The 56,640-nt window shown below is 47.0% G+C and carries 59 protein-coding genes; 31 read left to right on the top strand and 28 right to left on the bottom strand.

Translation table 11 applies throughout. From position 1 onward, the window contains the following. Nucleotides 1–351 precede the first annotated feature (351 nt). Nucleotides 352–1,791, bottom strand: a complete 1,440-nt coding sequence (locus JKP77_RS17190; protein ID WP_246601254.1) for a DUF3360 family protein — start codon at nucleotides 1,789–1,791, stop codon at nucleotides 352–354. A 448-nt stretch (nucleotides 1,792–2,239) separates the two neighbouring features. Between JKP77_RS17190 and JKP77_RS17185 the strand changes: the two genes are divergently transcribed. Both JKP77_RS17185 and JKP77_RS17180 read left to right on the top strand, forming a co-directional pair. After that, nucleotides 2,240–2,596 carry a hypothetical protein gene (locus JKP77_RS17185; protein WP_218312395.1) on the top strand — a complete coding sequence of 119 codons (357 nt, stop codon included), beginning with the start codon at nucleotides 2,240–2,242 and terminating at the stop codon, nucleotides 2,594–2,596. An 88-nt stretch (nucleotides 2,597–2,684) separates the two neighbouring features. Further along, the gene (locus JKP77_RS17180) at nucleotides 2,685–4,742 is read left to right on the top strand and encodes a TonB-dependent receptor (RefSeq protein ID WP_218312394.1); all 2,058 of its coding nucleotides are present in this window, start codon (nucleotides 2,685–2,687) and stop codon (nucleotides 4,740–4,742) included. Nucleotides 4,743–4,761: 19 nt separating this feature from the next. On the opposite strand, the gene JKP77_RS17175 is transcribed toward JKP77_RS17180, so the two are convergent. Continuing rightward, nucleotides 4,762–5,121, bottom strand: coding sequence for a diacylglycerol kinase (locus tag JKP77_RS17175; protein ID WP_338024886.1), 360 nt, complete (start codon nucleotides 5,119–5,121; stop codon nucleotides 4,762–4,764). Between the two features lie 171 nt (nucleotides 5,122–5,292). Between JKP77_RS17175 and JKP77_RS17170 the strand changes: the two genes are divergently transcribed. Together JKP77_RS17170 and JKP77_RS17165 are read left to right on the top strand one after the other, a co-directional pair. After that, nucleotides 5,293–6,405, top strand: a complete 1,113-nt coding sequence (locus JKP77_RS17170) for a mechanosensitive ion channel family protein (RefSeq protein ID WP_218312393.1) — start codon at nucleotides 5,293–5,295, stop codon at nucleotides 6,403–6,405. A gap of 193 nt (nucleotides 6,406–6,598) precedes the next feature. Next, on the top strand, nucleotides 6,599–7,972 hold the full coding sequence (locus JKP77_RS17165) for an MBL fold metallo-hydrolase (protein WP_218312392.1): 1,374 nt from the start codon (nucleotides 6,599–6,601) through the stop codon (nucleotides 7,970–7,972). A gap of 145 nt (nucleotides 7,973–8,117) precedes the next feature. On the opposite strand, the gene asnB is transcribed toward JKP77_RS17165, so the two are convergent. The 4 genes from asnB to JKP77_RS17145 form a co-directional block, all read right to left on the bottom strand. Next, the gene (gene asnB, locus JKP77_RS17160) at nucleotides 8,118–10,127 is read right to left on the bottom strand and encodes an asparagine synthase (glutamine-hydrolyzing) (protein ID WP_218312391.1); all 2,010 of its coding nucleotides are present in this window, start codon (nucleotides 10,125–10,127) and stop codon (nucleotides 8,118–8,120) included. Between the two features lie 20 nt (nucleotides 10,128–10,147). Next, complete coding sequence (locus JKP77_RS17155; RefSeq protein WP_218312390.1) at nucleotides 10,148–11,221, bottom strand: aspartate/ornithine carbamoyltransferase family protein; 1,074 nt, start codon at nucleotides 11,219–11,221, stop codon at nucleotides 10,148–10,150. A 112-nt stretch (nucleotides 11,222–11,333) separates the two neighbouring features. Beyond that, nucleotides 11,334–12,752, bottom strand: coding sequence for a sodium:solute symporter family transporter (locus JKP77_RS17150; protein ID WP_338024885.1), 1,419 nt, complete (start codon nucleotides 12,750–12,752; stop codon nucleotides 11,334–11,336). Continuing rightward, nucleotides 12,745–13,161 (bottom strand): hypothetical protein, encoded by a 417-nt coding sequence (locus JKP77_RS17145; protein ID WP_218312389.1) that lies wholly within the window; start codon nucleotides 13,159–13,161, stop codon nucleotides 12,745–12,747. Before JKP77_RS17145 ends, JKP77_RS17150 begins: the two co-directional genes overlap by 8 nt. Before the next feature lie 167 nt (nucleotides 13,162–13,328). Here JKP77_RS17145 and JKP77_RS17140 point away from each other — a divergent pair, with 167 nt between their 5' ends. Continuing rightward, a complete protein-coding gene (locus tag JKP77_RS17140) occupies nucleotides 13,329–14,567 on the top strand; it encodes a Zn-dependent hydrolase (protein WP_218312388.1) in 1,239 nt (412 codons plus the stop codon). Between the two features lie 30 nt (nucleotides 14,568–14,597). Here JKP77_RS17140 and JKP77_RS17135 read toward each other — a convergent pair whose 3' ends face one another. Continuing rightward, the gene (locus tag JKP77_RS17135) at nucleotides 14,598–15,020 is read right to left on the bottom strand and encodes a universal stress protein (protein ID WP_218312387.1); all 423 of its coding nucleotides are present in this window, start codon (nucleotides 15,018–15,020) and stop codon (nucleotides 14,598–14,600) included. Between the two features lie 155 nt (nucleotides 15,021–15,175). Here JKP77_RS17135 and JKP77_RS17130 point away from each other — a divergent pair, with 155 nt between their 5' ends. After that, nucleotides 15,176–15,649 (top strand): cytochrome C, encoded by a 474-nt coding sequence (locus tag JKP77_RS17130; RefSeq protein WP_218312386.1) that lies wholly within the window; start codon nucleotides 15,176–15,178, stop codon nucleotides 15,647–15,649. 151 nt (nucleotides 15,650–15,800) lie between these two features. On the opposite strand, the gene JKP77_RS17125 is transcribed toward JKP77_RS17130, so the two are convergent. Then, nucleotides 15,801–17,432, bottom strand: coding sequence for an FMN-binding glutamate synthase family protein (locus JKP77_RS17125; protein ID WP_218312385.1), 1,632 nt, complete (start codon nucleotides 17,430–17,432; stop codon nucleotides 15,801–15,803). A gap of 359 nt (nucleotides 17,433–17,791) precedes the next feature. On the opposite strand from JKP77_RS17125, the gene JKP77_RS17120 reads away from it, so the two are divergent. From JKP77_RS17120 to bfr (JKP77_RS17105), 4 genes are all read left to right on the top strand, one after another. After that, complete coding sequence (locus tag JKP77_RS17120) at nucleotides 17,792–18,784, top strand: alpha/beta fold hydrolase (protein ID WP_218312384.1); 993 nt, start codon at nucleotides 17,792–17,794, stop codon at nucleotides 18,782–18,784. Between the two features lie 323 nt (nucleotides 18,785–19,107). Further along, nucleotides 19,108–20,688 (top strand): cation:proton antiporter family protein, encoded by a 1,581-nt coding sequence (locus tag JKP77_RS17115; protein ID WP_218312383.1) that lies wholly within the window; start codon nucleotides 19,108–19,110, stop codon nucleotides 20,686–20,688. 151 nt (nucleotides 20,689–20,839) lie between these two features. After that, complete coding sequence (gene bfr, locus JKP77_RS17110; RefSeq protein WP_218312382.1) at nucleotides 20,840–21,319, top strand: bacterioferritin; 480 nt, start codon at nucleotides 20,840–20,842, stop codon at nucleotides 21,317–21,319. Beyond that, nucleotides 21,316–21,783 (top strand): bacterioferritin, encoded by a 468-nt coding sequence (gene bfr / locus JKP77_RS17105; RefSeq protein ID WP_218312381.1) that lies wholly within the window; start codon nucleotides 21,316–21,318, stop codon nucleotides 21,781–21,783. The genes bfr (JKP77_RS17110) and bfr (JKP77_RS17105) overlap by 4 nt, the downstream gene beginning before the upstream one ends. A gap of 7 nt (nucleotides 21,784–21,790) precedes the next feature. On the opposite strand, the gene JKP77_RS17100 is transcribed toward bfr (JKP77_RS17105), so the two are convergent. After that, entirely contained in the window at nucleotides 21,791–22,258 is a 468-nt protein-coding gene (locus JKP77_RS17100; protein WP_218312380.1) for a hypothetical protein, read from the bottom strand. A gap of 230 nt (nucleotides 22,259–22,488) precedes the next feature. Between JKP77_RS17100 and ccoN the strand changes: the two genes are divergently transcribed. From ccoN to rssA, 12 genes are all read left to right on the top strand, one after another. Then, complete coding sequence (gene ccoN, locus JKP77_RS17095) at nucleotides 22,489–23,922, top strand: cytochrome-c oxidase, cbb3-type subunit I (RefSeq protein WP_218312379.1); 1,434 nt, start codon at nucleotides 22,489–22,491, stop codon at nucleotides 23,920–23,922. Between the two features lie 11 nt (nucleotides 23,923–23,933). Beyond that, nucleotides 23,934–24,539 (top strand): cytochrome-c oxidase, cbb3-type subunit II, encoded by a 606-nt coding sequence (gene ccoO / locus JKP77_RS17090; RefSeq protein ID WP_218312378.1) that lies wholly within the window; start codon nucleotides 23,934–23,936, stop codon nucleotides 24,537–24,539. A 2-nt stretch (nucleotides 24,540–24,541) separates the two neighbouring features. After that, on the top strand, nucleotides 24,542–24,703 hold the full coding sequence (locus JKP77_RS17085) for a cbb3-type cytochrome oxidase subunit 3 (RefSeq protein WP_218312377.1): 162 nt from the start codon (nucleotides 24,542–24,544) through the stop codon (nucleotides 24,701–24,703). Between the two features lie 17 nt (nucleotides 24,704–24,720). Next, entirely contained in the window at nucleotides 24,721–25,671 is a 951-nt protein-coding gene (ccoP, locus tag JKP77_RS17080) for a cytochrome-c oxidase, cbb3-type subunit III (RefSeq protein ID WP_218312376.1), read from the top strand. A gap of 116 nt (nucleotides 25,672–25,787) precedes the next feature. Continuing rightward, nucleotides 25,788–26,267, top strand: coding sequence for a FixH family protein (locus tag JKP77_RS17075; protein WP_218312375.1), 480 nt, complete (start codon nucleotides 25,788–25,790; stop codon nucleotides 26,265–26,267). A 1-nt stretch (nucleotide 26,268) separates the two neighbouring features. Further along, entirely contained in the window at nucleotides 26,269–28,644 is a 2,376-nt protein-coding gene (locus JKP77_RS17070) for a heavy metal translocating P-type ATPase (protein WP_218312374.1), read from the top strand. Nucleotides 28,645–28,653: 9 nt separating this feature from the next. After that, nucleotides 28,654–28,854 (top strand): cbb3-type cytochrome oxidase assembly protein CcoS, encoded by a 201-nt coding sequence (gene ccoS, locus JKP77_RS17065; RefSeq protein ID WP_218312373.1) that lies wholly within the window; start codon nucleotides 28,654–28,656, stop codon nucleotides 28,852–28,854. Next, a complete protein-coding gene (locus JKP77_RS17060) occupies nucleotides 28,841–29,524 on the top strand; it encodes a sulfite exporter TauE/SafE family protein (RefSeq protein WP_218312372.1) in 684 nt (227 codons plus the stop codon). The genes ccoS and JKP77_RS17060 overlap by 14 nt, the downstream gene beginning before the upstream one ends. An 18-nt stretch (nucleotides 29,525–29,542) precedes the next feature. Beyond that, the gene (fnr, locus tag JKP77_RS17055; protein ID WP_218312371.1) at nucleotides 29,543–30,277 is read left to right on the top strand and encodes a fumarate/nitrate reduction transcriptional regulator Fnr; all 735 of its coding nucleotides are present in this window, start codon (nucleotides 29,543–29,545) and stop codon (nucleotides 30,275–30,277) included. A 114-nt stretch (nucleotides 30,278–30,391) separates the two neighbouring features. Further along, the gene (gene uspE / locus JKP77_RS17050) at nucleotides 30,392–31,312 is read left to right on the top strand and encodes a universal stress protein UspE (RefSeq protein ID WP_218312370.1); all 921 of its coding nucleotides are present in this window, start codon (nucleotides 30,392–30,394) and stop codon (nucleotides 31,310–31,312) included. Between the two features lie 88 nt (nucleotides 31,313–31,400). Next, nucleotides 31,401–32,351 carry a tRNA 2-thiocytidine(32) synthetase TtcA gene (gene ttcA / locus JKP77_RS17045; protein ID WP_218312369.1) on the top strand — a complete coding sequence of 317 codons (951 nt, stop codon included), beginning with the start codon at nucleotides 31,401–31,403 and terminating at the stop codon, nucleotides 32,349–32,351. Beyond that, nucleotides 32,348–33,250, top strand: a complete 903-nt coding sequence (gene rssA, locus JKP77_RS17040) for a patatin-like phospholipase RssA (protein ID WP_218312368.1) — start codon at nucleotides 32,348–32,350, stop codon at nucleotides 33,248–33,250. Before ttcA ends, rssA begins: the two co-directional genes overlap by 4 nt. Before the next feature lie 112 nt (nucleotides 33,251–33,362). Here the strand turns inward: rssA and JKP77_RS17035 are convergent, their stop codons facing one another. The 7 genes from JKP77_RS17035 to JKP77_RS17005 form a co-directional block, all read right to left on the bottom strand. Then, on the bottom strand, nucleotides 33,363–34,001 hold the full coding sequence (locus JKP77_RS17035; protein ID WP_218312367.1) for a DUF2987 domain-containing protein: 639 nt from the start codon (nucleotides 33,999–34,001) through the stop codon (nucleotides 33,363–33,365). Further along, on the bottom strand, nucleotides 33,998–34,789 hold the full coding sequence (locus JKP77_RS17030; RefSeq protein ID WP_218312411.1) for a glucosaminidase domain-containing protein: 792 nt from the start codon (nucleotides 34,787–34,789) through the stop codon (nucleotides 33,998–34,000). The genes JKP77_RS17035 and JKP77_RS17030 overlap by 4 nt, the downstream gene beginning before the upstream one ends. Further along, nucleotides 34,782–35,510: a DUF2189 domain-containing protein gene (locus tag JKP77_RS17025; protein WP_218312366.1), complete on the bottom strand. Its 729-nt coding sequence runs from the start codon at nucleotides 35,508–35,510 to the stop codon at nucleotides 34,782–34,784. Before JKP77_RS17025 ends, JKP77_RS17030 begins: the two co-directional genes overlap by 8 nt. Nucleotides 35,511–35,572: 62 nt before the next feature. Further along, nucleotides 35,573–36,202: a LysE family translocator gene (locus JKP77_RS17020; RefSeq protein ID WP_218312365.1), complete on the bottom strand. Its 630-nt coding sequence runs from the start codon at nucleotides 36,200–36,202 to the stop codon at nucleotides 35,573–35,575. A 2-nt stretch (nucleotides 36,203–36,204) separates the two neighbouring features. Then, complete coding sequence (cobB, locus tag JKP77_RS17015) at nucleotides 36,205–36,936, bottom strand: Sir2 family NAD+-dependent deacetylase (protein ID WP_218312364.1); 732 nt, start codon at nucleotides 36,934–36,936, stop codon at nucleotides 36,205–36,207. Then, complete coding sequence (locus JKP77_RS17010) at nucleotides 36,933–37,781, bottom strand: sulfurtransferase (protein ID WP_246601252.1); 849 nt, start codon at nucleotides 37,779–37,781, stop codon at nucleotides 36,933–36,935. Before JKP77_RS17010 ends, cobB begins: the two co-directional genes overlap by 4 nt. 130 nt (nucleotides 37,782–37,911) lie before the next feature. Beyond that, nucleotides 37,912–38,556, bottom strand: a complete 645-nt coding sequence (locus JKP77_RS17005) for a MarC family protein (protein ID WP_218312363.1) — start codon at nucleotides 38,554–38,556, stop codon at nucleotides 37,912–37,914. Nucleotides 38,557–38,881: 325 nt separating this feature from the next. On the opposite strand from JKP77_RS17005, the gene JKP77_RS17000 reads away from it, so the two are divergent. The 4 genes from JKP77_RS17000 to JKP77_RS16985 all read left to right on the top strand — a co-directional run bounded on the left by JKP77_RS17000 (nucleotide 38,882) and on the right by JKP77_RS16985 (nucleotide 42,054). Then, nucleotides 38,882–39,322 (top strand): MarR family transcriptional regulator, encoded by a 441-nt coding sequence (locus tag JKP77_RS17000; RefSeq protein ID WP_218312362.1) that lies wholly within the window; start codon nucleotides 38,882–38,884, stop codon nucleotides 39,320–39,322. Beyond that, a complete protein-coding gene (locus JKP77_RS16995; RefSeq protein WP_218312361.1) occupies nucleotides 39,319–40,386 on the top strand; it encodes an HlyD family secretion protein in 1,068 nt (355 codons plus the stop codon). Before JKP77_RS17000 ends, JKP77_RS16995 begins: the two co-directional genes overlap by 4 nt. Next, nucleotides 40,376–41,407 carry a DUF2955 domain-containing protein gene (locus tag JKP77_RS16990; RefSeq protein WP_218312360.1) on the top strand — a complete coding sequence of 344 codons (1,032 nt, stop codon included), beginning with the start codon at nucleotides 40,376–40,378 and terminating at the stop codon, nucleotides 41,405–41,407. Before JKP77_RS16995 ends, JKP77_RS16990 begins: the two co-directional genes overlap by 11 nt. Before the next feature lie 254 nt (nucleotides 41,408–41,661). Continuing rightward, a complete protein-coding gene (locus JKP77_RS16985; RefSeq protein ID WP_218312359.1) occupies nucleotides 41,662–42,054 on the top strand; it encodes a VOC family protein in 393 nt (130 codons plus the stop codon). Here the strand turns inward: JKP77_RS16985 and JKP77_RS16980 are convergent. The 3 genes from JKP77_RS16980 to JKP77_RS16970 form a co-directional block, all read right to left on the bottom strand. Continuing rightward, a complete protein-coding gene (locus tag JKP77_RS16980) occupies nucleotides 42,045–42,683 on the bottom strand; it encodes a helix-turn-helix domain-containing protein (protein WP_218312358.1) in 639 nt (212 codons plus the stop codon). The two genes, JKP77_RS16985 and JKP77_RS16980, sit on opposite strands and share 10 nt — an antisense overlap. A 178-nt stretch (nucleotides 42,684–42,861) precedes the next feature. Next, nucleotides 42,862–43,164 (bottom strand): MarC family protein, encoded by a 303-nt coding sequence (locus JKP77_RS16975; protein WP_274608680.1) that lies wholly within the window; start codon nucleotides 43,162–43,164, stop codon nucleotides 42,862–42,864. A gap of 188 nt (nucleotides 43,165–43,352) precedes the next feature. Continuing rightward, nucleotides 43,353–44,138, bottom strand: coding sequence for a DUF6671 family protein (locus JKP77_RS16970; protein WP_218312356.1), 786 nt, complete (start codon nucleotides 44,136–44,138; stop codon nucleotides 43,353–43,355). A 125-nt stretch (nucleotides 44,139–44,263) separates the two neighbouring features. On the opposite strand from JKP77_RS16970, the gene JKP77_RS16965 reads away from it, so the two are divergent. The 4 genes from JKP77_RS16965 to JKP77_RS16950 all read left to right on the top strand — a co-directional run bounded on the left by JKP77_RS16965 (nucleotide 44,264) and on the right by JKP77_RS16950 (nucleotide 50,257). Beyond that, a complete protein-coding gene (locus JKP77_RS16965; protein ID WP_218312355.1) occupies nucleotides 44,264–45,163 on the top strand; it encodes a LysR family transcriptional regulator in 900 nt (299 codons plus the stop codon). Between the two features lie 162 nt (nucleotides 45,164–45,325). Beyond that, nucleotides 45,326–46,900, top strand: coding sequence for an NADH-quinone oxidoreductase subunit L (locus JKP77_RS16960; RefSeq protein ID WP_218312354.1), 1,575 nt, complete (start codon nucleotides 45,326–45,328; stop codon nucleotides 46,898–46,900). A 1-nt stretch (nucleotide 46,901) separates the two neighbouring features. Next, the gene (locus JKP77_RS16955) at nucleotides 46,902–49,310 is read left to right on the top strand and encodes a DUF2309 domain-containing protein (protein ID WP_218312353.1); all 2,409 of its coding nucleotides are present in this window, start codon (nucleotides 46,902–46,904) and stop codon (nucleotides 49,308–49,310) included. 437 nt (nucleotides 49,311–49,747) lie between these two features. Continuing rightward, nucleotides 49,748–50,257: a hypothetical protein gene (locus tag JKP77_RS16950; RefSeq protein WP_218312352.1), complete on the top strand. Its 510-nt coding sequence runs from the start codon at nucleotides 49,748–49,750 to the stop codon at nucleotides 50,255–50,257. A 468-nt stretch (nucleotides 50,258–50,725) separates the two neighbouring features. Here the strand turns inward: JKP77_RS16950 and JKP77_RS16945 are convergent, their stop codons facing one another. From JKP77_RS16945 to JKP77_RS16925, 5 genes are all read right to left on the bottom strand, one after another. Beyond that, nucleotides 50,726–51,232, bottom strand: a complete 507-nt coding sequence (locus JKP77_RS16945) for a type II toxin-antitoxin system death-on-curing family toxin (protein WP_218312351.1) — start codon at nucleotides 51,230–51,232, stop codon at nucleotides 50,726–50,728. A gap of 12 nt (nucleotides 51,233–51,244) precedes the next feature. After that, complete coding sequence (locus JKP77_RS16940) at nucleotides 51,245–51,415, bottom strand: hypothetical protein (RefSeq protein ID WP_218312350.1); 171 nt, start codon at nucleotides 51,413–51,415, stop codon at nucleotides 51,245–51,247. Nucleotides 51,416–51,685: 270 nt separating this feature from the next. Then, nucleotides 51,686–53,578, bottom strand: a complete 1,893-nt coding sequence (locus JKP77_RS16935; RefSeq protein ID WP_218312349.1) for a hypothetical protein — start codon at nucleotides 53,576–53,578, stop codon at nucleotides 51,686–51,688. Nucleotides 53,579–53,836: 258 nt separating this feature from the next. Next, nucleotides 53,837–54,061 (bottom strand): hypothetical protein, encoded by a 225-nt coding sequence (locus JKP77_RS16930; RefSeq protein ID WP_218312348.1) that lies wholly within the window; start codon nucleotides 54,059–54,061, stop codon nucleotides 53,837–53,839. A 1-nt stretch (nucleotide 54,062) separates the two neighbouring features. After that, nucleotides 54,063–54,356 carry a hypothetical protein gene (locus JKP77_RS16925; RefSeq protein ID WP_218312347.1) on the bottom strand — a complete coding sequence of 98 codons (294 nt, stop codon included), beginning with the start codon at nucleotides 54,354–54,356 and terminating at the stop codon, nucleotides 54,063–54,065. An 86-nt stretch (nucleotides 54,357–54,442) separates the two neighbouring features. On the opposite strand from JKP77_RS16925, the gene JKP77_RS16920 reads away from it, so the two are divergent. After that, on the top strand, nucleotides 54,443–54,610 hold the full coding sequence (locus JKP77_RS16920) for a YlcI/YnfO family protein (protein ID WP_218312346.1): 168 nt from the start codon (nucleotides 54,443–54,445) through the stop codon (nucleotides 54,608–54,610). On the opposite strand, the gene JKP77_RS16915 is transcribed toward JKP77_RS16920, so the two are convergent. The 4 genes from JKP77_RS16915 to JKP77_RS16900 are packed head-to-tail and all read right to left on the bottom strand — an operon-like array spanning nucleotide 54,607 to nucleotide 56,487. Continuing rightward, a complete protein-coding gene (locus JKP77_RS16915) occupies nucleotides 54,607–55,533 on the bottom strand; it encodes a helix-turn-helix domain-containing protein (protein ID WP_218312345.1) in 927 nt (308 codons plus the stop codon). The genes JKP77_RS16920 and JKP77_RS16915 overlap by 4 nt on opposite strands. A gap of 29 nt (nucleotides 55,534–55,562) precedes the next feature. Continuing rightward, nucleotides 55,563–56,009 carry a hypothetical protein gene (locus tag JKP77_RS16910; RefSeq protein WP_218312344.1) on the bottom strand — a complete coding sequence of 149 codons (447 nt, stop codon included), beginning with the start codon at nucleotides 56,007–56,009 and terminating at the stop codon, nucleotides 55,563–55,565. Beyond that, nucleotides 55,975–56,202 carry a hypothetical protein gene (locus JKP77_RS16905; RefSeq protein WP_218312343.1) on the bottom strand — a complete coding sequence of 76 codons (228 nt, stop codon included), beginning with the start codon at nucleotides 56,200–56,202 and terminating at the stop codon, nucleotides 55,975–55,977. The genes JKP77_RS16910 and JKP77_RS16905 overlap by 35 nt, the downstream gene beginning before the upstream one ends. 9 nt (nucleotides 56,203–56,211) lie before the next feature. Next, nucleotides 56,212–56,487: a helix-turn-helix transcriptional regulator gene (locus JKP77_RS16900; RefSeq protein WP_218312342.1), complete on the bottom strand. Its 276-nt coding sequence runs from the start codon at nucleotides 56,485–56,487 to the stop codon at nucleotides 56,212–56,214. Nucleotides 56,488–56,640: the final 153 nt, after the last annotated feature.

Below are 56,640 nucleotides of genomic sequence, written 5' to 3'. Positions count from 1 at the left end.
GCACCTTAGATACTACCGATACCGTTATCATAGGTATCCCTACTGATGTATGCGCTTACATTTTTTATGCTGTAAGCGCTTACAAGGATGGCTAAAAAGAGTATGTGAATATTTACCGACGATCAACATCAATTTAAAATTTAATTAACATGCGTAGCAAAAATGATCACTGAAAGGTATGATGATTAAGTGAGAACAGTGATAGTGATCTTTTACTCGCGCTGAAAAATTCACCTGTACCATGCGTAGTTAGGCACAGAAGTTTGCAGTTTGCGAGACTTGACTGATAAGAGGTGGAGCTGAAGAAAATGTAAAATGACCAGCGCGAGCCATTTGCCCGCGCTGATGAGCTTAATGTCTAAACCCTTCTACTATTGCCGGAATACCAGGTAGCAAGCCCACTATCGCCATGACGAGAGTCAGAACCACGAACATGATCCCAGGTATTATCCAACGGCTCATCTTTGATAGCTCTGCGCTGCGGTCTTTACAACCAATCAATCCAAGGTTATCCAGCAGCATGGTTAAAGACCAGCCAAATGCCGGGTTAACCAGAGATGACGCGAACACCACAATTGCCGCAGATTGCGTAGTTTTGCCCTCACGGGTCATTTCCATTCCTGCTTCAAGCAAAGGAATGAAAACGCCTACTATCAGGGCAACACACAGAACAGGCTCCCAGATCGCCAGATCCATCGGGTAGCCCCATATACCTGCAATAACACAAAATAGAGCGGTAAGTACGGCACCCGCGGGGATAGGACGCTTGGCGATAGCGGCTGGCACAATGTAGGTTCCCCAGGACGATGTGAAATTTGCCCCTCCCATCAGGGAACCCACGGTCTGGCGCACCGATGCGCTTACCATAGTGTCATCAATGTTCATCTGCACCTTCTCGGTTTTTGGTGGATAGCTGATTTTCTGAAAAACCTGATGTCCCAAAAAGTCAGGTGACCACATCGCTACGGCAAGCACCGCAAAAGGTAATACCACAATGAAGTTCTCAAGTGTTGGCAGGCCCAACATCCAGCCGGTGTCTTCGCCCCACCAATAAGCGGGATTCATATTAGGAAAACCGGGTGCCGTGTTAAATTCAAACGGCGCGCCCAGTAGAAATGCAAGCCCACCGCCAAGTAAACAGCTTAGTGGTACAGCCAGCCAGCGCTTTTTCCAGTGCTCCAGTAAGGCGTAAAGTAGTATGGTACAAATAATGACGATAAAGGCGATATGCGTCATTTCAATGCTCTCAGCCCAGGAATACAACTTTTTGACCTGAGATGTCGTGCCTATGAAGCCCAGATACAGCAATAGCCCGCCACACACACCTTTACTAGTAAGCTTTGCAAGCAAACTTCCGCCTTTGCTCACAGCAAGTAATAAGCCAAAGATCCCTATCAACAACCCGAAAGCCATTGGGTGGCCCCCCGCTGCAACCACAATAGGAATGAGTGGGATGAGCGGCCCATGAGTACCTGCCAGGTTGGCTGTAGGTAAGATGAAACCGGAAAATAGCAAAATAAATAACGCAACGATAATGAGTTCGTAGCGAACATTCTCCAGCACAAACGCATCACCGAGCCCCAGCTGGCCCGCAAAAGTAGCAGCAATCGCGCCAACCATAACCACTTTGCCGATGGTCCCGGCAAGGGCTGGAATGGTATCTTCCCATTCAAATCGATAGTCCCGAAACGGCAGGTTAGGACGCCACCGTTTAGGAGACATTACCTGTAATTCGTGCTCCAGGTAGTCATCACGCGTCGCGAAGTCAGAACGATCGCGGTGATGTTCCATGTAGGTATTGCCTGATTCACTGGTGACAGGGTTGTGCTTATTGTTTTTCGATCCGATGCTCATAATACTCCACGCGGTTAACTCATGTGGTGAGCATCGTAGAGCAAAAAAAAGCCCTCAAAAGTTACAGGTTTGTTTATCTTTTATCATTACATTTACATCGAAGTTGAATAAACACTCAATGATTTTGCGAATAAGTTGATTACTGTGTCTAAAACTCGGTATGACAAGAGCTTACTGTTAACGATATCGTTTCTTTTTCGTTATTGGGTGTTCACATTTATATTACATTCAGTTGTAAGCCATTAGTCGTAGGTCTCGCTTTTTCACGGTGTTTTGGCCAGAAGCATCGATCGTAAAGCGCAAATACTATACTCAGCTAATGGGGTAAATCTTTTTCAGCTGTCGTTCGTAATAAATACCACTATCAGCATATTATGGAGGACGCATGGCCCACGAGATAGAAGCGCAACATGCCAAGGCTCTGGCGCAGGTCATTGATCAGTCAGCTCACTGGAAGCTACAACCTGAAAAAAAGCCCCCGTTTACCAGTGTTGAGCAGGTGAACGATTATGTTATGACGCACAATGAACCACTGTATTTAAGGGTTCCACTGGCAAATGAAGATGAGCACCTGTTGGTGAAGGTTACGTCCAGCGATGCAGATATCGTTTTTTCTGCAATCAGCTTTGATAATCCCGCATCAACAAGAGTGCATATGTCACATTTAAAACTGGCAACCAGCTCGGTAACTGAAATGCTGAATGACTGCCTGCCGGAAGGTAAAAAAGTTGCCTCATTCTAAAAAACCGGAATAGTCAGGTTTTTCTGCATCCACATTGAATAGTAAGGCGTAAGGTTTTCTGAATTGAGTTTTTTTAAGGAAGATAATCTTGCGCACGCTCTCTCTAGCTATAAAAACGGCTGTTGTTACAACAGCCTTTATTGCCAGCCACCCTACCCTTGCTGCTGATCCTGAATCTGATGTGGAACGCATCAGAATTACCGGCGACGACAATTTTGAAGACGGTGCTTTCGTGTCCGCTTCTCAGGGCTGGGTATCCGGTGACACCATTAACAGCCGTCCAATGCTCCGCACCGGCGAAATGCTCGAATTTATTCCCGGCATGATGGTTACGCAGCATAGTGGGTCCGGTAAAGCGAACCAGTATTTTTTACGGGGGTTTAACCTTGACCACGGCACTGACTTTGCGACCAGTGTCGAGGGTATGCCGGTGAACATGCGAAGTCACGGACATGGACAGGGCTACTCCGATCTGAATTTTATTATTCCGGAAATGGTAGAAAGTCTTAGCTATTTTAAAGGCACCTATTATGCTGCTATAGGCGATTTCTCCGGCGCTGGCGGTGCCCACTTCTCATTAAAAGATTCCCTGAAGAGTAATCAGACGTTTTTCACCCTGGGCGAAGACGCGTACCAGCGCGTGGTTACTGTTAACCAGGCTAAAATCGGTGACGGAACAGGCCTAATTGGGCTGGAATATCAGGCATACGATGGCCCGTGGACAGATGTTAACGAAGACATCGACAAGAAAAATGCCGTTGTCCGTTATGCAACCCAACTATTTGACGGTGATTTTTCAGTTACCGCAATGGCCTACGACAACAGCTGGAACGGCGCTGATCAAATTCCCGGGAGAGCTGTAGAGCAAGGTCTGATTGACCGGTTAGGTTCAATAGACACCAGCGTTGGCGGAGAATCCTCGCGATACAGTTTATCTTCTCGCTATCAGTCTTCTTCGATTACCGCGTCGGCCTATATCATTGATACCGATTTATCGCTTTTTTCTAACTTCACCTACTTTTTGGAAGATCCGGTCAACGGTGACCAGTTTGAACAGGTAGATGACAGAACCATCTACGGCGGAGAAGTCTCCAGACTCTTTTCGCTGAGTGACAGCGATACCACTTACACGCTGGGTGTTCAGTGGCGACATGATGACATTGATAACGTCGGCCTTTACCCCACCACGCAACGAGAGAGAACGGGTATTACGCGGGAAGACAGCATCGACAGTTCGTCTTATGCGCTTTATGCGCAAACTAACTTTTCTCTTAGCGAGAATGCAAGCCTTACCCTTGGCGGGCGCTACGATTATATGGATGTTGATGTGACCAGTATGCTGGCACAAAACAGCGGCAGTCAAAGCGACGGGCTATTCAGCCTGAAAGGTGCGTTTAAGTATGCCTTATCAGATAACGCCACGGCGTTTGTAAGCGCAGGTCAGGGCTATCACTCAAACGACGCCCGTGGAGTGACTATCTCTGTCGACCCGATTACTGGCGAAGCCGCTGAGGCCGCGCCACTGCTTGTTCGCTCGCTCGGCTATGAGACTGGCGTGAACGTCACTGATGACAGAACGTACAACGTATCTGCTTCGTTATGGTATCTCGAGCTGGACTCCGAACTGGTGTATGTTGGCGATGCAGGCTTCACTGAGCCAAGCCGGCCTTCTGAGCGCTACGGTGCCGAGTTCAGTGCCTATTACTGGTTCAGCCATCACATCAATGCTGATATAGAAGCAGCCTGGACCCACGCACGGTTCAGCGATGATGTCGTTGGTGAAGGCGATCATATAGACGGAACGGTACCAGTGGTTATCAGCGCGGGCGCAAGTTGGTATCAGAATAGCGATCAGTCAGGCTTAAGTTATACAGTACGCGCAAGATATTTAAGCGAAAGAACTGTCGACAGCATGGACAGCGTAGAACCCCCTTCCATGCTCCTTATTAACACGTCGTTATCTTATGCAGCAGAAAGCTGGACAGTGTCTCTGGAATTACTGAATGCCTTTGACAGTGATGCGCATGACATTGATTACCTGTATGCGTCTCGCTTACCCGGTGAACCTGAAGATGGCGTTGAGGATCTGCACTATCATCCGGTTGAACCGCGTACAGCAAGAGTGTCATTCTCAGTTCGATACTAAGTAAAGAGGCTAACCACGGTTAGCCAAACACTATCAGCAACCACACAGTAACGGCCTGCACTAAGGCAACGAATACGGCTGCCGAACCAATATCTTTGGCTTTGGCGATGAGTATGTGAACTTCTGTACTCACTCTGTCAGAAAGCGCTTCGACTGCCGTATTCAATAATTCTGCTATCAGCACAATACACAGCGACATGATCATAATTACGCGCTCAATCGTGCTGACATTCATAAAAAAGCAAAGCGGTATCAGTAACATCATGGCAGCAAGCTCCTGCCTGATCGCAGCTTCACTTTGAAAAGCCGCTTTCAGACCTTTCATTGAATAAATAGTCGCGAACCAAATCCGGATAAACCCGGTATTTTTCTTCTCCACAGTGCTTTTTTCCTATTTTCTCACTGACAACGTTTTTCACTCAGTGTGACCACGAAAAATGACAGTTAAGTGAAAACTAATCGCTAAACCCACATGGTGCAACTATTGCAGCAGTAAATATCATGAAAGGGCGAATTGTCTCCCTTTTAAAATACTGCTCAGAGTAAATCAATGTACGTGGATGAATTTAAAGCACTTTTTCAATCACAGCATACTATTACTGCGCTGTCTCTGTTGTCCGCACTGGTGCTGCTGTTTGTTGCAAAACGCCTCATACTGGTGCGCTTGACAGAAAAAGCCCGTTCTCAGGAAAGCGGTATGGGCAGCTTTTATCGCGTACTTGTGCTGGCTCTGGACGCGCCACTTTCCATTATTATTTTTATCTTTATTTTATGGATGGGCCGCAATGTGCTGGAGTGGTTTGCTCTTGCCAATGACACCGTATTAACGGTTATCAGCCATATTGTAAAAGCCTCTCTCATCATTGCGCTTTTTGTTTTCGTCGAGCGTCTCTTTACCTATTCGATAATTCGTTATCAAAGCCGTTCTACCCTGGTGAAAAACTCATCCAGTATCGCCTCAGGTGCAATAAGAGCGCTGCTTGCCTGTCTGGCACTACTTATTATTCTTGGCACCATGGGAATATCGGTAACGCCTATTATCGCGTCACTGGGGATCACATCACTGGCCGTCGCACTGGCACTTCAACCTACACTGGAGAACTTCTTCTCTGGCATACAGCTTGTTATGGATAAACCTATCAGGATCGGCGACTTTATCGAGCTGGATTCAGGGGAACAGGGCTTTGTTGAAAAAATAGGTTGGCGATCAACATGGATAAGAATGCTGCCGAATAATATCGTGATCATGCCCAACAGCAAGCTGTCAAACAGTAAGCTGATTAACTACTACTATCCGGAAAGAGAGTTAAGCGTTCCGGTTGAGGTGGGGGTGCATTACGATTCCGACCTGGAAAAAGTGGAAGCGATATGTCTGGAAGTCGCTGAATACATACTAAAACACCATCATTACGGCGTTGATACCTACGAACCTTTCGTGTTGTTCCACACCTTCGACAACTCGAGCATAAACCTTACCGTTATGTTAAGAACGAAAGAGTATTTCAATCGCTTTTTTATCAAAAGTGCATTTATGAAGATGCTTAAAAAACGTTTTGATGAAGAAGGCATTGTTATCCCCTTCCCTATTACCGCGCTTAATTTAGATCAGGAAGGTGCGGCTGCCATTATCCAGAAAGCAAAACGCGAAGAACCTGCTGCCTGATATTCTTCAATGTTTTCTTTCATTTAAACATTAGGTAAATATTATATGTTTACCAGTAACTATTTTCACGGTAAGCCTGAAAACGGGGGAATGTGGATTTCTTTTTAGTAATATATTCAAGGATATAACTATACCCTGCCATTGGCATAACACTTGTAATGGTACTCCGGAATCGTTTAAAGGAGACCAGTCTATGTTTATTGAGTCTGTAAAAACCCCGGGAATTGCACATTTATCTTATGTCATTGGTAACGAGGGAAAGGCTTGTGTCATTGATCCACAGTTAGACACGGACACCTACTTATCCATAGCCGGCAAGCACAATTGCAGGATCACTCACATCGTTGAGACGCACCGAAACGAAGACTTTATTTCCGGTGCCCTGGCATTGTCTAACAGAACTCAGGCACCGGTTTATCATGGCGAACATGCTGACGAGACGGTGCAATACGCCAGTATTGCAAGAGACAACGACAGTTTTGAGGTTGGCAAATGGCTGTTAAAAGTCGTTGCAACGCCAGGCCATACGAAAGACAGTATTTCGCTGGCATGCTATGACACCAACCAGAGCAAGACTACGCCAATTGGTGTGTTCACCGGTGATACGCTGTTCGTTAACGATGTCGGAAGAACCGATTTCTATCCAGATGAAAAAGAACACATGGCGAGTGAGTTATATGAGAGTCTTCAAAAGCTGATTGCTTTGGGCGACCAGGTAATCGTGTATCCGGCACACGGTGCTGGCTCAGTGTGTGGCGGTGGTATGGCAGACAGAGAGTTCACAACCATTGGCTTTGAAAAGCAGTATAACCCACTATTATCGGTGCAGCAGAAGCCTGAGTTCATTCGTCAGAAAGTCACTGAGCATCATTACATTTCGCCCTATTTCAGTGAAATGGAGCGCGCTAACGTGACAGGTGTAGATTCGCCTGTATCTGACATGGTGATCCAACCCCTTCATGAACAGCGTGTACCACAGTGGCTGGCAGAATCGGATAAGCCAGGACTTCTTATTGATGTTCGTGCCCATGCGGCTTTTCGGGATAGCCACATACCCGGCAGCCTTAATTTGCCTGGCGATTTATTAAGTGCCTATGGCGGCTGGCTGTTGGACTATCAGCAACCTATCGCGATCGTTGCTGAGGATAAAGAGAGCGCACGCGCATCTGCAAAGCAGTTATGGCGCATGGGATTTTGCAATCTGTCCGGGTATTTAACTGACGTACCCTTTCCACTGACCCGCGAGCAGCAACACCAACATTCCATTGATACCGTCACGGCTGACGTTGTTGAAAAGCGCTTAAGTGAATTTAAAGAAAAAGACTGGGTGCTGCTGGATGTGCGAAAGCGTGACGAAGTGGAATCCATGGCCTTTCCCGGCGCACTCCATACGTACCTTGGACACCTGAAACAGTACAAAGACAAGTTTTCTGCCGACACACACTACACCTGCATGTGCGGAAGCGGTAAACGAGCAACCGTGGCAGCCAGTTATTTAAAAATGCTCGGATGTACACATGTCGATGTGTTTACTGGCTCACTTCAGGCCTGGGAAGCACATCAATAGACATGCAATGCAGAGCCGCCAATACCTTCGGCAGCGATGTCTTCGGCTACTCGGGAAAGATGGGTAACCTGCCCGCAGAAAAAGCAGGCATAAAAAACCCCGGAGATTTACCGGGGTTTCTACGTGATAAACAAAAATGCAGTGCCTATACCACCCAGTTCAGCGACTGCGCCTGCTCATACGCATACGCAGGAATATCCCGTTCAATAAAGTGATGATGCAGGATCATTACCCCCAAAGCATGATTCAGAATAGCATCTACCTGGACCTTTTCACTGGCATCGGTATCTGGTGATTCCTGCTTTTCGATTAACGTTTCCAGATAGTCAGCATCCAGCAACCCGGCTTTCTCTACCTTCTCACGGCTGGCGAACTGCTCTAACAAGCCGCGTAGCTTTTTCCATTTCTTCTCATCGGTATGCGCTGGCGGTGCCATAAAAGCGAACTTTTCGCGCTTATACAGGGTTTCAGGCAGTACGCCTTTCATTGCCTCACGAAGCACGTACTTTTCCTTGCTTCCGCGAATTCGCATTTCAGGCGGTATCGTAACTGCAAACTCGGCCAGTTTGTGGTCGAGGAACGGCGGACGAGCCTCCATGGAGTTGGCCATATCAACTCTGTCACCACCCCACGTAAGAATTTGCCCTTCCAGCATGGTTTTTATCCAGACATATTGCGCTTTATCCAATGGGTGTCTTTCGCTTAAAAACGCATCATCCAGCTTTTCGGCAATAGCTGTACCTGGCTCGTAACCTTCGATATTTTTCCGGTGCCCGCTATGAATAAGTTTTCGCGCGTGATCGGTGCAACCCAGCCAGGGTTGCAGGCAACTGGGCGTGAATCCGATCTTCTTATTCAGTTCGTCTGATACATACTCATCTTTTGGTAACATCGCGCCTTTAAACAACGAGTTAGATGTTTCCAGAGACTGCCGCCACTCTGTAGCCTGATTGGCATCAAGCCCTTCCATGCCATGTAAAAACATGTCCTGACGGAATGCGGGGTAGCCGGCAAATAGTTCATCGGAGCCTTCGCCGGTCAGCACGACCTTATAATTTACGTGTCTGACTTGCTGGCTCATCATCAATTTGGCAACGGCAAGTGTATTGTAAATAGTCCGTTCTGTGTGCCAGATAGTGCGCGCAAAATTGTTGTAAAGTAAGTCCGCATTCAGCTTCAGTATTTCCTGGTCCGCATCTACCGATTCGGCCATTTCGGTGGCAATATCCGACTCATCGTAATCGGCATTGTCAAAGCTGATTGTAAAGGCTTTCAGCGGCTCCTGTTCAATCCCTGACGCCAGGCCGAGAATCGAGCACGAGTCTATACCGCCGGATAAGTAGCAGCCTACCGGGACATCCGCATTTAATCTCACCTGTACGGCGTCAATAAGCTCACGGCGAACGCCCTCAATGTAGTAGTCATCAGTATGCTCTTTGCGAGTGCCGATTAACGGAAAATCCATATCCCAGTACTTGTGGGTTTCAATGTGAAACTCACCGTCTTTTCTGGTGATCTTCAGCATGTGTCCGGGTTCGACCTGCTGAATTCCTTTAAAGGCGGTAGTTCCTGGCACCATCACCTGTATTAGCTGGTGAAACAGTCCTTCCGAATCGAGTTCAGGCTTTACATCGGGGTGTGCCAGTACCACTTTCACTTCCGAACCATAGATAATGGCGTCGTCTGTTTGCGTCCAGTATAACGGCTTGATCCCAAAGCGATCCCGCACCAGATAAAGCGTATCCTCCATCTCGTCATACAGTGAAAATGCGAATTCACCGCGCAGACGCGTCAGCGTATCGTTCATACCAAACTTTCTGAACAGCGCCGGCAGTACTTCAGAATCGCTCTTACTGGTAAAATCAACGCCTGCAGCAATCAAGTCTGTTCGAATACGCTGGTATTCATAAAACTCGCCGTTATGGACACACATCGTCTGCCCTCCGTCCAGCCAGAAAGGCTGGCGACCGCGATTTTCATCCAGGTCAATAATGGACAGTCGGGCATGGCTCATTCCTATGCCCATGTCGGCCGGATTACAGTAGCCATAGCTGTCCGGGCCACGATGGTTCATTATCGCCGCCATATTAACCAGCGTTTGTGAATCAATGGCCTGAGATGGTGTTGAGGCAAATACTCCTGCAATTCCACACATTTATTCACTACTCCTATGAATTAGACAATATCCAGTACGCGCTCAACGCGTCTGACAAGGCAGGTTAACAGCGCCTGACGAAGAAAAACGGCGCCCCTCGCCTGCGCGAAATACCAGTTGTGAGGCGTATTATCGAGACTTTTACACAGCTCTGCGCCGCGTGCGAGTGGATGTAACACAATGGCATCTTTTTTCAGTGGTGATGTACTGTCTATATGAAACTGATTACCGTACTGATTAAATGAGTTGCCTTCCCAGGCAATCGCATTGATATATACCACATCAGCATCGGGTAAAACGTCCTCCAGACAGTCAGAGGTGTGCACATTTACGCCGGCATCCTGAAGTTGTTCCAGCTGACCGCTGTCGAACATCTCGCTGCGGCTTTTGTCGTTGACAATCGTCAACTGGCTGAAACATTCAGGGAACAACGCGACTAATTTCAGCAGGCTTCTCACGGTACGCATTTTGGAGGGTAAACCAATAATACACAGGTTAATTTTTTCTTCAGATCCCTCTGCAATGAGTTCCGGCTTCCATTTTAATATGGTGTAAAGATCTGCCAGTGCCTGTGTCGGGTGTTCATCGGTCCCGTTACCGGCGTTAATAATGGGAATGCGCAATGCTCCCATCATATCCCGTACCGAGTTGGCATTGGTATCGCGCAGCACCACACAATCGCCGTAGTTATTGAACATCTCCCCCACATCGGCAAGACTCTCACCTTTTGCCAGTCCGGTAGTGGAACGGTCAGTGATTGACATAATGTCACCACCCAACCGGTGCCACGCACTTTCAAATGATAAGCGTGTACGGGTACTGGGTTCATAAAATGCGGAAATCAGGATCTGCCCCTGCAGCGAGGTACTGAATCGGTCGGGGTTTGCTTCGTATTTTGCCGCCAGTCTGAATAACTGCAGCAAACTTTCCCTGTCGAATTGGTCAGCAGAATAAATGTGTTTATTGCTCATTTTTCCTAAATGGTCGCCATCTTCCTGAATGGCTCGCAATAACGACTTGGGATGGGCATTACCGTAAACGTCGGGCCGTTCTCTTTCGAACTTTACGACAGCTTCCAACTCTGCTTTCACCATAATTTTTTACCTTTGAAGTCACGAATCAGCCAATACAACAACAGCAGCGGGCTGATGCAGCTTGCGAATAAACAGACATAAACCAGAATCGTCAGCGCAGACTCGCTAATTGTCATCCTTTCTCCTCCAGTTTATGCCAATGAAACATATCCTTACTTTGCCAGATGCCTATTCGGCAACATGCCAGTGAGACGCCACAGGAGATAATGGCGGCAACGTAGAAACCGATGGTAAAGTAGCCCACCAGGCCGCTCACCGTACCTGCAAACATCGCAATCCCAGCCCATTTTCCGGTCAGTTTCGGCTGATACAAACCATAGACAATCGGCCAGATTGTTGAAGCGACAAAGGCCCCTGTAAAATTAAGCAAGGCTCCCAGCGTGGCCAGTTTGAAGGCGGCAATACACCATGTCCCTACGCCAAGGCCAATCACAATATAGCGGTTAACTTTTAACAGCGTATCGGAGGTGGCATCCGGCCTAAGAAGCTTTTTAACGATATCCTGCGTGAGAAGATCAGATGTGGCTGCAAGAAGTGAGTCCATGCTTGACGCCAGTGCCGAAAAAACAATAACGAAAATGAAAACCGCACCAATGCTGCCGAGTAACTTGGCGGCCACCATTGGGCCAACCATATCCGCACTGGGAGGAATTAAATTCAGTGATGTGGCAGCCAGTGCTATGAATCCGGTAACAATTGGAATGGGTAACCAGAGCAGACCTGCGGCAAGGTACGAACGCTTTCCGATCCCGGGAGCAAAGGCAAAGGCTCGGGACCACCACACGTTAGAATGAAAGATTTCACCAATGCCAAAAAAGACATTGTTAAAGAAAAACATGATGGCGGCAGGGAATAGTAAATCCAGTAACGCAGGTTGTTGCTCGGTAAGCGTAGTATGCATGGTCTCAAACCCGACCGTATCAATACATACCCAAGCTACAATCACTACGCCGGTAATAATCACGATACTTTGCACAAAATCGGTGGCAATAACCGCCTTCAGCCCGCCTAGCAGCGTATAGCCTACACAAATGACTAAGATAGCCGTCATGCCTGTCAGATAACTCAGATCACTTAGCGAGGACAACAGCAACCCACCGGCCATTCCCAGGCTGACTAGCCAACCGAAGGCGTAACACAATGAAATAACAATGAATAATGCCCATGCGAATCGGCCATAGCGGCGATAGATGAAATCGCCGCTGGTAAAGCCATCTGGCAGCAGCGTTCTGATGCGCTGCGCGAGCGGTGCGAATAAGATCAGCCCAAGCGCGGCCATGCTATATCCGAGCATACCCCAGACACCAAACTGATAGGTTAACTGCGGCGCAACCAGTGTGGTATTACTGGTTATCCACGTTGCCATTGCGGTTGCCGTCGCCATGGCAAATCCAACGTTTCTGCCTGCCAGAGCATAGTCTTCGATGGTGCGGTTGTTGCGTCCCAAATACCAGCCCCATGCCACCCAGACCACGCCGAATGCGACCAGGATCCACAGCGCAGTGTCTCTGGCCAGCATAAAATCAGTCACTGCGCTCTCCTTTTATCAGCGTAAAAAGTAAATAAAGGAACATCACAAGGCCGGCAACAAATAAGCTGAAAGCCGCAGACAATGAATAGTGGGTAACGCCAAGCGTGAACAGGAATTTACTTGAGGATTGGGATTCGAGAATAAACTGATAACGGCCATCTTCCATTCCGGTAATGACCCAGTTTTGCCCTTCTATTACAGGATATTGAGCGACCGTCTCCCCTCGTGCTGATGCTATGAGCAGAGTATCGTACTGAGCGTACCCGGATTCCCACAGCACCTCAACGGTGCCATCCCGGCTGCTCCTTTCATTTTCTGCCGCTGTCACAGCGAACGCTGTCGTTGCGAGAGCAATCACCACCAATGACGTCAGGCAAGTTGTCATCAGCAACGTGGCAGGTCGTGACATGGTATGCCACCGTAAAAGCGAGAACATGAGTGTCCTTTTCTCCAGTGCAAATCTAGCCTACTAATAATTTGCACTATAATCAAAGTCATTCTAGGGTGATGAACTAACAGACAACGAAAGTTGTAATAAATGATGTAATCATTGGCGTACGCGAAGGTGTTTCTTCTATGTCTACTCTTACGATAAACCTTGAAAGACTCAAGGCTGACCTGCTCTCTTTATTTGAAATCGGTTATGACAAAGATTCCAAAGGGGTCACGCGTCTTGGCTTTACAGAAAAAGACAATCTGGCCAGAAAGTGGCTTTGTGAACGTTTTGAACACGAAGGGTTTTGGGCAGAAATTGACCCGGCTGGCAACGTTGTTGGTCGGCGTGATAAAGCGCGCCCTAAGCAGGTAGTAGCGACCGGTTCACATATCGATACCGTGATAAGTGGCGGTATGTTTGACGGTACTCTGGGGGTATTAGCGGGGCTGGAAGTCTTACGCGTGCTGCGCGATAACGATATTACCCCCTCTACCCCACTGGAAGTGTATGCGTTTGCAGAAGAGGAAGGACGTTTTGGCGGCATGATGGGCGTTCAGGCTCTTATCGGCGAGCTCACTCCAGACTGGCTGATGACGGCGAAAGACGTGAACGGCATCATGCTGAAAGATGAAATGGCGTCCTGTGGCCTGGATCCAATAGGCGCGTTAGAGGCCCGCGTGGACCCGGGGTACTTCAAGAGTTATATTGAACTTCATATTGAGCAGGGGCCGGTGCTAGATACGCTTAAAAAGCCTATTGGCGTAGTAGAATCCATTTCCGGTGTATATAAGTGGATTGTCAGGCTTATCGGCAAGTCGAATCATGCCGGCACAGCACCGATGAACATGCGCAGTGATGCTTTTATGGGGCTGGCCAACTTTGCTAATGAGATCCCACGGATCATCGCTGAAGAAGGATCGGATAAAAGCCGTTTAACGGTGGGGAAAGTCGATCTGAAACCGGGGCATGCGCATACCGTCCCAGGAGAAGTAGAATTTACATTGGTTGGGCGCGATGTCGATGGTGAGGTAATGCGGTCGCTGGCAGACAGTTGTCGTAAAGTGTTATCGGCGATAGCACGAAAGCACAACCTGATGTTTGAGTTTGAACAGATGAGCTGGTTAGAACCTCAGCCCATGTCCAATGACATTATTTCGCTGATCGCGGAGCAAACCAACACACTGGGTTATCCTTATGAGCATATGCCTAGCGGTGCGGGGCATGATGCACAGCATATGGCAAAGGTGACCGATGCAGGCATGATATTTGTGCCGAGCATCAACGGGATCAGTCATGCCCCTGACGAATGGACACATTGGCAGGACATTGAGAAAGGTGCCAATGTGTTGTTGAACAGCCTGCTAAAACTCGCCCGCTAAGGCGCATGTTTACGTCAGCCCACCACGGCACTACACACGCACCGCCAGCACATCGGTCTTCACCCCATGCAATACGGCATTCGCGGTTGAACCAAGCAACAGTTTAACCCCGCTCTGTCCGTGGGTACCCATGACAATTAAATCGGCAGCAATTTTGTCTGCCATAAAATGAATTTCCTCTGCCGGTGAGCCAATAGAAACGTGAACATGGGTCGTGGGTATATTATGCCGGTGTGCGATATCTCTTAACGCTTTGGTTGCCTGTTCCCGGATATCATTTGAATAATCCCGCTCAAGAAAGAGCCCGTAAGGTTCAAAATTAGTTTGTGGATAGGTGACATAGAGCAGATGTAGCTTCTGTGCGCTGCCTGATATATTGACGGCTCGTTGAACAACAGGTACGTAGTCAGAATACACATCTACCGCTACCAGGATACATTCATAATCATTCATTGTTTTCTCCAGCAGTATGGCTCGTATGATTACCAATTATACAAGGTACGTCACCTGACCATTTGACTCTGGTCAAATTTTTATCCTTTAACTGTAGCAATACTTGCGTGTATTGGTATAAGTAATGTTGTGAACTTATATGAGGAGAAGCGGCAATGAGAAAACTTTTGTTGGCTGGCGCTGCATTGACACTGACGGCGTGCGGGTTTGGTCCTGAATCCCCGAGAGGGTTCAGTCTGCCGGAGGGGAACCCGGAAAAGGGAAAAGTGCTATTCAGTGAATACCGATGCATTGATTGTCACCTCGTTGAAGGTGTAGAGGTGTCCGATGACCATGAGTACCTTCTGCCAAATGCTGTGCAGCTTGGTGGCAGCAGTGGTCGTGTAACAACATACGGTGAGTTAGTTACCAGCGTTATTAACCCCTCTCACAAACTTACCCGTCGATATCCTGTAAGTATCACCAGTGAAAACGGCGAAAGTCGGATGCGTAACGTCAATGACGTACTGACCGTCGCCGATTTGATTGATATTGTTGCGTTCTTGCAGCCAAAATATAAAGTTTTGCCCTACCGTACTTCTGACTACCGGCTTTATGAGTTAAGAATTCCTGAAAAAAAGGATGATTAACCCGTAAGCAAGTACCCGACAATGTGATGCCGGGATGATGACATCACATTGTCGGGCTTAGGGTATTTAAGGACGTACAACTGCCATAACCAACTTTGCATAAGCTTCTGTCATTACGTGATGAGTACGGTACAAACTGTTCTTAACAAACCTAAGATACCGCCTTGGTTTCTTCTTCAATGTCAGACAACAGACTAGCAGGCATAAAGCTTTCCGCACTCGCTTCTTTTACGTGCAGTTTGTAAGCTTCAGGAAGGTTGTCCTGAAGCAAGCTTCCTCGTTTAATCAACGGGAATACTTCGTCGTAACGTTGCACGCAGCTCTGATCTACACGCCTGAAAATATGTGTACGGTTTAAGTCAGCCGGTGAGCGGTGACCGGTTGAGGACAAAATGTCCATGAGTGCCAGGATGGTTTTTTCATGAAACCGCTGTACTCTTACGTATTTATCTTCAACATTCAGCCCGCGTGCGAGTTTAGGATCCTGCGTGGCAACGCCGGTAGGACAGCGGTTCGTATTGCACGACAGCGACTGGACACAGCCCAAAGCCAGCATCATTCCCCTGGCGCTGTTACACAAATCTGCACCCAGGCTCAGGTTTTTCACCAGCTGGAAAGCGGTGATGATCTTACCTGACGCTATCACCTTAATGTGTTGACGTAAATCGAAGCCGATTAGGCAATCATCGACAAAGGCCAGCGCTTCTCTCAATGGAAAACCAATTGAGTTAGTGTATTCCAGTGGCGCTGCACCGGTTCCACCCTCGCCGCCGTCAACGGTAATAAAGTCAGGCATGATTCCGGTTTTGTGCATGGCTTTACAAATAGCAATAAACTCACTTTTTCGTCCTAACGCCAGCTTAATGCCTATGGGTTTACCGCCACTTAACTCGCGCAATTCACTAATGAAATCCATCATCTCTAACGGGGTTGAAAATGCGTTATGACGTGGCGGCGAATCAACCTGGGTATGGGGTTCAACGCCTCGTATTTTAGCAATCTCCGGCGTGTTTTTGTAAGCAGGCAAGATGCCGCCATGACCTGGCTTTGCGCCTTGAGAAAGCTTTATTTCTATCATTTTTACAGCATCAAGGCGGGCTTTTTCTTTAAACTGCGCCTTATCAAAGCCCCCGTCCTCGGTTCGACAACCGAAGTATCCGGTGCCGATTTGCCAGACAATATCGCCACCATTCTCTAGGTGATAAGGCGTTAAGCCGCCCTCACCGGAGTTGTGATAGAAACCGCCCTCTTTTGCCCCTTTGTTGAGCGCCAGAATAGCATTTTTCGACAAGCTTCCAAAACTCATAGCAGAAATGTTTAATAAACTCGCCGCATAAGGCTTTTTACACGCAGGCCCACCAATGGTTACGCGAGGATCTTCATCCATTTCCTCAACCTGCATCGCAGAAAGAGAGTGACCTATCCATTCGTAACCATCTGAGTATGTGTCCAGCTGCGTTCCGAAAGGAACCGTTTCGCGGCTGTTTTTGGCTCGCTGGTAAACAATTGAACGGAACATCCTCGAGATGGGTGCGCCACCTGTGTCTGGTTCAATCAGATACTGTTGGATGTAAGGTCGGAGTCCTTCAATGGTCCATCGCATCCTGCCAATAAGCGGGAAGTTTCGTAAAATGGCGTGCTGACGCTGCAGTGAGTCGAAAATAGCAAAACCAAGCAACGTGGCAGTAAGCAGAATAAACCACCATGCCTCCGTCCAGATAAAGCCCAGCGCGATATTTACTACCAAAACCAGGGTTAATACGAAAAGGATTTGAAAACGCATAAGCACTCCATCGCGCCCGAATAGTTGCAAACCAATATGGTTCAGTAGCTTGTGTAGATCAACTGGTTATTACAGACACGCAAATTATTCCATTGGAATAAATGGAATAATGGTCGGCCTCGTTACTTGTTACTTTTATCTTAATTATCGTATCAGGCTTGCCCGATGACCGTATAATAGGTTATTGATTATACTATGAGTGCCTGCTTTCTCTTTTTACATAGGTGTATCTGGCTGACAGGGAAAAATCTTAAGCTTTTGATATTTATGGTTTACTTATCAATTTAGGGTTACGCATAACTATATCCTGTGTGAATTTTAGCAAGCTAATCGAAAAAAACGTTTAAATAAGGTTCTCAATGGATATCATCCTGGGATTTCTTCTGTTGCTCATCGCCACCTATTATTACACCTACCCGAAAACCGGTGCCTGGTTATATCGTGGATTGCAACAATGGCAGATGGTGAAAAATGGCTTTCGTGAAAGAAGTTACCGGGTCAATGGGATCCCCATCGTGGTACTGGAAAATGAGAGTCAGCCAATCCACGACACCAGACAGCTCCTGATTCTGGTACATGATTTCCCGGCAGATAAAACTATGTGGTTACCACTGGCCAGTAAACTAAGCGAGCGGTTTCATGTTGTGATCCCCGATTTACCCGGTTTTGGAGAGACCGGCTACGATCCGCAGTGGGACTTCTCGCTCAGTGCACAGGTTCAGCGACTTGGCGCGCTTATCTGGCAAATGGGCTACTCTCAAGCCCACATTGTGGGTCAGGGCATGGGCGCGGATATTGGATACCTTCTCGCAAGAGAACAACAGTGCGCAGTAGCTTCTCTTACTCTGATAGCCCCAATGAGCCAGTCTGGTCATAAGCAGAGTCTTCTCGATAAACAGGTTTCGCAAACCAGAAACCCCTTCTTTACGCAGTCTAAAGAAGACTTTTATGCGCTGTATAATATGGCGACTTTCCACCCTCCCCGTTATCCGGGCGTAGTAAAAGATGCGATGGCGCAATACTTCACACTTCATAGAACCAGGATCCAGGCGCTTTTTTCTATCTATTGGCAGGATAAAAGTCGGCTTATCCCCAGTGTCAGCGACCTGGATATACCCGTACAGTTATGCTGGGGAAGGCAGGATTCGCTGGTGGATATCTCTGCTGCAGAACACTGGTGTCGTACTCTGAACATACATTGTTCAGTAATCAATGACACTGGTCACTATGTGAGTATTGAAGCGCCAATGCGATTATTTCATATTCTAGACCATTTTTATGCCAGCGCCGGTGCATATCACCCGGTTAAAATGCCGGCACGCATAGAGGACTTTTACCGACAACTGCCTTGACCCGTCGAAAGCGTGCGATCTGCAAACCACTGAAGCCCTAGACAGAACTCGTTATTATTCTCTATGTGACACGATATTTTTATCTTTTTTCTTGCGTTATATCAGAGTGAACAGCATATCGCGCTCATTTAACCAGATAACGCATTTACATATGCTTTCTTCTGACGCATCCTTAACGTATTCATTTAGAAGTAGTTTCACTGATAGTTCGGTGGTTTTCTTTACATAACATCACTCTGTCGGGAACGCTTGAAGCCGGTAAAAGATGACGTGTCATTTTGTTTACCGGCAATATCTATTAATAAACAGGACTTTACGCGATTATGGAATTCGCTTTTCTGCTATTCGCCTTTATCTGTGGTCTGGCCGTAAAACTTGTAGGGATCCCTCCCCTGGTTGGATATCTGGCAGCTGGCTTTGTGCTCAATGTATTAGGGTTTGAATCGAATACCGCCCTGCAGAGCATTGCCGATCTTGGTATTACCATTATGCTGTTTACTATAGGGCTAAAACTGAATATTAAAGACCTTAGCCGGCGCGAGGTCTGGGCAGGCAGTATTTCGCATACCTTGATCTGGATAGCTGTGGTATCCGGCATTCTTTACGGCGCTGCTGCCCTTGTGGCTTCGACCACCAATGTAATCGACTGGCAAAGCGCGGCGCTTATCGCATTTGCCCTGAGTTTTTCCAGTACTGTCTGTGTGGTAAAGGTTTTAGAAGAGAGTGGCGAAAGCAAAACCCGTCATGGCAGACTGGCCATCGGGATCCTGGTTATGCAGGACGTTTTTGCTGTAATTTTTCTGGTTGCCGCCACTGGCAAGTTACCCACGGTCTGGGCATTCGGTTTGCTTGCGATTCCGCCACTGGTTCCTGTCTTTTATAAAGTGTTAAACCAGTCTGGTCACGGCGAGTTGCTCCCTCTGACCGGTTTTATTCTCGCGCTTGGTGGTTATCACGTGTTTGAACTGGTAAACATCAAAGGCGATCTCGGCGCACTTATTTTCGGAATATTAATGGCTCGCCATGCCAAAGCGACTGAGCTGGCCAAGTCACTAATGAGTTTTAAAGATTTATTCCTGATTGGTTTTTTCCTCAGCATTGGGCTGACAGCGCTGCCAGATACTCAAATGATGATCCTCGCGTTACTGTTTACGCTGCTGCTGCCAATTAAGGCGTTACTGTTTTTTGGGATCCTCACTCAGCTGCGACTGCGGGCACGCACCTCCTACCTGACAAGCCTGGTAATGAGTAATTTCAGTGAGTTCGGACTGATTGTTGGCGCACTGTCAGTGTCATTGGGGCTGCTGGCAGAGGACTGGTTGGTCGTTATTGCGTTGGCAGTGTCTATTTCTTTTGTCATTACCAGTATTTTGTATCGCACTTCGCATTCACAGTACCATCGCATAAAAACGGAAATTAAAAAGTTTGAAAGACCAAACCGCCTAAAAGCAGACGTCTATCCGCATATAGATGACGCGGAATTTCTGGTAGTGGGAATGGGCCGGGTAGGTCTTGGCGCTTTTCAGTCGCTCTCCCGACTTGTCGACTCAAAGGTGTGGGGCATGGACGCAGACCGTGTGAAAATAAACCGTCTTAAAAACGAAGGCATGAATGTCATTGTCGGCGATGGTGAGGATGTGGACTTATGGGACAACCTGAATATTCAGAACGTCCGCCTGGTCTTGCTGGCACTTCCTTCCATTGAAGATGCAATTAATATCAGCAATCAGTTAAAGAACGCAGGCTACAGCGGAAAAATTGCTGCCATAGCCCGATATGAAGATGAGGTGGATTACCTTCTTTCCCGCGGTGTTGACAAGGTATTTAACTTTTTCACCGAAGCCGGTCTGGGCTTTGCTGAAGAAAGTCTGGCTTTTGTGGAAGGTGAGCCTTCGGCTACCTGAAGCCGTATATAGTGGGTTTAGCATCTACAAATACTAATAAAGGATGAAGTGAGAACCATTCATATTTGTATGCCTTTGTTTTTATTATAAATTTTGACGAAAGGCGCGTTCCCTACTATACTTCGCGCATCATTTGATAACAGGATAGTTTATGAAAGGCGATAAACAAGTTGTTGCCAAGCTCAACGATGTGCTTACCAGTGAACTGACCTCGATAAATCAGTATTTCCTGCATGCCAGAATGTTTAAAAACTGGGGCCTGGAAGAACTGAATGAGAAGAATTACAAGAAGTCCATTAAAGACATGAAACAGGCTGATGATATCATCGAGCGTATACTGTTTTTGGAAGGGCTTCCGAATCTTCAGGCACTGGGTAAGCTCTATATTGGCGAAGACACGCAGGAAATGCTTTCCTGCGATATGAAATTTCAAACCGAACAGTTACCGCTGCTACGCGAGGCCATCGCGCTTTGTGAAGAGAAGCAGGACTATGTTAGCCGTGATCTTCTTGAAGATATTCTGGAATACGAGGAAGAGCATCTGGACTGGCTGGAAACACAAGAATACCAAATCGATAACATGGGTATCGAGAACTACCTGCAGACGCAGGTTATGGGAGACGATGAATGAAAGGCAATCAGAAAATCATTGATGGCTTGAATGCCCTACTCGCCTATGAACTGGCCGCGATGGATCAGTATTTTATCCATTCCCAGATGTATCTGGATTGGGGGCTGAACAAGCTCTATGAGCGCATCGATCATGAATTTGATGATGAACGCGGGCATGCCACTAAACTGATTGAACGTATGTTATTCCTGGAAGGCACTCCGGATATGACACAACGTACTGGTCTGAAAGTTGGCAAAGACGTGCCTGAAATGCTACAAAGCGATCTGCGGGTAGAATACGAGGTAGATGCAAAACTACGCGAAGTCATCGCACTTTGTGAGCAGGAAAAAGATTACGTAACCCGCGATATGCTTATTGTTTTGCTTGATGATACTGAGATGGATCACGCACATTGGCTTGAGCAGCAACTTAATCTTATTAAATTACTGGGGTTGCCAAATTACCTGCAATCTCAGATGTAAGCTGTGGTTATGATGTTGTGGTAAAATACAACAGGGCCGGCGCCGTCCGGCCTTCTATATACACCAGCATTTTCCACCGCATCACAGGTTCACTACAACTGCCAAGCATAAACCATCCCTCCCACTCTCCGGGTTCAATCTGATCCGGTAACACCGGGATTTTCCCCATATACATATTATCTCCTTCTATCCAGACGCTTTGGATAACAAGATCTGCGGGTAAGTTCAGTCGCACAGTAATCGACTCTTCCGTTACTGGCTGTTCTGTAAATATTGCTAAAGCCGTCTTATCATCAATGGTAAACCGACACTGTAAATTGACAAACTCACATTGATTGCCTAGACCGTTAGGTAGTATCTGATTCTCTGTCGTTGAACCGATTTTTTTCTGTGCAACGTAAATGGCTCCGGCAAGCATCAGGATAATCAGCGGACCAAGCGCCTTTTGTAATATTTTTGTTATATTAATGTTCACAAAATTAACCGTTTTGTTAGCATACAGTAGTAATTATTGACCAAGATCAAGCGCGACCAGTTTATGGTATCTTTTTGTATATAAAAACTTTATCATCCGCGTACCAACTGGCTTGGAGACAATAATTATTACTTTTTCCAGGCATGATGTGAAGCCCGCAACCTCGCAGGAACCGTATCCTTTCGGCAGTTGGAGACCCATTGTTCATTTGAAGTGGAAGATTCATTGAAATGAGTGAAATAAGCCAAGCACAACCTGATTACAATTATAAAGTAGTCAGGCAATTTACCATCATGACCATTATTTGGGGAATCGTTGGTATGGGCATCGGCGTGTTTATTGCTGCGCAATTATTCGCCCCCATGCTTAACTTTGATACCCCCTGGTTAACCTTTTCCCGTCTGCGCCCTCTGCATACAAATGCCGTTATATTTGCCTTTGGCGGCTGTGCATTGTTCGCGACATCCTACTACATCGTTCAGCGAACCTGTCAGGTACGTCTTTTCAGTGACAAACTTGCAAGCTTCACATTTTGGGGCTGGCAGTTGGTTATTGTACTTGCGGCTATTTCTTTGCCGCTTGGACTAACTTCAAGTAAGGAATACGCTGAACTGGAGTGGCCAATCGATATTCTTATTGCATTGGTTTGGATCGCTTACATTATCAATTTCTTCGGAACCCTGGTAATTCGTAAAGTGTCACACATTTACGTTGCCAACTGGTTCCTCGGTGCCTTTATGCTGACTGTTGCGGTTCTGCATATTGGTAACAGTATGGCTATTCCGGTTTCTTTCACTAAGTCTTACTCATTGTACGCAGGCGCAGTAGACGCCATGATGCAGTGGTGGTATGGCCACAATGCGGTAGGTTTCTTCCTGACAGCAGGATTTTTGGGCATGATGTACTATTTCGTGCCGAAACAGGCCGGACGCCCGGTTTACTCCTATCGTCTTTCAGTGGTTCACTTCTGGGCATTGATTTCGCTTTACATCTGGGCAGGTCCTCACCACCTGCACTATACAGCGCTGCCAGACTGGACACAGTCACTGGGTATGGTGATGTCGATTATCCTCTTTGTGCCCTCCTGGGGTGGGATGATCAACGGTATCATGACACTCTCTGGTGCCTGGCATAAACTACGTACCGACCCTGTTCTGCGCTTCCTGATCGTGTCGCTGTCCTTCTATGGTATGTCTACCTTTGAAGGCCCGATGATGGCAATCAAGACTGTTAACGCACTGTCTCACTACACTGACTGGACAATTGGTCACGTACATTCAGGCGCGTTAGGTTGGGTAGCCATGGTGTCAATTGGCTCTATTTACCATCTGATCCCTATTCTGTTCGGCCAACGAGCAATGTATAGCACCAGACTGGTTAACGTACACTTCTGGCTGGCTACAATCGGTGTAGTTCTCTATATCGTAGCAATGTGGATGTCGGGTGTTCTGCAGGGGCTGATGTGGCGTGCAGTAAATGCTGACGGTACGCTGACTTACAGCTTTGTAGAGTCGCTGGAAGCATCTAAACCATTCTATGTGGTTCGTTTCATTGGTGGTGTGTTCGTTGTAGCCGGTATGCTGGTTATGGCCTATAACACTTACAAAACCGTGCGCGCGCCGAAAGGTAGCATCGCGGCTGATCCAGCAACACAGCCAGCGTAAGGAGTCGTAGCATGAAAAATCCACATGAGTTAATTGAAAAGAACGTCGGCCTGCTGACCGTTCTTATTCTTATCGCCATTAGTTTTGGTGCGATGGTGCAAATCACACCGCTGATGTTTCAGCAACAGGTAATGGAACCAGTAAAAAACCTGCGCCCATACACTGCTCTGGAACTGGAAGGCCGTGACATCTACATTCGTGAAGGATGTGTTGGCTGTCACAGCCAGATGATCCGCCCTTTCCGTGCTGAAACTGAACGTTATGGTCACTACTCCGTCGCTGGTGAATCTGTATGGGAGCACCCTTTCCTGTGGGGCTCAAAGCGTACAGGTCCTGATCTGGCACGTGTTGGTGGCCGTTACAGCGATGAGTGGCATCGCGTTCACCTGCGTAATCCTCGTGATGTTGTCCCTGAGTCGAACATGCCTGGTTTCCCATGGCTTGAAGAAAATACGCTCACGGGCGAGCTGACGGCAGAAAAAATGGAAGTATTCCGTGGCTTTGGCGTCCCATACACCGACGAAGACATCGCCGGCGCAAAAGCGGCAGTACAGGGTAAAACAGAAATGCAGGCCCTGATTGCTTACCTACAATCTCTCGGCACACATCTGCAATAGTTATGGACCAGGGAATTATAGGCAGCATTTTTACTGTCATCGTCTTCGTCTGCTTCATCGGCATAGTCTGGTGGGCATTCAGTAGTCGCAATAAAAAACGTTTCGACGAAGCGGCGAATCTGCCTTTTGCAGATGAAGATAAAGATGAATCACGAAAAGATTAAGCAGGAGTCTTGAACTCATGAGTATGTTTTGGACAATTTGGATTTCAGTGATTACCCTTGGGTCAATCATTGGGTGCTACTTCCTGTTGCGCTGGTGTCTTAGCAATAAGACAGGTGTTGCGGAAGGTGAATCGATGGGCCACGAGTTTGATGGCATAGAGGAGATTAATAACCCTCTTCCGAAGTGGTGGACCATCATGTTTTATATCACTATTGTATGGGGCCTGATTTATCTGGCGCTGTATCCTGGTTTGGGTTCATGGCAGGGACTATGGGGTTGGAAAAGTTCGAACCAGAACATCCAGTCGCTGGAAGAGTCTCGTCAGGCGAGAGCTGATGCTGCTGAACAAGGCCTGCTGGTTCAGTACGACCGTGAGCTTGATGTAGCAGCCGAGAAATTCGACCCAATTTTCGAAGCGTATGCTCAGGTGCCAATTGAAGAGCTGGCCAACGATCCTGAAGCCATTAAAGTAGGACAACGTTTGTTCCTGCAGAATTGCTCACAGTGTCACGGTTCTGACGCTCGTGGACAAAACGGTGGCTTCCCTAACCTTACCGACGACGACTGGTTGTATGGTGGCTCCCCTGCAAAGATCAAAGAGACATTGATTATGGGACGCCAGGCCGCCATGCCGGCATGGCTTGATGCCATGGGCGAACAAGGGATTGATGAAGTTGTTGCCTATGTACTTAGCCTGAGCGGTCGCGATGTAGACCAGGAATTAAAGCAAGCCGGTAAAGCTCGATTTGCTGCCTGTGCCGCCTGTCATGGTATGGACGGTAAAGGCAATCAGGCATTGGGTGCGCCTAACCTGACCGATAACATATGGTTATATGGCGGTAGTCAGCGTGCGGTCACTGAGACACTGACCTACGGCCGTAACGGCGTCATGCCTTCGTTTAAGAAGACATTGGGTGAAGATAAAATTCACGTTGTCGCCACTTACGTTTACAGCTTATCGAACTAAATTGTAAAACGTTCAAAAAGCCTCGTTACTACGGGGCTTTTTTTATGAGAAAATACAATAAGTCGTTACGTGCTGTTTAGCATTTCTTTGTCTTGCGGAAGTAGAGTAAGCTGTTCATGAATACCCCTTGGTACAAACAATTCTGGCCCTGGTTTCTGATTGCAATCCCGGTAATTACTTTTGTTATGGGAATGGTCCTGCTAAATCTGGCTACCAATACCACCGACAGCCTTGTTGTTGATGATTATTATAAAGAAGGCAAAGCCATCAATGCGCGTCTGGGTAAAATTGAGGAAGCAAAGCGCCGGAATATCACAACAGATTTATCCATTGAAGACGGGGCTGTAACAGTAAAGTTCCACTCCGGGATCCCCAGAGAAGGTCAGGCGCTAAAGCTGACGTTTTACCACACTACCCTGCAAGACCGTGATACCTCAGTATTATTAAGTCGTGACGCAACAGGCGTTTACCGCGGTTTTGTTGAAACTTCTCTGGATGGTAAATGGCAAGTTACGCTCACGCCTATTGATGAAGTCTGGAAAATACAGCAGACAATTACGCTGCCCTGGTCTGGTGTGATTAAGTTTAACCCCTGATATGACAAACGACTCATCCTGCTACCATTGCGGGCAAGCAAACGATCCGAAGTACAAGTATGAAACCGTAATCCTCGGCGCCCCACGGCAACTGTGTTGCCCTGGTTGTCAGGCAGTGTCTCAGGCCATCGTAGACAACGGACTGGAAGATTATTATCAGTTCCGTACCGAGCCTGCGGTTCAGGGCGACAGCGAACTCAGCGCAGTGCTGGATTCACTCTCAGTGTATGACGATCCGGCGTTGCAGGAGGAATTCGTCTTTGACCACGGTAAACATAAACAAATTCAGTTAACTCTGGAAGGCATAACCTGTGCCGCCTGTGGCTGGCTCATCGAGAAGCAACTGGCCAAAGTTGATGGAATTGAAAAAATTGCCGTCAATGTGCAGGCTCGCCGTGGTGTCGTGACGTGGGACCAACAACGTCTGTCACTTAGTCAGGTTCTGACGGCATTGAAAAAAATTGGCTATACTGCAATGCCTTTCCAGCCTGATCAACACGAAGCCTCCTACAGAAAAGAAGACAAGTCCTTTCTGAAGAAACTGGGCCTTGCAGGATTAATGACCATGCAGGTCATGATGTTAATGGCCGGACTGTATTTCGATCTGTTCGGGAACATTGAGGCGGAAACAAAACAATACTTCTACTGGGTTTCACTGGTGCTGACTACACCAGTCGTGTTGTATTCGGGAAGCGTGTTTTATCTTGGCGCACTGAAAGCCCTCTCTGCCCGCACAGTAAATATGGACGTTCCCGTTACCCTCGCCGTATTCGGCACTTATATCGCTGGTATCAAAGCGACTTTGCTGGAAACCGGTGAAGTGTATTTCGAATCCATCTGTATGTTTATTTTCCTGCTGTTGTTAAGTCGCTTTCTTGAGCATCGCAGTCGCCATCGCGCGGCGGAAATCTCGGCAAATATGACGCAGTTTGTGCCGGTATCAGCAACCCGTATTGAGGACAATGGTGATTTAACCTCCTGCCTGGCAAAACAACTGCAAGTGGAAGATCGGGTGATTGTAAAGTCAGGAGAGACTGTACCTATAGACGGGGTGATAACGGAAGGCACCTCCAGTGTTGATGAGTCAATGCTATCCGGTGAGTTCGAACCGGTGAAAAAGCGCACAGGCGATCATGTTTTCGGTGGCACAGTCAATCAGGTCGGTACGATTACCGTTACCGTCACAAAAACGCTTAAACATGCGCTGGTTAATCAAATTATACGTTTGCAGGCAGAAGCGATGGGCGTCAAGCCTCGTGTCGCGCAGCTGGCAGATCAGTTCTCCCGCTATTTTGTGATGGCTGTGCTGGTTGTTTCCGCTGTCACCTTCACGTACTGGTATGTTAACGATAATCCTGATGCCTTCTGGATAACCATTGCTGTGCTGGTTGCAACCTGTCCCTGTGCACTCGGACTGGCGACGCCGTCTGCGCTGACGTGCGCCATGGCGAATCTCAATCGTCATGGCATTTTACTGAAAAGGGCTGATGCCCTTGAGCAGCTAAATACTATCGATACCGTGGCCTTGGATAAAACCGGAACCCTTACCCACGGCGAATTTGCCATTGTCAGCCAGTGGCACGCTTTTCAGACAGATATTGACGACAATCTTAAGGTTGCAGCTACGCTGGAATCGCGTTCTGAGCACCCTATTGCTGTGGCCTTTCAACGAAGTGATGTGAAGCCTGTTGAATCAGTTGAGGTAACCGTTGGTGCAGGTTTGTCAGGAACCATTAACGGCACGCGCTACTACATTGGGTCGAAGCAATACTGCCACCATTCACTCGACAACATTGATATTGATGCCAATGTGTTTCTTTTCACAGATAACGTTGTAATCGCAGCGTTTCAGGTTTCTGATACGTTGCGAAGTGACGCTGCTGAAACCTTGCAAATATTGGCACCCAGAAAGTTAATCCTGCTAAGCGGGGATACACAATCGAACGTGGATGCCTTAACGAATTCATTGCCGCTGAATGAGGCCTTGGGAGGATGCTCTCCTGAAGAGAAATACAAGCATGTTCAGAAACTTCAGCAGCAGGGCCGCAAGGTGATGATGCTGGGCGACGGCATTAATGATGCTCCAGTGCTTGCCAGTGCAGATGTCTCGGTGGCAGTAGGAGGAGCTACCGATGTAGCTCGCACCGCGGCTGATGTCATTTTGCTTGGCGACAAGCTGCTATCGCTCGCAACCCTGTTTACGCTGTCTGAACGAACTCGACGTAAAATCATTCAGAATATGGGATGGGCCCTGGGTTATAATGTCATCATATTGCCGTTTGCGGTGAGTGGTCTGCTTTCTCCCTGGATGGCAGTGGTTGGGATGTCTTTAAGTAGTATCATTGTAGTGACGAACTCTACGCGGCTACTTAAATAGGAGTGTACTATGAGTATCATTTATGTGCTGATCCCAGTAGCAATATTAATTGTAGCCATCGCCATTGTTGTGTTTTTCTGGGCGGTTAGATCCAATCAGTTTGAAGATTTAGACAGGCAGGGTTACAACATTTTGTTCGATGACGATTTACCGCCAGAAGAAAAAAAACTGGCCGAAGAGCGAAAGAAAATTCTCGATGAACGGGATTGATGTATTCAGTGCGTTTTTAATCGGGATCGCCGGTGGTGTTCATTGCATAGGCATGTGCGGCGGCGTTATCAGCGCGCTTCGTGTTGTTACTCCTAAAGATCGCAACCCCCTTCCCTTTACATTAAGCTATAACACCGGACGAATATTCAGTTACACGGTTGCCGGTGCACTTACCGGGGCTGTCGGGCAGATGTCGGCGTCGCTGCTACCTGTACTTGGACAGGTATTAGCGCTATTGAGCGGGCTGATGCTCGCTGCACTCGCTGCTTATCTGGGACAATGGTGGCAGGGCTTACGTCATATTGAGGCTGCAGGCCAGTATGTCTGGAGGCGTATTCAACCCGTTTCAAAACGCTTTTTGCCATTTCGCTCGGTATTCTCAGCTTTTCCCTACGGCGTTATCTGGGGTTGGCTGCCTTGCGGACTCGTTTATTCCACGCTCACGTGGTCACTTGCATCGGGGTCTGCTTTAAAGGGCGCATCAATTATGCTCGCATTTGGGTTAGGTACGCTTCCCACATTACTTGTTGCCAGCTACGGTGTACAATGGCTGCTAAAAGGATTCAGACATCCTATCGTCAGGCAACTCATCGCATCCAGCCTGTTAATATATGCGGTTTTCTTGATTTACAAAGCAATCAGTAGTATCAACTATACTGCGACAGGTTAATGGACAAACATCTTCACTATGAGTAAAAACAGTCAGTTTTCAATACACTGCCAAAATTGCAGTTTCAGTCATTTGTGTCTGCCAGTAGCGCTGAATAAAACAGAAATCGAGTCTCTCGATGACATTATCGAGCGAAAAAAGCCGCTTCAAAAAACAGAAAAACTGGTTGCATCCGGTGACAAATTTACTTCTCTGTACGCTGTAAGAACCGGCTCTTTTAAGTCCTTTGTTTCTGATGCTGATGGTGAAGAACAGATTATTGGCTTCCACTTCCCGGGTGACATCATTGGTTTTGATGCTCTACGTGAACATAAGCATCAAAGCTATACCCAAGCGTTAGAAACGGCGATGGTGTGTGAACTTCCCTACGATACGCTTGACGATATGTCGATGAAATTCCCCAAATTGCGACATCAGATCATGAGCTTTATGAGTGCCGAAATTAAGCAGGATCACGACATGATGATGCTGCTTAATAAGCGTACTGCTGAAGAGCGTTTACTGTATTTTATTGCCCACCTGTCAAGACGATTTGAGGAACGTGGATTCTCAGCGCGACAGTTCAATTTGAGTATGACCAGAAACGAAATTGGCAATTATCTGGGACTGACTGTAGAAACAATCAGTCGATTACTTACGCGATTCCAGAAAGAGGCGCTCATACAAGTAGAAGGAAAGCTAATTACTATCCTTGATTTTGACGCGATAGACGCCAAGCTCCACGCCACTGAACTCCCGACCCAACCACTTTAATATGACACCGTTGATCTAAAACAAGCACAAAATTCCTGACAGGGTATACACTTAAAAGGCGTTCTCATTTTGCAGACGCCTTTTTTAGTTGGTGCACTGAAATGGAGTAAGTCTATGATTAATTACAATCACATCCTGGCGGTAATCGAACCTGACAGAGACACCCAGGCGGCGCTCTCCCGTGCACTTGAAATCGCTGAAAAAACGGGTGCAGCCGTAACCGCCATGCTGGTCGTATACGACTTTTCTTATGACATGACGACGATGCTCAGTCCGGATGAGCGGGAAGCCATGCGTGACGCGGTAACCAAAGACCGTTCAGCGTGGCTGGCTGCAAATTTAAAAACGCAGGGACAGAGCGGTGTTGATGTAGTGGTGGAATGGAATAACCGAGCCTATGAAGCCATCATTCATCACGCCATTAAGAACGGTATTGACCTTGTGGTGAAAGCCACCAAAAAGCATGATGATCTGGCATCTGTTATCTTCACACCGACCGACTGGCATCTGTTACGAAAGTGCCCCTCCCCCGTATTATTAGTAAAAGCACATGACTGGCCAGTGAATGGCAATATCATTGCCGCGGTTAATGTGGGCACAGAAGATCGAGAACATGCGCAACTTAACGATAAACTGACAACCATTGCCAGTGATTATGCCAACCTGCTGAGCGGCAACGTACATTTGGTTAACAGCTATCCCGGCACACCATTAAATATCGCCATTGAAGTCCCCGAATTTGACCCCGACAGCTATAACCATTCAGTCAGAAACCATCACCTGGAAGAAATGCATCACCACGCCAAACGCCATAATATTAATTCTGCGCATTGTCATGTGGAAGAAGGTATGCCTGAAAAAGTCGTACCTCATGTGGCCAAAGAAATCGATGCAGAACTGGTTATTATTGGCACTGTTGGACGTGTAGGACTGTCTGCAGCACTGATTGGCAATACCGCTGAACATGTCATTGACGAATTGAGTTGTGATGTTCTGGCAATAAAGCCCGATGGATTTCAGAGTCCGATCCGGTAATACCCGGAAAATACCCTGCGTGTGGCGTGACGAATGCCACATGCCTTCGTTATAATAGCGCTTTTAGCAGTAAGCAAAGCGTTTTCCCATGAGCATATCAATATCTTCTTCTGCCTCAGTTTCCTCAGAGGCGGCAAAAAGTAAGCAAAAATACAGCTTCAACAAGTTGCAAAAGCGATTACGCAGAAACGTAGGCAAAGCCATTGCTGATTTTGGCATGATAGAAGATAAGGATAAGGTAATGGTGTGTCTGTCCGGCGGCAAAGACAGCTACACTATGTTGGATATTTTACTGTTCCTGAAAAAGATTGCCCCCATACATTTTGACATCATCGCGGTAAATCTGGATCAAAAACAGCCCGGCTTTCCGGAGCATGTCCTTCCAGAATATCTGGAAAACCTTGGTGTTGAATATAAAATTGTCGAAGAAGATACCTACTCCATCGTTAAGGATAAAATTCCGGAAGGAAAGACGACGTGTTCACTATGCTCAAGGCTACGAAGAGGCATTCTCTATCGCACAGCAAAAGAGCTCGGCGCGACAAAAATTGCGTTAGGGCATCATCGTGATGACATGCTCGAAACGTTGTTTCTTAACATGTTCCATGGCGGAACACTGAAATCCATGCCTCCCAAGCTGGTAAGTGATAATGGCGAGCATATTGTCATTCGTCCGCTGGCGTACTGTAATGAGAAGGATATTCAGAAATATTCTGATGCAGTAGAATTCCCGATAATCCCATGCAACCTTTGTGGCTCACAGGAAAACCTTCAGCGCCAGAATATTAAGGCAATGCTTCAGGACTGGAATCGCCGCTTCCCCGGACGGATAGAGTCGATGTTCAGGGCCATGCAAAACGTCGTTCCCTCTCACCTGGTTGACAATACGCTTTACGACTTTAAAAATATTCAAACCACGAATGCACCAGTTGAAAACGGTGACATCGGGTTTGATTCTCCTACATTTACGGCAACATCTGAAACAGATGACGACAATGAAGGCGTGCAAATCATTAATGTAATGGATCATCAACAATGAAAGTAGGTATTGCTCTTGGCGCCGGCGCTGCAAGGGGCTGGGCTCATATCGGTATTATTCAGGCGCTGGAAAAGCTGGGCGTTAAAATTGATATCGTGGCGGGGAGCTCAATTGGCGCTTATGTAGGTGCTGCGTATGCCAGCGGCAGGCTTGAGCCTTTACGGCAATGGGCAACATCCCTGACAGAATGGCAGGTGTTATCTCTGATGGGAGTCGGGATCCGTCGCGGTGGACTTGCCAGTGGACAGAAGGTTTTCGATAAGCTGGCCAGTGAATTCTGCGTGGAGACCTTTGAGGAGATGGAAAAGCCCTTCGCCGTCGTTGCGACTGACCTCTACTCAGGCCGTGAAGTGGTGTTCAGTAGTGGTGCGCTTGGAGAGTCCGTACAGGCATCTTGTGCTATTCCCGCGCTGTTCAGTCCAATTGCTTACGAAGACCGATGGCTGGTTGATGGTGCTGTGGTCAATCCGGTTCCGGTAAACCTTTGTCGTCAGTTGGGCGCAGATTTCGTTATCGCAGTAAACCTGAATGCAGACTTTCGCCCGCAACGTCTGGAAAAAGCAAAAATTGAGCATGAGGAAATTCAGCGTAAAACGGATGATTTTTTTACTAAAAGTCAGAATGTGGTAAGGCAATGGTTTTCACCGGAAACCAAACCAAACAAAGCTAACCCTCCCGGCATACTGAGCATCATGAGTAGCTCACTGGAAATTCTGCAGGCCAGAGTCACCCGTTCAAGACTGGCAGGCGATCCGCCGGATGTGCTTATTGAGCCACAATTGACCGATGTGGGTTTGATGGAGTTTCATCGGGCGGGTGAAATGTGCCAACGAGGCGAAGAAACCGTTAACCGACTGGCTGAACAAATTCGTTATCAGTTGGTAATCGAAGGGCCGTAATAACCCAGTCATTTCAACTAAAATGGGTTAAAGGTAACAAAGTAAAAAAGCCAGTAGATAACTAAACCTACTGGCTTTTTCAGAAATTATCACTCTGTCGGTGATAGTGATTTCAACTCTTAGAGGCGATTGCTGTCACTCTCAGAGGCTTCTGGGGAAGTTCGATCCCTTTCCCTTTGTTAAGCCAGTCCATATCTAACATCAGCATGCCATTATTGATGGCAGGGGCGTCTTTGATGAGCGAATCAAGCTCATCGTCCTCAAAGTGGATCATCAATCCTTCAACAGATGGCATCATAAACGAGAGAAAGCTACCCATTTCATTGAAAAACGCGCGGTAATTGTCCAGCAGCATTGCCAGCTCTTCGGCTGTGTATTCGCGCTTTACGAATTCCGGTTTTGTTTCCAGCTGCACTGACATGTCACAGACGTTCGCGCGCTCAGCAAGATCAATTCGAATAAAGGCTTCTGCCATCTTCAGCGCTTTTTCGGTGGGCACCGTGAAACGGTTTTCCGGCGACACCTCCAGCGGCATCTGTTGTTTGTCGGTGACAATCGTAGCGGTGTTAATGTCGCACAACCGCCCTTCCCCAACACGCAGGAAACCAAACGCAAACTGCAGTGCCTGAGTATCGTCACTTCCCAGTTTTCTGACATGGCTGTAAAAGCGGCTGTATTCCACATCAATGATATCAGCCAGTACAGGTTGGCTTATCACTGCAGCGAATACCAAGGCCAGTAGCTTTTTCATTCCGTTAAGTACTCCTGATTAAATCTGATCATATTCTGTAGTTCCTCCACATACGCGGCGCCACGCTCTGAGTAATTCATTAGGCCTTCAGCCAGTGCGACACCGCTGATAGGTATCTGATTTGCCCGCAGCCGGCTTCGAATACGGCGTAACTCTTCATAAGCATCATGCCGGTTCAGGTTTCTCATGTAGGTATAGGTTGCGCGTGAGAGATTATCGAACCGGGCTACCTCATGGTTAGCATCCTCATTTCTGCGCGACGGTACAAAACCACAACCTTTACGGAAGCACCACAAGCCAAAGAAATTATAGCCTTTTTGTGCAAAGCGGCTGGTTCCCCATGCAGACTCGTTCGCCGCCTGCGCAAGCACAAGTTCAACCGGAAGAATATCGATTCGCTCAAGTAATGACAGGATCCTGGACTTTAACGACTTGGATTCATCAACCCGGTACTCCTCGCTCAACCAGTTAACCCGTTCAAGATCGTCTTCGTCAATATCTTCACCGGCCATGACTTCACGAAGTACGGTTTGTAAGTAATGTCGAAGAGAAAGCAGATACGCGTTCTGTTTTTCTACTTCTGGCTTCAGGTAGTTAAAAAATGCGGTTTTTTTCTCGGTTACATCTTCAATTGAAGCAAAGTCTGGTACCGGCTTTTTTGCTTCCTGGGTTTCAGGAACCTCGAGGATATCGGGTTCACGACTAGCCAGGATCCACGCATTGATGACGATAACAGCAAGGACACCAATCGTGATTAAAACAATTTTAACGGTTTCTCGCTTATGCATCGAAGGTTGATTCTCCGTTACTGTCGTGTTCATCAAGCTGTGGTCCGGACTGTCCCACCATGTCTTCATACAACACGCCGATAGCACAAAAGTATAATGGCATAACCCAAATCAGGCCAAAGCCAAAGGTCAGAATACTCACCAGTATCAACACCAGAAATATGGCAAGTAATAATAGCATCTGCCAGAAGTAGCGGTTAACTATTCGACAAGACAAAATGATAGCACTGACAGCGGTAAGTTGTCTGTCTGCCACCAATATCAACGCGAAAGTCGACGCTACCACCATATAAATACCCGGTATGATAAACAGTACGGTTCCAAGCTGAGTAAGGATGATAGTAATTAGGTGGGTTAACGCCAGCACAATGGTCAGCGGAAGATATTTAAACAGATCGAAAACCCGCACATGCTGACTACGCGCAGCACTCACCCCCATCATGTATAACCCGGTCTGAAGTGGCGCAATCACAAGTACCACAGCAATCTGAAATATTGCCTGAAATGTATCCTGTATGCCCTGCATTATGAGCGCCATGATCACAAGCACGAGAAATATCAGTACACATGCCTGTACCAGTGCGGAAAAGTGCTTTTTTACCAGATCATTGGCGCGAGAAAACACGCTTTGAACATCAAACTGGTATTTTCCGTCAAGGGTACGCTGAAGTGAATCCGCGTTATCGGGCTGCTCGGACGGTGGTTTTGGGAACTGCTCCACGCTTGCGTCTCATATGTAGTAAAATTCGTATGGATTATAACGTATTACGTTATTAAACCCCACTATACCCAAACCAGTTTTGCCGCCAGGCCTAAAAGCAACACGCCCATCACGCGATCCAGCCAGTAGCCTTTCTGACCAATTAACTGTGCGACTTTGCTGGTGCTGAGCAAATAGGAAAGAAAGCAAAACCATACACCTGTCGCCAGTGCGAGATACAAACCGTACATCAGCTTTACGCCAAAGGGCGTTGCAACGTCAATGATGGCGGTAAACAGCGACAAAAAGAATAAGGTTGCTTTAGGGTTAAGGCCATTAGTTAAAAACCCTGTCCACAGTGCTCTTTTGTCACTCATAGAACCTGACTGAGACTGTGAACTCGTGGAAGTCACCGGCGTTTTGGCTGGCCCACTTCGCAGCGCGCCAACAGCAAGATAGACAAGATATGCGGCGGCAAGATAACTAATCACCTTGTACAGCCAGGGGGTAGTTGCAATCACAACACTCAACCCCACCAGTGAATATGCCACGTGTAATAAAATTCCCAGCCCAATACCGATACTGGTGAGAATGGCTGTGCGCCTGCCGTAAGCGACACTGTGCCGGACAACGATAGCGAAATCCGGTCCCGGACTTGCCACTGCTACCAAGTGTACCAGCGCGATGGTAATAAATTCATCCAGGTAGAGCATGATTAGTCGATCTCAGAAACTTCCAGAGAAGAGATAAAGGAGGTAACGTAATCTGGAACAATTTTCGACGCCGGGCCATGAAAAGAGGTCTCAAACAATGAGCACCGGTCGCTGGGTTGCAAATTCAGTTCAACAGTTTTTGCGCCGCTATCTGTTGCCACTTGTACAAAACCTGCAGCCGGGTAGACCTGACCTGACGTACCTACCGCAATAAACACGTCAGCTTTTGAAAGTGCCAGGATAATATCATTCATCTGCAGAGGCATTTCGCCAAACCATACAATATCCGGTCGTAGCTGAGAGGCTGGCAGGCAGCAGGGACACGCTGTTTTTGCGTCGAACCGATCAAACCACTCATGACTGGCGCCGGTATTACAGCATCGTGCAGACAATAACTTTCCGTGCATGTGAATGACGCGTTTGCTGCCTGCACGTTCGTGCAGGTCATCAACATTTTGAGTTACCAGTAAAAAGTTGTCACCCAAAGCTGATTCAAGTTCAGCCAGGGCAAGATGCGCGGCATTGGGCGTAACATCAGGTTCCTGAAGCTGAATACGTCTGTCATTATAAAAACGGTAAACTAAATCAGGATCCCGCTCAAACGCCTCCGGCGTTGCCACATCCTCAACCTTGTGCTTTTCCCATAACCCGTCATTATCCCGAAAAGTTTTCAGGCCGGACTCTGCTGAAACGCCCGCACCCGTTAACACAACCACCCGTGGCTTGTCGTTCATGATGACACCTCCACAGGATAGTGTGAATCTGCACCCCACTCTGACCATGAACCATCGTAAACACTGACACGCTTAGCGCCGCACAATAACGCGGCTACGCCAATAATACAGGCTGTGATACCAGAGCCACAGGTACAGATGATAGGGTTTGCTAAATTCACCCCCGCCTTTTCAAATTCTATCTGCAGTTCACTTATCGGTTTTAACTCGCCGTTGGAAATCAGACGCGCATAGTGCAGATTTTTCGCACCTGGCATGTGACCAGAGCGAACACCCTGACGGGGTTCAGGCTCGCTGCCTTCAAATCTCCCCTGGCTGCGGGCATCGACGATTTGCGTATCGCTGTATAGTGCACTTAGCACATCATCAGCAGTAACGAACCATTGTGGCTGTAAATGTGCCTCATACAAACGCGTTTGGTCTGCAAACGGGGGCTCAGGATTCAACGTATAGCCAGCCGCCTCCCATGCCGGGCTGCCACCATTGAGGATTTGTACCTGCTGGTGACCTAAAGACTTTAGCATCCACCAGGCGCGAGGCGCACAATACACACCCCGGGTGTCATAAACTACGATATTTGTAGTATCGGCCACCCCCAGTTGCCCCAGGTAATGACTGAGGGCAGAGACAGAAGGTAAGGTGTGAGGAGACGCCGACTGATGATCGCTACCCTCACCGTCTAAGTCAAAATCTCTGCTGTTAGGAATGGCGCCGGCGTCGCGTTTGTCAGGCTCACCGCTCACCGGATCGTCCATCAAAACCCGAAGCAGTGCCACAGGGTTGCTGGTCAGCGCCTGGCGCAACTCAGTTACATTTGTCAGTGGCATAGTCATAGTGTTTTTCAAACCGGAACTTGATGAGTGAACGAATGGCTCTAATTCACTTCATCATACGGTTATTATGATGAAAAATACAGTGCGCGATAACGCAGATGCAAAGACGCTCAAATCGATAAGGTACTCATTTTCTATTATTTTATTGCGGCAAATGAGCCGCGATATCCAATACGATGGGCTTAATTCCAGCAACAATAAATTCAACCGCAATCACCATGATGATCAGTCCCATTAACCGCATCATGACCTTGATGCCAGTATCTCCAAGCAGCTTAATCAGGCCGCCGGCGAAATACAGTATCCAGTATGTCAGAAATAACACGAGTAAGATGGAGCCGAAAAGTACCAGTTCGTAATTAATTGAGACCGCATCATCCATCAACACAATGGCGTTGGTTAGCGCACCAGGGCCACATATCATCGGTATTGCCAGCGGAGTTACGGAGATATCTTCAACGTAGCTCTTTACATCGTCGTCACCCACTTTGATTCGAGACAACCTGGCCTGCAACATATCCATGCCCATCAGCAAAAAGATGATGCCACCGACTATACGAAAGCTATTGACTGAAATATGGAAAAAGGAAAACAGCAGCTGTCCACCCATTGCGAACAACGAAATAGTGATAAAGGATACGATTAATGCTTTTCGCGCCGTTTTAACCCGCTGCGCCGGCGTTAACTCTGTCGTGAGCGTCATAAATATTGGCATCACGCCCAACGGATTGATAAGCGTAAAAAACGACGTAAAGCATAACAACGCAAACGGCAATAATTCTTGCATGGCACTTTTTTATCCCGGCTGAAAACTGGCGCGATTCTACCAGATGCTTTGCATGATTAAAGGCGCAATTGAGACTTAACCTGAATGCGCACAGAGGCTATCGTTACGCGAACGGCTCGGGAAGGTGGGGCCCAGACACACTTATTTTTTCGGATGATAACTCCGTAATTGTTAACAACCGGGCCCATACACAGACCGTGAAACGCATCTCCCTTAGTTTATCTGTCGTTTAATCTCCTCACCTCATCTGTCGCCATGTATAATTGCTTAGCGTGCTAACTATATACTTAAATACTTAGCATGCTAATTAAATATACAGAAACGTATGGAAAGTAATATTGGGTGGCTATTAAGTCGTGCAGCATTTGCCTGGCGGGACGCAGTAGACCGCTACATGGCTGACCTCGGACTCACTCAAACGCGCTGGATCGCCATGCTACATCTGGATCGCATGGGTGAAGGTTGCAGCCAGAAAGATTTAGCTGACAATATCGGTATCGAGCAATCGTCCATGCTACGCACGCTTAACAACCTGGAAGCTGCGGACTTACTGATACGAAAAACCTGTAGTCAAGACGCCCGACGCAGAACAGTGTGGTTTACTGATAAAGGCCGCTCCTTGCTTCAGCAAGTGGAACAACGCGCTAGTGCTGGCCGCCGGGAAATGCTTGAAGGGCTCAGTGAAGAAGAACGAAAGATTTTTCATACATTGTTAAACCAGGTTATTGATAACGCCCATCATATTTCCAAACCGGAGAAGTCATGACAGCTGATGCGCACTTTAACCGCTGGATGCGAAGGGCGTTAGCGCTTTTCGGTCTCATCTGTACTTACATATTCATTGCTGACCTTGCGATTCCCCTGACGCCCCACTCTATGGTACAGCGCCCCGTAGTCGGTGTTGCACCTCGGGTTGCAGGTGAAGTCATTGACGTGGGTGTGACGAATAATCAGCACGTTGAAAAAGGCGATATTCTGTTTCGTATTGACCCAAGCGATTACCAAATCGCCTTAGAAAAAGCCCGTATGGCATTGAGCGAAGCCCGTCAGTACAACGAAAGCCTTGAGGCGCAACTTGCTCAGGCCAGGGCAAATATCCTCGAATACACGGTGATTCTGGAGGAAAATCAGCGGGAGTATAACCGAGTGGTCTCGCTGGCCAAAAAAGAGCTGATTAGTGCACAACATGTTGATCAAATGCTAGCGGAAGTAGACGCAGCCAAGGCGCGTTTACAAGCGGCAAAACAACACAAGCACGCTCTGCAGATAGAGCTGGGTGAAGATGGAGACAATAATCTTCGCCTGCGTATTGCCCGTATCCAGATTCGGCGGGCTGAGCTTGATTTGTCCCGCACAGAGGTAAAAGCACCTGAAGCTGGCTTTGTGTCGAACTTGCAACTTACGCCGGGTATTCAGGCGCAAGCCAGTGAATCTTTGCTGTCGCTTGTTGTTACTCATAAAGAACGAATTGTGGCTGATTTCAGAGAAAAATCACTATCTGGAATTCCACCTCATGCTCATGCGCTAGTGGTGTTTGATGCGCTACCGGGCAAAGTGTTTAACGGTGATATGGTTAGCCGTGATTTCGGCGTAGAGACCGGTCAGATGAAGGCGGATGGCCGGCTTGCCAAACCTGATGATTCTGATCGTTGGGTAAGAGATGCACAGCGTGTCAGAGTTTACGTAAAGCTGAAAGAGAAAGGTTTACCTGGCAATCTGGTAACTGGAGCCCGTGCCACGGTCTTACTTCAGCGGGAAAATTCAGGTTTTTTCGCCTGGCTTGCCAACGTACAGATGAAAATCATAAGTCTGTTACATTATGTCTACTGAACAGTCCCAGTCGTATTATACTTCGCAGGATCAAAGGCGCGTACTGCGTATTGCCTTTGGTGCCTGCACGGGCTTTTTCATCAGTAAATTCATGGCCTGGCCCAATGGTGTGTTTTTCGCTGTTTACCCCATGTTATTGCTTGGCATGCTACCTAAATTCGATAGCCTTATTGCGTTTGAGTTTGTGGCCGGCGTAATAATCAACGTGGTAGAAATATATTTACTCCAGATGTTTTTCTTCGACCATCCCCTGCTTATGATGGCTGCTGTATTCGGTATCCTGATACTGCACTTTCGTCAAATGGCATCGGGAAAACATTTTATGATGTGGGCTTCGGGGATTGTTACTCTCTCCGTGTTGCTACATTTTTCCAGCTATAACAGCGCTGCAATAAATAACATGGTCGTGTCAGCTTTTTTAGCAACGGGGCTCTCAGTTATCAGTGCTGCGGTTCTTTACTGGCTAATCCCGGAGTCCGAAGCACCTACCCCGCCCCCGTCATTGAACCTGAGCGATTCGCAGTTAAACCACAGAACGATAATGGGAGCAGTTCTTGCTACCTTGTCATTTGTCGCTTTCCAACTGCTTGATTTACGCGATTCGCTGTCAGCACAGGTCGCGACAGTACTGGTACTATTTCCTATGACGTTTCAAGGCTCGTTGGAGGGCTCAGTAAAGCGTGCAAGAGGTGTTGCACTGGGATGCGCCATCGGTATTGCCACTCAGTTGCTGATGTACGACCTTATCCGTTTCCTTCCTCTGGTCACATTGGCCATGTTTATCGCTGTCATGATTACTGCCCGGCTACACCTTATAGAACGTAGCGGTTCAGGTATGGGATTCGGAGCATTAACCACGATCGGAATTTTGTTTGGACAGTACTTAAGTCCGAAATCAGACATGCTGTATAGCAGCTTTTACCGCTTTACTTCTGTGGTCGTAGCATTAACCGTTCTAATGGTGCTGGCGTTTTTACTAGATCACTTTCTGAACCGGTTTGCCCTGACACGCAATGCGTAACAAAAGAAGTACCGGCTAGTTTTTTGGTCATAAAAATAATGGGTAGTCCTTACAATAGACATTGGGTAGCTTTACCAAGCTTTTATCAGGAGCATCGGCTGATACTGGACTGTACGATTTGGTGACATAGCGCAATAAGTCGCAATTTCCACAGAAAAGAAAAAATATGAATTGATCGTGTCGCATTTTTTCAAGACAGTACTTATTCCATTATTTATAGTCAGCTCAGAGTAATTAAAACTGGTTAGAAATATATGAAGCTTAAGTACACTATACTCTTCGTTGAAGATGTAGAAAAAACATTGGAGTTCTATGAAAATGCATTTGGTCTCAAACGCGCCATGCTCCATGAAGGAGGCGATTATGGCGAGCTTGATACGGGTAGCACCACGCTGTCTTTTTCATCCATCAACCTCATGAATGAACTGGGTAAGGATATCGGTCTAGTTGACGCGCAAAAGCCGGTGTTTGAAATCGCATTTGAAACTGAAAACGTGGAAAAAGCTTTGCAAAAGGCTTTAAATGCTGGCGCCAGGCTCATTCAGGATATACGTGAAGAACCATGGGGGCAAACAACGTCCTATGTGGCCGACCACAACGGTTTTCTTATAGAGATATGTTCAGCGGTTAGAAATAATCAGTCATAACCAGAGAAATTGATTTCTGCCTGCAAACAACCTTTTTGTATTGACGAGGGTGAACAGTTAAACCACCTTTGTAACTCCCTCGTCATGTGTGATTGATCAGAATATCCTGACAATACAGCCACTTCTGTTAACGAGGGATGGTCTTCCAACATACGCGCGCATCGCCTCGCTCTAACTAACGAGCTCCAGAATTTTGGCGACATTCCCGTTTCTGATTTAATGTGTCGCTGCAATGTTCGAACAGATACGCCTAAATGTCTCGAAACAGTATCGACGCTACCCAAATCAGATCTTAGTCCTTCCAAAGCCTCATGAACTGAAGATTTCATAAAACAAAATTGTTCTAACCACGTTTTATCTAGTTTATTCAGAGAACAGTTATTTTCCATAAATGTTCCGAAAGCTGACTCATCAATTGTAGTACCCGGCATCAATCTAAATCCATGAAACCAATCTCCAACAGCAATTTTTACGTTACTGATACCCGATGCTAAAGGACTAATAAAAATTGATGAGCGACCCTCAGGATCTTGTCTGAGAATGATATCCCGACAGCCATCTGGCACAATAGTGGAGAAATATTCCTTTTCTCCGGTATGCGACCATTCTTCTAATAAAATATTTTTCATCTATACATAAAGCAATTGGTGTTGCGAACACTACTATACAATCTTGGAACATCATTGCCACGCGAAACAGCCAGCAAGCTATTGCCGCGAGGGATTTTAAATCCCTTGTGTCTACCAATTTCACCATCCGGGCATCGGGTATGCCTTAAAGGCATTTGGTGTCAGGTTGGTCCCTGCATTACTGCTCGCGCAGTGAAGATGGAGGCGGAACCCGAGACAACCTGGCCTGCAACATATCCATGCCCATCAGCGAAAAGATGATGCCACCGACTATACGAAAACTATTGACTGAAATAAGGAAAAAGGAACACAGCAGTTGTCCACCCATTGCGAACAACGAAATAGTAATAAAGGATACGACTAATGCTTTTCTCGCCGTTTTAACCCGCTGCGCCGGCGTTAACTCTGTCGTGAGCATCATAAATATTGGCATCACGCCCAACCGATTGATAAGCGTAAAAAACGACGTAAAGCATAACAACGCAAACGGCAATAATTCCTGAAAAAACAGTTCATGACCCGGCCTGAAATTTTGCGCGATTCTATCAGAAGCCTTAGATGATGAAAGGCAAGCAGAAACCTGTTAGGCAATTATATCGTTGGCCATGTAAAGGATATTGCACGTCGATAGAGAAGCCTCGGATACACAACTAACTGATATTATGACACTCAGGGATTACAGACACTGCAGTAGTAAGGATCGGCGACATCATCTAACCGCTCGGCTTGTTGGTAACCGCACATAGTGCAATGACTAATATGAGCGCGCACCTTTGAGGTTGCAGTTCGACATAATCCGCAAGGTAAGCCGGATTCGTGCTTTTTGACAACAAAGTCTCTGGCGTGACACTCAGGACAATGTGATTGCAGACGATACTGAAGATCCTTGGCGACTTCCGCCAGCAGGATCTGACGGGTTGGGCTATACATCGCTCTGAGATCCGGCGAGATCATATCCCCCTCTTTAATGATGCTGCTTTTTGCCATCTTTAACAGCGAGTTGTGGGTAAGGCCTTTTGTAACGTTTTCTTGCTTTAGCAGCATCCAGCGCTGGCCTGGAAAGCGATTCACCCATTCTGTAAGCACTTTACGGTTTGTGAAGGGAATACTTTCTAACCCTACCGGCCCTTCTGCGTAAGCATAAATAGCTTGTTCTGTTTGGGTGTCGTAAAAACACAATACTTCCTGATTCCAATTGAAAAAACTGGAGTATGGCCCACCACCAAAACTTCCTTCACTGCCAATGCCAAATGCTGAACCAGTCGCCTCACAGGCAATTTTGGCCTTTATCAGCGCACAGGCTTCCGGGCTGTCACGGCGCTCTACCGTTTTACAAAAACTTCCCAGTGTATCTGTATCAAACCCTTCATAGGCCTGCAACGTTAAACCTGCCTTCTTTAATACGGAACTAAGGTACTCTGCTTTGTTGTGACGGGTAGTAATTACGGCTTGCATCTTTGCCAGAGCCTTTGTGCTGCGGAAATGTGATGACAGTATGCAAATCAGAAAACCATAAAAAAAATTGATTTTTTATAATTAACACTTAAATTAAATGAAACGTTCACGTATTCAGGCAACTCATGGCCCGTTTAAACTATCATCATTTTTATTACTTCTGGCGTGTAGCAAAGGCCGAAAATCTGTCAACGGTAGCGAAAGAAATTCACCTGTCACAATCTGCTATTTCAGCACAACTGAAGCAGTTTCAGGAAAATATTGGCCTTCAGTTATTTACGAAGCAGGGCCGGAAGCTGCAACTAACCCCTGCCGGTGAGAACGTGCTGCGCTATGCCGAAGATATCTTTTCAAAAGGTGAAGAATTAGAACAGCAGTTGCGAAGTGGTTTCAACGCCGATCATAAGCATATTTCAATTGGTATTTTGACGAATCTCTCACGTAACTTCATAGATAACTTTATATCCCCACTTATTGCTGATAAATCGATATCATTCAGTTTGCAATCAGGCTCTATCGATACATTGCTGGACGGATTGAAAAGACACAAGCTAGATTTCATTCTGTCGAATCACAGTGCAGATACCTTTAGCGATACCGCGCCCGTTACCAGTGAACTGATATCTAAACAGCCCATAAATATCATAGGCCCGCATCGCCCACGTAAAGACCGGGTATTTCCGACAGGCTATAAGGATGTATCCTGGGTACTGCCGGCGACAAGCAGTGAAATCCGTTCTGCATTTAGTGTTATTTGTGCACAACACGGCCACGTACCTACGATCAAAGCAGAAACCGATGATATGGCGATGCTCAGGCTGTTAGCCAGAGATACTGGCTGCTACACCGTCATGCCCTCGGTGGTAGTCAAAGACGAGATAGCGCAAAACGTACTGTATGTGCATGCTGAGCTGGATAATATTTATGAACATTTTTTTGCCGTATATTCAGCCAAAAAAGGCGTTCCGGATTACGTAAACGCGTTGTTTCAAGAAGCAAAAGTTAATACTACGTCGCTCTCCTGACCTCCGGCTAGGCGGCGATCATTTATCATTGACTGGCTGACAACAGACCTGCTGCGCGCCGATTTACGTTACATTTAATTTAACTATCAAGTTAATTTAATCTATTTTTATTAACCTTAAAAAGCATTCAGACTTCTCCCAAATCATTTCCAGGGAGCTGTGATGTTCGAATTGATAGTTACTCTCGTAATTGCGAGTTTGCCACTATACCTGATTGTATCAGCCCTTATCTCAGGCTATGCGCCATTTAGCCGCTTCCGCGATAAGGTGGTGAAAACCGTACCCGTGTTCATGATAAGTCTTTGCGCAGTCTCACTTATTGTGTTGGGTATTTTATATTCATCTGGTCAACATACTTACACCGCTTTGGTACGCATAACCCCGGTGAGTGCAGTGGTATTAACGTTAGTTGTTATTCTGGGCGCTGTAATTAGCCGCTTTTCCCAGCGCTATATGATGGCGGAAGCCTGTTATCCAACATTTGTCAGATGGCTTCACAACTTGCTGGCAGCGGTGCTTATCACCGTTGTGGCGAATCACCTGTTAATCTTTTTCGCTGGCTGGGTTGCAATTAGTCTGTGTCTGCACCGGCTGCTGGTGCTTTACCCGGAGCGCTCACGGGCACTGCTTGCAGCACGAAAAAAATTCCTTATGGCGCGAAGCTCTGAGCTTTTACTGGCAGTTGCTTTTATCGCGCTATATGTAAATACCGGCTCAGCTTACATTGGCGAAATTAATACCACCCTAGCCGAGTCAGCGGATTCTACTTCCCCACTCATGCTGATGTCAGCCATTTGTATTGCATCCGCTGCGTTATTGAAATGTGCACAACTGCCTTTTCACGGCTGGCTAATCCAGGTTGTAGAAGTGCCGACACCAGTCAGTGCGCTTCTCCATGCTGGTATTATTAATCTTGGCGGATACCTGCTGATACTGTTCGCGCCACTTATGAGTCTGTATGCCGCCGCTAACTGGATGATACTGGTATTCGCGGGCTTGAGTCTGGTGTTCGCATCATTAGTGATGACAACCCGCGTGACAGTGAAAGTGAAGCTGGCCTGGTCGACGTCGGCGCAAATGAGCCTGATGCTGATACAGTGTGCGTTAGGTTTGTATAGCTTTGCCTTGTTACACATGGTCGCGCACTCGCTATATAAGTCTTACTGCTTTTTAAGCGCAGGACAGACTGTTCAACGTTCAGTAACCACCGAATTCGCCAACAAGCAGCCTTCAAGCCTGGCGGACTGGTTAAATGCAACGCTGGTATCACTAGTGATTACCCTCTCGACGGTTTATTTTTTCGCTGAAAACGAGCCGGTTACACCCTGGCTTGTCCTGTTTTTGTCGCTATCAACACTTCTTGCGGTTCGCTTCGCACCTTCTGATCAATCTCATTTTTATGTGTGGATCCTGACTGCATTTGGCCTGGCGCTTTGCTACGGGCTGATGAAGTCACTTTTCACAATGCTTCAGCCCAACATGAATCAGGTAACTGCGGGATCTGCTATGGATATCTGGGTTATAGGTCTTCTCTCTTTCATGTTTGTCCTCCACTTGTGGCTGGAACGCTCACCAACAGGCAAATGGGCCGAAGCAATCAAAGCACAATTGTTCGGAGGCTTATTTCTGGACGAATGGTTTACCCGGGCGACGCTCACAATCTGGCCGGCTTCAAGCGGTTTAAAACCCGGCAAGCAAACAACCCCCAATAACGCCACAACGTCTATCAGGAGATAACATGTCTGAAGCACTTAATACCGTAAAGTCCTTTAATCAGGCAAGACAGTCACAGGCGGTGACGAATGTATGTCAGAAAGTCGCCCCTCACTGGCCGCTGGATAAACTGATTGCCGTGAACCCGTTTTGGAAATCGGTTAACCGTCCCTATCAGGACGTTGCCGCTGAAGCCTGGATGCTTGGCGGGATCCACGCGTTGCCTGAGGCAAGTATGCTGACAGCTCTTTTTGACAGCGGACGCTTTAATCAGGAGGACGTGGACGCCGTACTTAAAAACAGTGAATGTAACGTTTCGGCCTCAGAGGTGCTCTCTTCCTTGCGTGACGGCGACGCGTTACCGGAACCGTTCAACACTATCGCGGCGCTGATAGATAAAGATAACCCGGATAGCGGCTCACCCTGGCATGATATTCTGGTTTATCAGGTCAGCCAGTTTCTGGCAAGCTACTATCAGGTAACGCCTGACATCCCTGAAGACACAACACCTGCAGATCATCTTTTTTCCTGCTGGCGAGACGCCATGCTTGCCGACAGTGGTGTCAGTATTCTACGCAGTGAGCTGAATTTTAAAGCCAGTAAGGAAAAACTGTTTAACAGTAAAGATGAAGCGTTTAGCTGGGTCTTTAATACCATGACAGACTCAGGTTATCAGGCAGAAAGCTACCTTTATGCACTGTTGTTAAAAGTGAACGGCTGGAGTTCTTATATTGCTTACAGAAACTGGCACAATGACACCGGTGAGTTACAGGGCTTGCTCGCTATTTTGGTTGCCTGGGAACACCTGTTGTGGAACCTGTATTTTGATAATCGTCCGTCTGCAGCGAATCAACTCCGGGCCAGGTGGCATTTTGAAAGAACCACTATCTCGACGCGGCTTCATGCTGCGACTTCAGTTCAGAAAAACCGGTGGTTTGCGCTGAGCGCGTATGAATATGCGCAGCAGAAAAAGCTACAAAACCTGCTTACCAGACATACATCTTCTCCTCAGCCTGAGCCGGATGTGCAAATGGCTTTTTGTATCGATGTGCGCTCCGAGCGCATTCGCCATCATCTCGAAACCGTTAATCCGAAGATCCAGACATTAGGGGTCGCGGGCTTTTTTGGCGTTCCTGTAACGGTAACACCGAAAGATACGACTATAAGCCGGCCACAATTGCCAGGTTTACTATCAGCTTCTGTATCGGCAACACCTGTTTCCGACAAGCGGGATCACTATGATTCCTGCGCGTTTTCCTCCACCTTCCAGGAGTGGGGCAAGTCACCGATAGGTGCATTGGGATTGGTCGAAACCGCCGGGGTTAGTTATCTCACGCAAATAGTGAACAGAATTTTGCGCGTAACATCGGCGTCTGACCCTGTCGATGACGCTGCCAAGGCCGACCAATGGGTGCTTAGCCGGGACGGTTCCCCCATAAGCGATAAAGAGCGTGTGGATATCGCCGCATCAGCATTGTCTCTGCTGGCCGTGAAGAAGTTCGCTCCCACCGTTGTGCTGGTTGCGCACACCAGTGAAACCACCAATAATCTTCATGCTACAGCACTGCATTGTGGAGCATGCGGCGGTCAATCCGGCGAAGTAAACGTGCGCATTCTGGCAGATCTGCTTAATAACCTGAAAATCCGAGCAGCGCTGAAAGACAGAGGATTTACTATACCGGCGAACACCCGCTTTATCGCGGCACTGCATAACACCACGACCGATGCAATTTCCTGTTTTACAGCGCTCATGCCGGCGTCTCTCAACGTAAACCTGAAAGAAGCACAGCAACTGGCACAACGTGAACGACTCAGGCAGTTTACCGATGCATCGCCTTTTATGTCTGATAACGACGCAAGCACATGGTTTACTCGCAAGTCCCGCGATTGGTCTGAAGTGCAGCCTGAGTGGGGACTTGCCGGCAATGACGCCTTTATTATTGGCCCTCGCGAGCGCACACGAGGATTATGCCTTGAAGGTACAGTGTTCCTGCACGAGTACCGCTGGCAGCAAGATAAAGAAAACGCTTTGCTAACGTTGCTGATGACTGCACCTATGATAGTGACTCACTGGATAAACATGCAATACAACGCATCGGTCACAGACAACGAAAAGCTCGGCAGTGGGAACAAGGTGCTGCACAACGCACTGTATAACAATATTGGGGTTTTTGAGGGCAACAGCGGTGATTTGCGGATCGGTTTGTCCAGACAATCCGTCCACAACGGTCAGGAGTGGACTCATACCCCTCAGCGATTAAGTGTCTATATCGTTGCACCGAAAAATAACATTCAGCGTGTAGTGGAGGAAAACCCGATCGTGAAGGACCTCATCGACAACGAATGGATTTATCTGTTTACCTGGGAACGCCAGCACAATATCGAACGGCTTTACAAAGGTTCGTGGTATCAGTGGGGCGGCATCAGCGTGTAGTGATAGATAGGCTAAACCGGAGGTGGCTTAATACAGCCACCTCAACGTTGATTTCAACGTAGCCTTATCTGTGGCAAATAGTTTCGGTGACCGGCTTAATCAACATAGAACAGGTTCAAGCCACCCATGCACCTATGGTCACATCTGGCTAAGAAATTATCTAAGTCTATGTAAGTGATTATTTTTATAGGAAATAAGAAATGGTGCCCGGGGCCGGATCGTAATTAAAACCTCAAGCAACTGTTTAAAAAGGAGTTCTAATTACCCAAAATACGACAGTGTTACTTTTAGTGTTACTACCCGTTGATGTGTTGATACTTGCATAGAAATGCTACTTACTTACCGCCCGCCTCCTGCTACACATCATATTTAGAATAGATTGCTATAAAAAACAAGTTCTGATTACGAAAGCTAGTTATGAACGCTCTTGGTGGCTCTTGAGCGTTACTGGCACTTTTATCTATAATTATCAGCAGCTTACGAATATTGATATAATGCCAGTCCACTTTTCGAAAATTGGAATATACATAATGCGAGTCAATATTAAATCTTCAGTAAAAGATCCCAGCCCGATGAGACTAATTCAGCCTCACAAGAACGGAGTTGAGTTTGAGAATAGGCTTCCGAACCACAATGCCAGAAGAATGACAATGCTTGAGGTTGGAGGGTTCACTAGCCCGACAAACGATATTGAGTTTAAGGCCCCATCTGAGTTTTTCGCTTTAGTTCTCGAGGAACATCAGCAAATTGAAAAGCTTTCGGTAATAAAAGATGAGGAAAGCCCAGGTCAAATGACCAGTGAAGGTCAAGAACGGTACCTCAACTACGTTACTTTTCGGGGGGCTGAAGTTGGCGAGACATATACGCTAAGGTTGCATAGAGGAAACGTTACTGACCCAGCTAAAGCCTCTTTCGCAAAAGTATCGCTGCTGGAGTTGTACAACTAAATTATTAGCTCTTTTTAAGTCTTGGCTTTACACTGGCTTGTCCGATCCGGGGTCATGTATTGCCAGGGCTTATCCCTCACACGATTAAAAGCTCTCTATATGCTCCCCCCCATCAAGACAACCCTTCGCACCAATCCTAGTTGTTGTATTTGCTATACCCCACCTGCTCAGGACTCTTCATTTTTTCATGCCTGACAGTGCCCCAGCGAGCTATTCTACAGCGTAAGCTCACGCCCTTGTAACCCCTATTGATATTGGGCTGGCACAGAAATTCGTCAATAGTTTAATGTTTAGAATTTAGGCTGAGTTATTTACTTCAGGGGTTGCCCGGGAATTGGCGATAACAAAACAACCTCAACCCAAAATGCGCTGTATATAGCGATACTTTGCGGAGCCGCGTACCCGTATGGTTCAGGGGGTCTGGAAAGTACCTTTTTTAGGCGGACTTGTCGATCCGGAAACTGGTATTTAGGGCTCGTTTCTGAGTGTTAAACGTATAGGTTCGTCCGGACTTAAATCAGAATAGCAATCTGTTTGCTCCCCTAAACATTCAGCTTTCTGACTGTCTTCGAGTAAGGAACTGTAGGATTTGAACCAACTGGAAAGCAGTACGGGGTCGTTGTGGTCACGGTCTCCAATCGCCACCTGTTCAGCGATATGCAGGGTATCTTCTAGTTTGGGGGAAAATATATAACCATTGATTTGAAGGAACACTTGGCTGGCAAGAAACCCAGTTCGCTTGTTAGCATTCTCAAACGCGTGGGCTTTATTAATAGATATAAATAAACAAGCGGCGAGAATAAAAACATCACCACATTGCTCATAGTATTTATAGATGGAGGGTCTTGATTGTGCGCCTTCAAGCTTAACCCTGTTGACGACATGCCGCTCTTTAGGAGTACATTTAAGAGCGGCTTTATTACACTGTATTAGATCGTCACAGTCTAAATATCGAATCCCTTCAATAATAACCATTACTGAATAAACTTATATTTTTGCTAGTTCTACCAGAACTTCGCGACTACGCTCTTCACATTCAGCGATAGTTTTATTAGTAATTTCTTTGTGATCGCCTTCGTAAGGACGAGGCAAAACAACATCGCTGGAAGCACGCTTGAACAGGGAAAAACCTGTTTCTTTACGTTGTGCAACACTCATAGCACTCTCCTTATATTTCAATTTAAAGCCGATTGGCCGCTGATTATCCACATGTAGCAAACAAAAGCAAATATCAATGTTTTCTGAATGTGTATAAACCTACAGTGGCTCTACGTGCTTTGTAATCAAAACCCTTTGATTACAATACGAACTTATTCCTAAGCTTACTGTAAGTCAATAAACTTTAGATGTATTAATACACAGGATAGTTCAATTTTGATCATGTGCCATGGCTGATGAGTGCCAGGTCAAGCTTATGTCATCATCTTCCTATAAAGGCCGACTCTGGTACTTGTTCAGCGCCCGGACAATACGCTTAGGTGCTTTCTCTATTGCCCTGGCAATCTGATCACTGGACATATCCGCGCCGGTGATGTTTATAGTCACTTCTGGCATTTGGGTAATAGCCTGCTGCATCGGGGCGGAATTACCAGTAAGCGAGGACTGATTGTTAAGGTACCGCTTCAAATCAGTATTGGTTCTTGAGTCTACTACCCGCTCCCCTCTATCGAGCAACCATGTGCCCTCTCTGGGAATGTTATCTATACCTGAGTGGGCGATACCCTCTATACCGGCTATGTTTGCGCCAGTGGCGAGTGTGGCCATGCCAACCGCTGGCATATTGAAAGGAAACGGTGCGCTGGCCCAAGCTTCCTGTATCGCTGTCAGCCCAGCTATTTTTGCCTGTTTGGTTTTGTTCTCCTTGTTCGCCTCAAAAACTGTATCACCCACCATGAGCTGTACGGCTTGAAGTGCTAACCACTGCGCCCCCATCTGACCAAGGTAATTAATTGTTGAGCGTGATAGTCCCTCAAGCATTCCCCGGAACCCATCGCCAAAACTCTGAGAGTCGAACATTGCCTGCTCAAGAGCTGTCCCCATTCGTAAAGAGAAGTTTTCCATCGCGGCCGCTGTAAACTCGTCCATTGACTCCAAATTAGTTTGTGTGGATTCAATCCAGGCTTCCCAGAAAGTTCGGCCCTCTTCCTCCAGTGCCGCGTAAGTGGTGCGCCCTCTCTCTTCAAAGTTGCTCCAGAAGTTTGCAGATGCCTCGTCCATTGCGCCGTCAAGGGTGAACGTATTGGCGGCCATTTCATCAAGAGCGTCAAGACTATCCAGGAATAGCTTGACGTCCATTTCTGGCTCAACGCCGATATTGGTCACAGCCCCTTCAGTATCGAAAGGATCTTTCAGGCCAGCGAAGATATCTTTGGTTTCGCCAAAATTCGGATCATCCATTTCAACCAATCGGTTATTCAGGTTGTCCCATGTCTTCAATAGCTTATTTGCTTTGGCTTCTAGTTCGTCGGTCTCCCCGAACAAATCTACACCTACAGCGTCACCCATGGCACTTAAGCCGGCCGCTGCGTTATATGCTGATACTCCAAAACCGGTAAAGGCTCTATTTAACCTTGTGAAATGTTCATCGATAACGCCGTTTTGTAAAAATTCATTCAGGTGGGAAAGTGGTTCAACCAGATTTAACGCGATTTTGTCACCGATTGAATTCGTAATTGTCTGAAGCGTTTTTACCTCTTTGTTAAAGTCGGTGAGCTTGTCTACCTCTGTCTCGCTTAACGATATGTTCAGGGAATCATAATCCCTTGCCAGTTTCCTGAGCTCCTTACCGTTGTCTTGAAGGGCTGGCATAAGCTTGGTTGCATCGTTGGCGATCGCCTCCATGTAAAATACCTGCTCTTTGGCAGATACGTTGGCATCGTCCATTGCTTTCTTAACCGCTATCAGCACATCGGTGCTGGATAAGTTTTTCAGTGCTTCTGCGGTTAAGCCAACCTTTGGGGCTACCTGTTCGAAGAAGTCTTTAAACGGACCTGCGCCGGTAGCGAGGAAATCACCAAGTTTGTCCTGTACATCCTTGGAGATATCAGCAAAGTTCTCCTGTGAGACATTGAACTGATTAAAGGCGTAACTCATTGATTGGAATTCTTCGACCGAAAGCCCGGCCAGTTGAGACATGGTTTCCAGCTCTTGCGCGTTTTGCCCTGCTCGAACGGTTAGGGCTGCAAACGCTGCCGTAACTGCCGTGACCGCTCCGCCCACTTTCGCCATATTTCCACTTAACGCGCCGACCCTACTATTAATTGAAGTGAAAGCCTGAGCTGTTTTATCCTTCGCTGATATTACAAACTCATAGTTTGCCATACCGCCTACCTCGCTATACCAAAACCAAACACTGTTTAATTATACAGCAATTGGATTACTGGTTGTTTATACAGCAGGTGTTTTTAAAGAACAAAAAACCGGCTTTTACTGCCGGTTTATAATAAAAAGGAATAGAGCGTTTTCCTCTATGTAAAACGCCGAATTTGCCTGTACACCTTATATTTGTTGACTTAGGCCGTTCTCGCATAAATTTCCATGGGCCGTATATGGCCCGTCATCAGAAACAATGGTTCGGCGCTATACCTTTGCGCTAGCCCTGGCGCATAGCTCATTGTATGCCTCGTCCACTTCAACCAATAAGCTTTCCAGCGCCCATGAAGCACAAACAAGCGTGTCCTTATCCAGTTCCTCATCACTAGTACCGGCACAGCTAAATAGCCCGGCTATGCCTTTAGCCTTTTTAACGCCGGATCCGATGACGTCTCTCAAATCAACGTCTCTCATTTTTTCAACTTCCAACATGTTAAGCCACCTCGCTTGGATATTGTTTGTTATCTTTTGCTCGCATACCCAGTTCGCTTGATGAGAAGGACAAGTCCTGTAGGTAATCATCTAAGGCCCAGACTGCGCCCTCAATATCTACTGCGTTTATGTCGTTAGCTTCGACGCAAGCCATGTTTAACACCCTTGCTATCCCTCGTGCCTTTGTCGCGATCGTGTCCACGTGCTTGGCAAGGTCAGCTGTATTCAGCTTGCTTGCGTTGTCTTTTAATTCATCAGCCTCTAAATATGTAACTTGGTTTATGTCGCGGCTCATTGTAATTCTCCAATTGTTCGGTTTGGTTTTGTTGTGTACACTGGTACGTACCAACTTATTAAAACATAGCAGAGCGGTACGTACCAATGCAAGAAAAAAATAAAAAACCTTTTGAGCGTTCTGGTTCAACGAGGAAACAAATCAGGTTCGAAGATGAACTACTGAACAAGATTGAGTCTGATCGCCAAAACACCGGCGAGGCTTTTTCAGAATGGGTGAAAGATGCTTGCCATAAGAAGCTCAAAAATAACTAAGCCGCTTCATCGTCCTCACTCCACGGATCGTCACCTTCGATGAGGACTGTTTCTACTTGGTCGTAACCCGTTGCATCTTCGTCATTGCTCCATAGCATCCAGGAAAGGTTGACCTTCATCTGTCTATCCTCGCAGCGTCTCGCTCTGTACCTGTTCACTGTGTGCTTATAGAATGCGCCAGATTCGTAATCATCAAATAGGCAAATTAGTCTTTCATAATTTATTGCCAGTAGATCCAGTCCTGAATGTGGATTCCACGTATGGTCGATATAGCGTAGTTCTGAAGCTGCCTGGTGAAACTCTACATAGCAATTCTTCACAACTCTTTGCTGAAACTCTTCTAACTCCAAAAACTCCTCAGTGAAGTCATTTCCGAAATCAGGGAAGCGTGGCAACTGTCCGTTAGGAGAGTTGTTAAGTCGCGGCGATTTTTCTTCAGAAAAATTGTTATGATCTAAGGTTTCATTAGGAAGTTCACCTAAGCAGTTACTTACCCTCTGCGGGTATACGTCGTTACCCTCTGGGGGTATAGGTTTACCCTCTGGGGGTAATGGTGGTTTGCTGCTTGTCTTACCTTCCAGCGCTTTCACATTTACAGTGTAAAGGTTTGAGTTCTTCATCATTGCCCCGGTTTTACCGTTCCTTTTTTGATTGGCTCTTGGTCTGGTTCTCTGAGTCTTTGAAACCAAATTCAGGTCAATCAAAACATCAACAGCACGTTGTACCGAGCTTCGCGGAATTGAGCATTTCGTGGCTATGGTGTCCAGTGACGGCCATGCCTTAAAATTGTTTTGTTCACTGGCGTAATCAACTAGCGCTAGCAGAACGAGCTTCACATTTCCTCTGCTTGCCCCGGTTATCTTGGGAACTTCGTAATCCCATGCCAGGCGCAGGTATTTAAATGCGTTCTTTTTATCGGTCATTGCGCCCCCTAAGGGGTAGCCCCGAAGGGCTACGCTGCTTTGTCGTTATCGGTGTGCCAGGATGGAAAGTCCACCTTAGAAAGGCCACGATTCGTCCTGTAGGCATTAAGAAGCCTGAGGGCTTTCTCTCGGTCTTTATCAGTGGCGAGCCAGTACCGGTTGAATGGCTTCTGATAGAAGTAATGGACCGTTGACGGATCGGGCTCCGATATGAAATCAATTCCCCGGTTGTTTTTCAGGTCGCTGATGGTGGAGTGGAGCGCTGACTCATAATAAAGCGACTGTGCTTCTGGTTGGGCGATACCCAGGGGGCCACGCTTTAAAATTGAATATAAGGCCACTTCAACCTTGTGTGGCGGCTTGTTTTGTGTACAATTAGAATTTCTAGCATAGGCGTTGTCGTCCTTCGGGGCGGCTTCTCTTCTCATCTCTGCTTCCCCTTTATGCGTCGAATTTACGTTGCTTGATTTCTTCACGCATCACCTCCGCTATATTGATCCGGATAAGTCTGTTCAAGTCGCTTTCTGTTGCTGTCATTGCGTACATCATCACTGCGCCAAAAAACTCTTGCATGTCTAAGCTCTGGCCTTTGCGATGCTGTGAGGCCATTTTAGTTAGCATCAGTTTTGCTAACGCTTGCATCTGCTTAGGGGGTTGATTTATGTCCATGTGCCCCCCTTACGCTGCTACAGCATCAAGAAGACGGCTGGCGCGAGACTTGCGGTATTCAACTAAGCGAATCACAAGCTTTTTCAGTTCGTCGTCACTCATACCGATAGACCGGGCGGTTAAAACCGCCTGAACTTCTTCGGCAATGTAGCCAGTTGAGCGGGCTCCAAGATTGAGGGCCGGTGGAAATAGCCCATCAAGTACTTGTCGGCGGAGTCCAGAAACAGACCAGGTAGTTAAGGACAGTACTTCTGCGGGCTTAAGGATTGAGATTGTATCGTTCATTTGAATCACCATATGATTATTTAACGTTCATAGTGATTTTCACGCTTACGAAGATTGCTTAAAAGACAACAAAATACGCGGATTCAACTCCGAAGTGCACCACTCGCTAAATTAAGCTGTTCTTCGTAATTCATTGAAGACCACCGATGGTTG

This window comes from Alteromonas antoniana (assembly GCF_019249295.1).
In the GTDB taxonomy this organism is placed as follows: Bacteria; Pseudomonadota; Gammaproteobacteria; order Enterobacterales; family Alteromonadaceae; genus Alteromonas; species Alteromonas antoniana.
The sequence above is the reverse complement of the archived record's forward strand: the minus strand, read 5'-3'. Positions and strand labels throughout refer to the sequence as shown.

What these genes read in the sequence shown, in the direction of transcription:
- JKP77_RS16970 (WP_218312356.1), bottom strand. Translation starts at nt 44,138, where the DNA reads ATGCAAGCCGTAATTACTACCCGTCACAACAAAGCAGAGTACCTTAGT.
- JKP77_RS16915 (WP_218312345.1), bottom strand. Translation starts at nt 55,533, where the DNA reads ATGACCGATAAAAAGAACGCATTTAAATACCTGCGCCTGGCATGGGAT.
- JKP77_RS17170 (WP_218312393.1), top strand. Translation starts at nt 5,293, where the DNA reads ATGTACGTGGATGAATTTAAAGCACTTTTTCAATCACAGCATACTATT.
- JKP77_RS16920 (WP_218312346.1), top strand. Translation starts at nt 54,443, where the DNA reads ATGCAAGAAAAAAATAAAAAACCTTTTGAGCGTTCTGGTTCAACGAGG.
- JKP77_RS17085 (WP_218312377.1), top strand. Translation starts at nt 24,542, where the DNA reads ATGGACCAGGGAATTATAGGCAGCATTTTTACTGTCATCGTCTTCGTC.
- JKP77_RS17030 (WP_218312411.1), bottom strand. Translation starts at nt 34,789, where the DNA reads ATGCATAAGCGAGAAACCGTTAAAATTGTTTTAATCACGATTGGTGTC.
- JKP77_RS17185 (WP_218312395.1), top strand. Translation starts at nt 2,240, where the DNA reads ATGGCCCACGAGATAGAAGCGCAACATGCCAAGGCTCTGGCGCAGGTC.
- rssA (WP_218312368.1), top strand. Translation starts at nt 32,348, where the DNA reads ATGAAAGTAGGTATTGCTCTTGGCGCCGGCGCTGCAAGGGGCTGGGCT.
- JKP77_RS16960 (WP_218312354.1), top strand. Translation starts at nt 45,326, where the DNA reads ATGTTCGAATTGATAGTTACTCTCGTAATTGCGAGTTTGCCACTATAC.
- JKP77_RS16965 (WP_218312355.1), top strand. Translation starts at nt 44,264, where the DNA reads ATGGCCCGTTTAAACTATCATCATTTTTATTACTTCTGGCGTGTAGCA.
- JKP77_RS16905 (WP_218312343.1), bottom strand. Translation starts at nt 56,202, where the DNA reads ATGGACATAAATCAACCCCCTAAGCAGATGCAAGCGTTAGCAAAACTG.
- JKP77_RS17165 (WP_218312392.1), top strand. Translation starts at nt 6,599, where the DNA reads ATGTTTATTGAGTCTGTAAAAACCCCGGGAATTGCACATTTATCTTAT.
- ttcA (WP_218312369.1), top strand. Translation starts at nt 31,401, where the DNA reads ATGAGCATATCAATATCTTCTTCTGCCTCAGTTTCCTCAGAGGCGGCA.
- JKP77_RS17120 (WP_218312384.1), top strand. Translation starts at nt 17,792, where the DNA reads ATGGATATCATCCTGGGATTTCTTCTGTTGCTCATCGCCACCTATTAT.
- JKP77_RS16900 (WP_218312342.1), bottom strand. Translation starts at nt 56,487, where the DNA reads ATGAACGATACAATCTCAATCCTTAAGCCCGCAGAAGTACTGTCCTTA.
- JKP77_RS16995 (WP_218312361.1), top strand. Translation starts at nt 39,319, where the DNA reads ATGACAGCTGATGCGCACTTTAACCGCTGGATGCGAAGGGCGTTAGCG.
- JKP77_RS16945 (WP_218312351.1), bottom strand. Translation starts at nt 51,232, where the DNA reads ATGGTTATTATTGAAGGGATTCGATATTTAGACTGTGACGATCTAATA.
- JKP77_RS17020 (WP_218312365.1), bottom strand. Translation starts at nt 36,202, where the DNA reads ATGCTCTACCTGGATGAATTTATTACCATCGCGCTGGTACACTTGGTA.
- JKP77_RS16985 (WP_218312359.1), top strand. Translation starts at nt 41,662, where the DNA reads ATGAAGCTTAAGTACACTATACTCTTCGTTGAAGATGTAGAAAAAACA.
- bfr (WP_218312381.1), top strand. Translation starts at nt 21,316, where the DNA reads ATGAAAGGCAATCAGAAAATCATTGATGGCTTGAATGCCCTACTCGCC.
- JKP77_RS17060 (WP_218312372.1), top strand. Translation starts at nt 28,841, where the DNA reads ATGAACGGGATTGATGTATTCAGTGCGTTTTTAATCGGGATCGCCGGT.
- JKP77_RS17070 (WP_218312374.1), top strand. Translation starts at nt 26,269, where the DNA reads ATGACAAACGACTCATCCTGCTACCATTGCGGGCAAGCAAACGATCCG.
- JKP77_RS17000 (WP_218312362.1), top strand. Translation starts at nt 38,882, where the DNA reads ATGGAAAGTAATATTGGGTGGCTATTAAGTCGTGCAGCATTTGCCTGG.
- ccoN (WP_218312379.1), top strand. Translation starts at nt 22,489, where the DNA reads ATGAGTGAAATAAGCCAAGCACAACCTGATTACAATTATAAAGTAGTC.
- uspE (WP_218312370.1), top strand. Translation starts at nt 30,392, where the DNA reads ATGATTAATTACAATCACATCCTGGCGGTAATCGAACCTGACAGAGAC.
- JKP77_RS16990 (WP_218312360.1), top strand. Translation starts at nt 40,376, where the DNA reads ATGTCTACTGAACAGTCCCAGTCGTATTATACTTCGCAGGATCAAAGG.
- ccoP (WP_218312376.1), top strand. Translation starts at nt 24,721, where the DNA reads ATGAGTATGTTTTGGACAATTTGGATTTCAGTGATTACCCTTGGGTCA.
- JKP77_RS17155 (WP_218312390.1), bottom strand. Translation starts at nt 11,221, where the DNA reads ATGGTGAAAGCAGAGTTGGAAGCTGTCGTAAAGTTCGAAAGAGAACGG.
- ccoS (WP_218312373.1), top strand. Translation starts at nt 28,654, where the DNA reads ATGAGTATCATTTATGTGCTGATCCCAGTAGCAATATTAATTGTAGCC.
- JKP77_RS17135 (WP_218312387.1), bottom strand. Translation starts at nt 15,020, where the DNA reads ATGAATGATTATGAATGTATCCTGGTAGCGGTAGATGTGTATTCTGAC.
- JKP77_RS16925 (WP_218312347.1), bottom strand. Translation starts at nt 54,356, where the DNA reads ATGAGCCGCGACATAAACCAAGTTACATATTTAGAGGCTGATGAATTA.
- bfr (WP_218312382.1), top strand. Translation starts at nt 20,840, where the DNA reads ATGAAAGGCGATAAACAAGTTGTTGCCAAGCTCAACGATGTGCTTACC.
- JKP77_RS16935 (WP_218312349.1), bottom strand. Translation starts at nt 53,578, where the DNA reads ATGGCAAACTATGAGTTTGTAATATCAGCGAAGGATAAAACAGCTCAG.
- JKP77_RS17115 (WP_218312383.1), top strand. Translation starts at nt 19,108, where the DNA reads ATGGAATTCGCTTTTCTGCTATTCGCCTTTATCTGTGGTCTGGCCGTA.
- JKP77_RS16940 (WP_218312350.1), bottom strand. Translation starts at nt 51,415, where the DNA reads ATGAGTGTTGCACAACGTAAAGAAACAGGTTTTTCCCTGTTCAAGCGT.
- JKP77_RS17140 (WP_218312388.1), top strand. Translation starts at nt 13,329, where the DNA reads ATGTCTACTCTTACGATAAACCTTGAAAGACTCAAGGCTGACCTGCTC.
- JKP77_RS17035 (WP_218312367.1), bottom strand. Translation starts at nt 34,001, where the DNA reads ATGAAAAAGCTACTGGCCTTGGTATTCGCTGCAGTGATAAGCCAACCT.
- JKP77_RS17130 (WP_218312386.1), top strand. Translation starts at nt 15,176, where the DNA reads ATGAGAAAACTTTTGTTGGCTGGCGCTGCATTGACACTGACGGCGTGC.
- JKP77_RS16980 (WP_218312358.1), bottom strand. Translation starts at nt 42,683, where the DNA reads ATGAAAAATATTTTATTAGAAGAATGGTCGCATACCGGAGAAAAGGAA.
- JKP77_RS17075 (WP_218312375.1), top strand. Translation starts at nt 25,788, where the DNA reads ATGAATACCCCTTGGTACAAACAATTCTGGCCCTGGTTTCTGATTGCA.
- JKP77_RS16930 (WP_218312348.1), bottom strand. Translation starts at nt 54,061, where the DNA reads ATGTTGGAAGTTGAAAAAATGAGAGACGTTGATTTGAGAGACGTCATC.
- JKP77_RS17145 (WP_218312389.1), bottom strand. Translation starts at nt 13,161, where the DNA reads ATGTCACGACCTGCCACGTTGCTGATGACAACTTGCCTGACGTCATTG.
- ccoO (WP_218312378.1), top strand. Translation starts at nt 23,934, where the DNA reads ATGAAAAATCCACATGAGTTAATTGAAAAGAACGTCGGCCTGCTGACC.
- JKP77_RS17190 (WP_246601254.1), bottom strand. Translation starts at nt 1,791, where the DNA reads ATGGAACATCACCGCGATCGTTCTGACTTCGCGACGCGTGATGACTAC.
- JKP77_RS17125 (WP_218312385.1), bottom strand. Translation starts at nt 17,432, where the DNA reads ATGCGTTTTCAAATCCTTTTCGTATTAACCCTGGTTTTGGTAGTAAAT.
- JKP77_RS17005 (WP_218312363.1), bottom strand. Translation starts at nt 38,556, where the DNA reads ATGCAAGAATTATTGCCGTTTGCGTTGTTATGCTTTACGTCGTTTTTT.
- fnr (WP_218312371.1), top strand. Translation starts at nt 29,543, where the DNA reads ATGAGTAAAAACAGTCAGTTTTCAATACACTGCCAAAATTGCAGTTTC.
- asnB (WP_218312391.1), bottom strand. Translation starts at nt 10,127, where the DNA reads ATGTGTGGAATTGCAGGAGTATTTGCCTCAACACCATCTCAGGCCATT.
- JKP77_RS16955 (WP_218312353.1), top strand. Translation starts at nt 46,902, where the DNA reads ATGTCTGAAGCACTTAATACCGTAAAGTCCTTTAATCAGGCAAGACAG.
- cobB (WP_218312364.1), bottom strand. Translation starts at nt 36,936, where the DNA reads ATGAACGACAAGCCACGGGTGGTTGTGTTAACGGGTGCGGGCGTTTCA.